The sequence below is a fragment of the Nocardia sp. A7 genome (genome assembly GCF_046549215.1).
Classification (GTDB): domain Bacteria; phylum Actinomycetota; class Actinomycetes; order Mycobacteriales; family Mycobacteriaceae; genus Nocardia.
In genome coordinates this window covers 567,638-624,823 of sequence record NZ_JAJPWE010000005.1, presented here as the reverse complement: position 1 = coordinate 624,823, position 57,186 = coordinate 567,638, and the positions used below count along the sequence as shown (strand labels likewise).

Annotated in this window: 55 protein-coding genes and 1 tRNA gene (2 of these 56 only partly in view); 34 read left to right on the top strand and 22 right to left on the bottom strand. The window is 65.9% G+C overall.

The window, feature by feature from the left end; translation table 11 throughout:
- From ACLJPD_RS28485 to ligA, 7 genes are all read left to right on the top strand, one after another.
- A protein-coding gene (locus tag ACLJPD_RS28485; protein ID WP_410876232.1) for an SDR family NAD(P)-dependent oxidoreductase crosses the window boundary here: on the top strand, positions 1-3,506 show its 3' portion. Its footprint begins 2,920 nt before the window's first position; 3,506 of the gene's 6,426 nt are visible here — the last part of the coding sequence; the start codon falls outside the window, past its left edge; the stop codon is at positions 3,504-3,506.
- Entirely contained in the window at positions 3,506-4,912 is a 1,407-nt protein-coding gene (locus ACLJPD_RS28480; RefSeq protein WP_410876231.1) for a condensation domain-containing protein, read from the top strand. The genes ACLJPD_RS28485 and ACLJPD_RS28480 overlap by 1 nt, the downstream gene beginning before the upstream one ends.
- On the top strand, positions 4,909-5,625 hold the full coding sequence (locus tag ACLJPD_RS28475; protein ID WP_410876230.1) for a hypothetical protein: 717 nt from the start codon (positions 4,909-4,911) through the stop codon (positions 5,623-5,625). Before ACLJPD_RS28480 ends, ACLJPD_RS28475 begins: the two co-directional genes overlap by 4 nt.
- Positions 5,622-7,073: an MFS transporter gene (locus ACLJPD_RS28470; RefSeq protein ID WP_410876229.1), complete on the top strand. Its 1,452-nt coding sequence runs from the start codon at positions 5,622-5,624 to the stop codon at positions 7,071-7,073. Before ACLJPD_RS28475 ends, ACLJPD_RS28470 begins: the two co-directional genes overlap by 4 nt.
- 74 nt (positions 7,074-7,147) lie before the next feature.
- Positions 7,148-8,800: a bifunctional 3'-5' exonuclease/DNA polymerase gene (locus tag ACLJPD_RS28465; protein WP_410876228.1), complete on the top strand. Its 1,653-nt coding sequence runs from the start codon at positions 7,148-7,150 to the stop codon at positions 8,798-8,800.
- Between the two features lie 90 nt (positions 8,801-8,890).
- Positions 8,891-10,117 carry a lipase family protein gene (locus ACLJPD_RS28460; protein ID WP_410876227.1) on the top strand — a complete coding sequence of 409 codons (1,227 nt, stop codon included), beginning with the start codon at positions 8,891-8,893 and terminating at the stop codon, positions 10,115-10,117.
- 48 nt (positions 10,118-10,165) lie between these two features.
- Positions 10,166-12,157: an NAD-dependent DNA ligase LigA gene (ligA, locus tag ACLJPD_RS28455; RefSeq protein WP_410876226.1), complete on the top strand. Its 1,992-nt coding sequence runs from the start codon at positions 10,166-10,168 to the stop codon at positions 12,155-12,157.
- Between the two features lie 63 nt (positions 12,158-12,220).
- On the opposite strand, the gene ACLJPD_RS28450 is transcribed toward ligA, so the two are convergent.
- From ACLJPD_RS28450 to ACLJPD_RS28425, 6 genes are read right to left on the bottom strand one after another with little or no spacing between them, the layout of a single operon-like run.
- Complete coding sequence (locus ACLJPD_RS28450) at positions 12,221-13,831, bottom strand: acyl-CoA synthetase (RefSeq protein WP_410876225.1); 1,611 nt, start codon at positions 13,829-13,831, stop codon at positions 12,221-12,223.
- Positions 13,832-13,853: 22 nt separating this feature from the next.
- On the bottom strand, positions 13,854-15,092 hold the full coding sequence (locus ACLJPD_RS28445; RefSeq protein WP_410876224.1) for a hypothetical protein: 1,239 nt from the start codon (positions 15,090-15,092) through the stop codon (positions 13,854-13,856).
- 5 nt (positions 15,093-15,097) lie between these two features.
- On the bottom strand, positions 15,098-15,649 hold the full coding sequence (locus tag ACLJPD_RS28440; protein WP_410876223.1) for a nuclear transport factor 2 family protein: 552 nt from the start codon (positions 15,647-15,649) through the stop codon (positions 15,098-15,100).
- Entirely contained in the window at positions 15,649-15,876 is a 228-nt protein-coding gene (locus tag ACLJPD_RS28435; protein WP_410876222.1) for a ferredoxin, read from the bottom strand. The genes ACLJPD_RS28440 and ACLJPD_RS28435 overlap by 1 nt, the downstream gene beginning before the upstream one ends.
- Positions 15,873-16,670, bottom strand: coding sequence for an SDR family oxidoreductase (locus ACLJPD_RS28430; protein ID WP_410876221.1), 798 nt, complete (start codon positions 16,668-16,670; stop codon positions 15,873-15,875). Before ACLJPD_RS28430 ends, ACLJPD_RS28435 begins: the two co-directional genes overlap by 4 nt.
- The gene (locus ACLJPD_RS28425) at positions 16,670-17,875 is read right to left on the bottom strand and encodes a cytochrome P450 (RefSeq protein ID WP_410876220.1); all 1,206 of its coding nucleotides are present in this window, start codon (positions 17,873-17,875) and stop codon (positions 16,670-16,672) included. Before ACLJPD_RS28425 ends, ACLJPD_RS28430 begins: the two co-directional genes overlap by 1 nt.
- A 233-nt stretch (positions 17,876-18,108) precedes the next feature.
- Between ACLJPD_RS28425 and ACLJPD_RS28420 the strand changes: the two genes are divergently transcribed.
- From ACLJPD_RS28420 to ACLJPD_RS28380, 9 genes are read left to right on the top strand one after another with little or no spacing between them, the layout of a single operon-like run.
- Positions 18,109-19,008: an ABC transporter permease gene (locus tag ACLJPD_RS28420; RefSeq protein ID WP_410876219.1), complete on the top strand. Its 900-nt coding sequence runs from the start codon at positions 18,109-18,111 to the stop codon at positions 19,006-19,008.
- A complete protein-coding gene (locus tag ACLJPD_RS28415; protein ID WP_410876218.1) occupies positions 19,008-19,874 on the top strand; it encodes an ABC transporter permease in 867 nt (288 codons plus the stop codon). Before ACLJPD_RS28420 ends, ACLJPD_RS28415 begins: the two co-directional genes overlap by 1 nt.
- 4 nt (positions 19,875-19,878) lie before the next feature.
- Entirely contained in the window at positions 19,879-20,922 is a 1,044-nt protein-coding gene (locus tag ACLJPD_RS28410) for a hypothetical protein (protein ID WP_410876217.1), read from the top strand.
- Entirely contained in the window at positions 20,922-21,920 is a 999-nt protein-coding gene (locus tag ACLJPD_RS28405) for an MlaD family protein (RefSeq protein ID WP_410876216.1), read from the top strand. Before ACLJPD_RS28410 ends, ACLJPD_RS28405 begins: the two co-directional genes overlap by 1 nt.
- Positions 21,908-22,915: an MlaD family protein gene (locus tag ACLJPD_RS28400; RefSeq protein ID WP_410876215.1), complete on the top strand. Its 1,008-nt coding sequence runs from the start codon at positions 21,908-21,910 to the stop codon at positions 22,913-22,915. Before ACLJPD_RS28405 ends, ACLJPD_RS28400 begins: the two co-directional genes overlap by 13 nt.
- The gene (locus tag ACLJPD_RS28395) at positions 22,915-24,018 is read left to right on the top strand and encodes an MlaD family protein (RefSeq protein ID WP_410876214.1); all 1,104 of its coding nucleotides are present in this window, start codon (positions 22,915-22,917) and stop codon (positions 24,016-24,018) included. Before ACLJPD_RS28400 ends, ACLJPD_RS28395 begins: the two co-directional genes overlap by 1 nt.
- Positions 24,015-25,049 (top strand): MlaD family protein, encoded by a 1,035-nt coding sequence (locus tag ACLJPD_RS28390; RefSeq protein ID WP_410876213.1) that lies wholly within the window; start codon positions 24,015-24,017, stop codon positions 25,047-25,049. The genes ACLJPD_RS28395 and ACLJPD_RS28390 overlap by 4 nt, the downstream gene beginning before the upstream one ends.
- The gene (locus tag ACLJPD_RS28385; protein ID WP_410876212.1) at positions 25,046-26,002 is read left to right on the top strand and encodes an MlaD family protein; all 957 of its coding nucleotides are present in this window, start codon (positions 25,046-25,048) and stop codon (positions 26,000-26,002) included. Before ACLJPD_RS28390 ends, ACLJPD_RS28385 begins: the two co-directional genes overlap by 4 nt.
- A 17-nt stretch (positions 26,003-26,019) precedes the next feature.
- Entirely contained in the window at positions 26,020-26,595 is a 576-nt protein-coding gene (locus ACLJPD_RS28380; RefSeq protein WP_410876211.1) for a hypothetical protein, read from the top strand.
- A gap of 1 nt (position 26,596) precedes the next feature.
- Here ACLJPD_RS28380 and ACLJPD_RS28375 read toward each other — a convergent pair whose 3' ends face one another.
- Complete coding sequence (locus ACLJPD_RS28375; RefSeq protein ID WP_410876210.1) at positions 26,597-26,743, bottom strand: DUF1059 domain-containing protein; 147 nt, start codon at positions 26,741-26,743, stop codon at positions 26,597-26,599.
- 64 nt (positions 26,744-26,807) lie between these two features.
- On the opposite strand from ACLJPD_RS28375, the gene ACLJPD_RS28370 reads away from it, so the two are divergent.
- Complete coding sequence (locus ACLJPD_RS28370; protein ID WP_410876209.1) at positions 26,808-27,464, top strand: class I SAM-dependent methyltransferase; 657 nt, start codon at positions 26,808-26,810, stop codon at positions 27,462-27,464.
- A gap of 20 nt (positions 27,465-27,484) precedes the next feature.
- On the opposite strand, the gene ACLJPD_RS28365 is transcribed toward ACLJPD_RS28370, so the two are convergent.
- The 6 genes from ACLJPD_RS28365 to ACLJPD_RS28340 form a co-directional block, all read right to left on the bottom strand.
- Positions 27,485-28,510 (bottom strand): prenyltransferase, encoded by a 1,026-nt coding sequence (locus tag ACLJPD_RS28365; protein WP_410876208.1) that lies wholly within the window; start codon positions 28,508-28,510, stop codon positions 27,485-27,487.
- On the bottom strand, positions 28,497-29,228 hold the full coding sequence (locus ACLJPD_RS28360; protein ID WP_410876207.1) for a class I SAM-dependent methyltransferase: 732 nt from the start codon (positions 29,226-29,228) through the stop codon (positions 28,497-28,499). Before ACLJPD_RS28360 ends, ACLJPD_RS28365 begins: the two co-directional genes overlap by 14 nt.
- A 31-nt stretch (positions 29,229-29,259) precedes the next feature.
- Positions 29,260-30,504, bottom strand: a complete 1,245-nt coding sequence (locus tag ACLJPD_RS28355) for a glycosyltransferase family 4 protein (protein ID WP_410876206.1) — start codon at positions 30,502-30,504, stop codon at positions 29,260-29,262.
- Positions 30,504-31,763, bottom strand: coding sequence for a cytochrome P450 (locus ACLJPD_RS28350; protein ID WP_410876205.1), 1,260 nt, complete (start codon positions 31,761-31,763; stop codon positions 30,504-30,506). Before ACLJPD_RS28350 ends, ACLJPD_RS28355 begins: the two co-directional genes overlap by 1 nt.
- Positions 31,764-31,781: 18 nt before the next feature.
- The gene (locus ACLJPD_RS28345; RefSeq protein WP_410876204.1) at positions 31,782-33,134 is read right to left on the bottom strand and encodes a cytochrome P450; all 1,353 of its coding nucleotides are present in this window, start codon (positions 33,132-33,134) and stop codon (positions 31,782-31,784) included.
- A gap of 111 nt (positions 33,135-33,245) precedes the next feature.
- Entirely contained in the window at positions 33,246-33,830 is a 585-nt protein-coding gene (locus ACLJPD_RS28340) for a TetR/AcrR family transcriptional regulator (RefSeq protein WP_410876203.1), read from the bottom strand.
- A gap of 118 nt (positions 33,831-33,948) precedes the next feature.
- Here ACLJPD_RS28340 and ACLJPD_RS28335 point away from each other — a divergent pair, with 118 nt between their 5' ends.
- From ACLJPD_RS28335 to ACLJPD_RS28315, 5 genes are read left to right on the top strand one after another with little or no spacing between them, the layout of a single operon-like run.
- Complete coding sequence (locus tag ACLJPD_RS28335; RefSeq protein ID WP_410876202.1) at positions 33,949-35,418, top strand: aldehyde dehydrogenase; 1,470 nt, start codon at positions 33,949-33,951, stop codon at positions 35,416-35,418.
- Between the two features lie 37 nt (positions 35,419-35,455).
- Complete coding sequence (locus ACLJPD_RS28330) at positions 35,456-36,205, top strand: SDR family oxidoreductase (protein ID WP_410876201.1); 750 nt, start codon at positions 35,456-35,458, stop codon at positions 36,203-36,205.
- Entirely contained in the window at positions 36,202-37,089 is an 888-nt protein-coding gene (locus ACLJPD_RS28325) for an NAD(P)-dependent oxidoreductase (RefSeq protein ID WP_410876200.1), read from the top strand. Before ACLJPD_RS28330 ends, ACLJPD_RS28325 begins: the two co-directional genes overlap by 4 nt.
- Positions 37,086-37,466: a carboxymuconolactone decarboxylase family protein gene (locus ACLJPD_RS28320; RefSeq protein ID WP_410876199.1), complete on the top strand. Its 381-nt coding sequence runs from the start codon at positions 37,086-37,088 to the stop codon at positions 37,464-37,466. Before ACLJPD_RS28325 ends, ACLJPD_RS28320 begins: the two co-directional genes overlap by 4 nt.
- 51 nt (positions 37,467-37,517) lie before the next feature.
- Positions 37,518-37,994: a nitroreductase family deazaflavin-dependent oxidoreductase gene (locus ACLJPD_RS28315; protein WP_410876332.1), complete on the top strand. Its 477-nt coding sequence runs from the start codon at positions 37,518-37,520 to the stop codon at positions 37,992-37,994.
- Between the two features lie 4 nt (positions 37,995-37,998).
- On the opposite strand, the gene ACLJPD_RS28310 is transcribed toward ACLJPD_RS28315, so the two are convergent.
- A complete protein-coding gene (locus ACLJPD_RS28310; protein WP_410876198.1) occupies positions 37,999-38,826 on the bottom strand; it encodes an SDR family oxidoreductase in 828 nt (275 codons plus the stop codon).
- Positions 38,827-38,920: 94 nt separating this feature from the next.
- On the opposite strand from ACLJPD_RS28310, the gene ACLJPD_RS28305 reads away from it, so the two are divergent.
- The 4 genes from ACLJPD_RS28305 (at position 38,921) to ACLJPD_RS28290 (ending at position 42,183) form a co-directional block, all read left to right on the top strand.
- Entirely contained in the window at positions 38,921-39,505 is a 585-nt protein-coding gene (locus ACLJPD_RS28305) for a TetR/AcrR family transcriptional regulator (RefSeq protein WP_410876197.1), read from the top strand.
- Between the two features lie 159 nt (positions 39,506-39,664).
- The gene (locus ACLJPD_RS28300; RefSeq protein ID WP_410876196.1) at positions 39,665-40,072 is read left to right on the top strand and encodes a helix-turn-helix domain-containing protein; all 408 of its coding nucleotides are present in this window, start codon (positions 39,665-39,667) and stop codon (positions 40,070-40,072) included.
- 432 nt (positions 40,073-40,504) lie between these two features.
- Positions 40,505-40,578 (top strand) — tRNA-Pro (locus ACLJPD_RS28295).
- A gap of 726 nt (positions 40,579-41,304) precedes the next feature.
- On the top strand, positions 41,305-42,183 hold the full coding sequence (locus tag ACLJPD_RS28290) for a hypothetical protein (RefSeq protein ID WP_410876195.1): 879 nt from the start codon (positions 41,305-41,307) through the stop codon (positions 42,181-42,183).
- A gap of 704 nt (positions 42,184-42,887) precedes the next feature.
- Here the strand turns inward: ACLJPD_RS28290 and ACLJPD_RS28285 are convergent.
- Positions 42,888-43,574 (bottom strand): hypothetical protein, encoded by a 687-nt coding sequence (locus ACLJPD_RS28285; RefSeq protein WP_410876194.1) that lies wholly within the window; start codon positions 43,572-43,574, stop codon positions 42,888-42,890.
- 228 nt (positions 43,575-43,802) lie between these two features.
- Between ACLJPD_RS28285 and ACLJPD_RS28280 the strand changes: the two genes are divergently transcribed.
- Entirely contained in the window at positions 43,803-44,372 is a 570-nt protein-coding gene (locus tag ACLJPD_RS28280; RefSeq protein WP_410876193.1) for a hypothetical protein, read from the top strand.
- A 38-nt stretch (positions 44,373-44,410) separates the two neighbouring features.
- Here the strand turns inward: ACLJPD_RS28280 and ACLJPD_RS28275 are convergent, their stop codons facing one another.
- The 3 genes from ACLJPD_RS28275 to ACLJPD_RS28265 form a co-directional block, all read right to left on the bottom strand.
- The gene (locus ACLJPD_RS28275; protein WP_410876192.1) at positions 44,411-44,758 is read right to left on the bottom strand and encodes a hypothetical protein; all 348 of its coding nucleotides are present in this window, start codon (positions 44,756-44,758) and stop codon (positions 44,411-44,413) included.
- Positions 44,759-45,019: 261 nt separating this feature from the next.
- Entirely contained in the window at positions 45,020-45,409 is a 390-nt protein-coding gene (locus ACLJPD_RS28270; RefSeq protein ID WP_410876191.1) for a hypothetical protein, read from the bottom strand.
- Positions 45,410-46,563: 1,154 nt separating this feature from the next.
- Positions 46,564-47,781, bottom strand: coding sequence for a VWA domain-containing protein (locus tag ACLJPD_RS28265; RefSeq protein ID WP_410876190.1), 1,218 nt, complete (start codon positions 47,779-47,781; stop codon positions 46,564-46,566).
- 203 nt (positions 47,782-47,984) lie between these two features.
- Between ACLJPD_RS28265 and ACLJPD_RS28260 the strand changes: the two genes are divergently transcribed.
- On the top strand, positions 47,985-48,362 hold the full coding sequence (locus ACLJPD_RS28260; RefSeq protein WP_410876189.1) for a LuxR C-terminal-related transcriptional regulator: 378 nt from the start codon (positions 47,985-47,987) through the stop codon (positions 48,360-48,362).
- Between the two features lie 143 nt (positions 48,363-48,505).
- A complete protein-coding gene (locus ACLJPD_RS28255; protein WP_410876188.1) occupies positions 48,506-48,769 on the top strand; it encodes a DUF6308 family protein in 264 nt (87 codons plus the stop codon).
- Positions 48,770-48,864: 95 nt separating this feature from the next.
- On the opposite strand, the gene ACLJPD_RS28250 is transcribed toward ACLJPD_RS28255, so the two are convergent.
- Positions 48,865-49,308, bottom strand: coding sequence for a hypothetical protein (locus ACLJPD_RS28250; RefSeq protein WP_410876187.1), 444 nt, complete (start codon positions 49,306-49,308; stop codon positions 48,865-48,867).
- 1,053 nt (positions 49,309-50,361) lie between these two features.
- Between ACLJPD_RS28250 and ACLJPD_RS28245 the strand changes: the two genes are divergently transcribed.
- Genes ACLJPD_RS28245 through ACLJPD_RS28235 form a run of 3 tightly spaced genes read left to right on the top strand, consistent with a single transcriptional unit; the run spans position 50,362 to position 51,270 of the window.
- Positions 50,362-50,976, top strand: coding sequence for a hypothetical protein (locus ACLJPD_RS28245; RefSeq protein WP_410876186.1), 615 nt, complete (start codon positions 50,362-50,364; stop codon positions 50,974-50,976).
- A gap of 4 nt (positions 50,977-50,980) precedes the next feature.
- Entirely contained in the window at positions 50,981-51,151 is a 171-nt protein-coding gene (locus ACLJPD_RS28240; protein ID WP_410876185.1) for a hypothetical protein, read from the top strand.
- Positions 51,148-51,270 carry a CsbD family protein gene (locus tag ACLJPD_RS28235; protein WP_410876184.1) on the top strand — a complete coding sequence of 41 codons (123 nt, stop codon included), beginning with the start codon at positions 51,148-51,150 and terminating at the stop codon, positions 51,268-51,270. The genes ACLJPD_RS28240 and ACLJPD_RS28235 overlap by 4 nt, the downstream gene beginning before the upstream one ends.
- 120 nt (positions 51,271-51,390) lie before the next feature.
- On the opposite strand, the gene ACLJPD_RS28230 is transcribed toward ACLJPD_RS28235, so the two are convergent.
- Positions 51,391-51,591, bottom strand: coding sequence for a hypothetical protein (locus ACLJPD_RS28230; protein ID WP_410876183.1), 201 nt, complete (start codon positions 51,589-51,591; stop codon positions 51,391-51,393).
- Between the two features lie 186 nt (positions 51,592-51,777).
- On the bottom strand, positions 51,778-51,933 hold the full coding sequence (locus ACLJPD_RS28225) for a DUF6131 family protein (protein ID WP_410876182.1): 156 nt from the start codon (positions 51,931-51,933) through the stop codon (positions 51,778-51,780).
- A gap of 718 nt (positions 51,934-52,651) precedes the next feature.
- Between ACLJPD_RS28225 and ACLJPD_RS28220 the strand changes: the two genes are divergently transcribed.
- Together ACLJPD_RS28220 and ACLJPD_RS28215 are read left to right on the top strand one after the other, a co-directional pair.
- Positions 52,652-54,685 (top strand): CocE/NonD family hydrolase, encoded by a 2,034-nt coding sequence (locus tag ACLJPD_RS28220; RefSeq protein ID WP_410876181.1) that lies wholly within the window; start codon positions 52,652-52,654, stop codon positions 54,683-54,685.
- Positions 54,686-55,775: 1,090 nt separating this feature from the next.
- Complete coding sequence (locus ACLJPD_RS28215; protein WP_410876180.1) at positions 55,776-56,525, top strand: lipase family protein; 750 nt, start codon at positions 55,776-55,778, stop codon at positions 56,523-56,525.
- 248 nt (positions 56,526-56,773) lie between these two features.
- On the opposite strand, the gene ACLJPD_RS28210 is transcribed toward ACLJPD_RS28215, so the two are convergent.
- Positions 56,774-57,186, bottom strand: the 3' portion of a protein-coding gene (locus tag ACLJPD_RS28210) for a TetR/AcrR family transcriptional regulator (protein WP_410876179.1). The gene runs 259 nt beyond the window's last position; 413 of the gene's 672 nt are visible here — the last part of the coding sequence; its start codon lies off the right edge, out of view; its stop codon occupies positions 56,774-56,776.

The window sequence follows — 57,186 nt, the reverse complement described above, 5'->3', positions numbered from 1 at the left end:
GTATCGAGGAAGCCAGCGGCCGATTCCTGATCAGGTCGCGCAGTGCGACGGGCGCGGCGTGGACGGTGCACTCGACCGGTCGCACGTTGACCGGCAGTTACGAGCAGACCGAAGTCGAACTGCCGACCATCGAGGTGGGGGTCGATGTCGATCCGGCGATGTTCTACGCGGGTCTGGCCTCGGCGGGCCTGCAATACGGTCCGACATTCCAACGGGTGACCTCGGTGCGAGTCGGGCGCGACGTGGTGCTCGCTTCGGTCGACGGCACCATCGCCGCCGGCTCCCGGCACCTGGCACACCCGGCTGTCGTCGATGCCGCGATGCAGTGCGCCGCGATGCTTTTCACCGACGAACGGATCAACGAGGGCGTCATGGTGCCCGTCGGGGTGACCGCGGTGCGCCTGCTCGCCGAACTCCCGGCGCAGATCACCGTGATCGCGCGGCGCGACCCGAATGCCCGCCTGCGCGCCGATGTCGATCTCCTCGACCAGGACCGAAAGCTGGTCGCGCGCTTGACCGGACTGCAGATCGGGGCGCTCAAACCCGGTGACGACCCCCTGCACCGGATGGCCGATTTCTACTACACCGAAACGATGCAACAGTGCGATCCACTCGACCCCACGGCGCTCGCCGAAGCAGGATCGGTGTCGACGGTGATCGTCGCACTCGGCGACAGCGCTCGGTTCGGTGAACTCGCCGCCGCGATCCCCGGTGCGCGGGTGTACGTCGCGGACCCGGCCGACGATGACCTGGAGGCGGACCTGGTCGCCACTGTGGCGGCGGCGAAAGCCGAAGGCGCGCAACGTCTGCACGTCTGTGTCGTGGTCGGTGCGGGCACCGACGATGTCGCCGATCTGTGGACGCTCAAGCGCATCGCGGTCGCCGTGTCGGAATATGTGACCCCGACCGTAGAGGGCGCCGCACCGCAGATCCACTTCGGTGACGGCGATGTGCACGCCACCCTGGTCACCGAATCCGCCTTCGCGGTGCCCGGTAGCGATGCCGTATCCGACCCGCGCCAGGCCGCGCTCGCCGGTGGTCGCCGGGTTCTGCTCAACGAGCAGACCCCGTTGCGCTGGCGGTTAGTCGACACCGAGCCGAATACCTCGATCGCCGATCTCGTCACCGAACTCGGTGTCCCCGGCGCCTTTTCACTCGACAACGTCGACGAGGTACTGCTGCGCGATGGCGTCCGCTGGGCGCCGGTGGTGACCAAACCGCTGCCGGAGCGCATCGAAGAACTGGAGACATCGCACCCGCTGACCGACCCGGAGGTGAACTTCGAGCTGGATATGCCGCGGACCCGGCTGCTCTCGCAGGTGGCGTGGCGGCAGTGCCCGCGCCCGCAACCCGCGCCGGGGCAGGTCGAGGTCGCGATGGCGGTGATCGGACTGAACTACAAGGATCCGCTCAAGGTCATCGGACTGCTCGGCGAACGCGAACTGGCGCCGACCTATTTCGGCACCGTGCCCGGCATGGAGGGCATGGGTACCGTGGTGCGGGTCGGCGCCGGTGTCACCGATGTCGCGGTCGGGGACAAGGTCGCGGTGGCGTCCAAGGGCATGATGCGCCGATTCGCCGTCGTCGATCGCGCGCTGGCGGTCATCGTGCCCGCCGACACCGATCCCGGCTACTGCACCAGCACCATCGCCTTCGGCACGGCCGAATACGCCCTGCACGACCTGGCCCGCCTCGAGCCGGGGGAGACCGTGCTGATCCACGGCGCCGCAGGCGGTGTCGGCACGGCGGCGATCCAGGTGGCCAAGGCGCTGGGCGCTCGCATCATCGGCACGGCGAGTTCGCCGGAGCGCCGCGCGCATGTGCTCGCGATGGGTGCGGACCACGCGGTGAACTCGCGTTCGCTCAACTTCGTCGACGATGTGCTGGCGCTGACCGGCGGTGCGGGCGTCGACGTGATCATCAGCAGTGCCCCCGGCGAGATCCTGCGCCAGAACTTCAATGCCGCAGCGGAGTTCGGGCGGATCGTCGAGGTCGGTAAGGCCGACATCTACACCGGCGGCCTGCTGGAACTGGCCAATTTCGACAAGAACCTCGCCTATTACTCGATGGACCTCGACCGCCTGGTCGCGGTGCGCCCACAACGGCTGTCGCGACTGCTGCAGCGAGTGTTCGAGAAGGTCACCGAAGGCGTCTACACCCCGTTGCCGTACCAGATGTTCGAGACGCACGAGGTGAGCCAGGCGTTCGAGGAGACACTGCGGTCCTCGCGCGTCGGCCGCGTCGCCCTGCGGATGGACGACCCGCAACCACCCGTTCGGCCCTATCTCGACGAGCTCGAGATCGACTCCGCGGGCAGCTATCTCATCACCGGTGGGTTCGGCGGCTTCGGCATGGCGATCGGCCGCTGGCTGACCCTGCGTGGTGCGCGCAGGCTGGTGCTGGTCGGGCGTAGCGGTGCGGCCACCGAGACGGCTCGGCGCCAGCTCGAGGCCTGGCGGGCGCTCGGCATCGAGGTGGTCGAGGAACAGGCGGACGTGACCGATGCCGCCGCGGTCGCCGCGATCGTGGATCGCGCGCACAGTGCACAACATCGGCTGCGCGGGGTCTTCCACGCCGCCGGTGCGGTGGCCGACAACCGGCTCGCGAAGATGGAATTCGGCGAACTCGACCGGGTCTACCGACCTAAAGTCCTTGGTGCGCAAGTGATCCACCAGGCGGTGGCCGATGCGGGCATCGCGCTGGACATGTTCGTGCTGTGCTCCTCGGGCGGCTCGATGTACGGGATCTATGGGCAGTACAACTACTGCGCCGCCAATGTCGCCGTCGAAGCTCTGGCACGGCGCTGGGCCGCCGCGGGCGAACGCGCGCTGTGCATCGGCTGGGGTCACCTGTCCGGTGCCTCGGGTGGCATGGCCTCGGACGAAACCGCCGAAAAGTATTTGGACCTGGTGGGTTTCGGCCCGATCGACATGGCCGACGCCACCGCTTACCTCGAACAGACCCTGCGCCTCGGCGCGACGAACGCGGCGATCATTCCCACCGACTGGGCGAAACTGACCGGCACCTTCCCGCAGTTGGTGCGCACCGGCCGCACCGCCGCCCTGGCCCGATCCTCGGCGAAGGACACCTCCGAATTGGCCAGGCTCCGTGCGGAACTCGCCGCCATGGAGGAGGCGAAGCGCGGTCCCGCCATCGCCCGCAAGATGGCCGACGAACTCGCCGTGGTGATGGGGGTGCCGGTCGAGTCGATCGACATGACTGTGCCGGTGCCCGAATTGGGGCTCGACTCGTTGATGGCGGTCGAACTGGGCGCACGGGTCACCAAGACGCTCGGCATCGACCTGATGTCGATGCAGATGGGGCGCTCGTTCAGCTTGGAACAGGCCGGGCCGAAGGTCGCCGAACTGATTCTGGCGTCCGAACCCGGTGTCACACCGCCACTGTCGGAGACGGCGCCGGGTGACGCGGCCCCGCCGAGCGTCGAGGTCCCCGAACAGTGGACCGTCGACCGCCCGGCGGAGGTCTCGATGGCGGGATCGCACTGATGGTCGACTTCGGCTTGATCGACGAATGGCGGCCCGCGCCCGGCCGGCTCGTGACCTGGTTCGCCTCGGCGGACTCGGTCGCGCGCGCGGCGCGGGCACCGGCCCATCCGGTGCCGCCCTCGTTGCAGCAGGAGCAGTACCTGCGCCTGGCCGACCGGCACGTCGACGCGGACTTCCGGTTCTCGGGCCTGTGCCTGGTCACCGCGCAGATCCCCACCGGCGACCTGGATCGCGACGCCGTCACCCGGGCGATCAACGCGTTCCTGCTACGCCACGACACCTTTCGGACCTGGTTCGCTGTCGAACCGGGCGGCACCGTGCGCCGCCACCTGGTGCCCGCGGCCGATGTCGAATTCGTCCCGGTCGACTACGGCTACATCGACGACCCGGAGTCGATCTGCCGACACGTCGAGAAGACGACACCCGGCCCGTTCCAATGGGATTGCTTCACCTTCGGCACCATCGAGCACGGCGACTCCACCACCGTGTACCTGGCCGTCGACCACCTGCACACCGACGGGCTCGGGCAGTACCTGTCCGCGGTCGATTTCGCCCAGCTCTACGCAGCACAGCTGTGGGACGAGGCCGAACCGCTCGCGCCCGCGGCGAGCTATCTCGACTACTGCCGCAACGAGCGACTCTTCAGCGATCAGCAGAGCCTGTCCTCACCGGGTGTGAAGAAATGGCTGGCGCTGCTGGGTGGCAACGACAACCGGCTGCCGGTCTTTCCGCTCGATCTGGGTAAGCAGACCGACGGCTATCACCGCAGTGCGCACCGCAGCGTCGTGCTGTTCGACGACGACGAAGCAGACCGATTCGAGGAAGTCTGCCGGGCCAACGGTGCCGAGTTCGTCGGCGGTGTGTTCGCCGCGGCCGCGCTGGCCGAACGCGAGCTGGTCGGTTCGGACTACTACTTCGGGATGACCCCGGTCAGCACCAGAACCACGGCAGCCGAGAACAATTCGGTGGGCTGGTACGTGACGCTGGTTCCGGTCGCGTTCCCGCTCAGCGAACGCACCACCCTCGCCCGCGCGCTCACGATCGCCCAACGCGCCTATGACAGCGGACTCCTGTTGGCGCCCACCTCGTTTCACCGTGTTCTCGACCTGCTGCCCGCTGATTCCGAGATCAAGGCCGAGCCGGGGTGGGTCACCCCGATGATCTCGTTCATCGATGCCAGGGAATTCCTCGGCAACGAGTTGTTCGACAGCATGCGAGCCGGGGTCTTCGCCAACCGCGCCGCCTCGGAGGAGGCGCTCATCTGGATCAACCGGCTACCGGGGCAGACCTCGCTGAGCGTCATCTTCCCCGACACCGCGATCGCGCAGGAGTCGGTGCGCCGCTACCTGGCCACCATGAAGTCCGTATTCGGAGCCATCATCGACAGCGCCGCGGAGCACGCATGATCCGAGAAGAATTCGTACCGACCATCTTTCGTGACCCCGACATTCCCGATGGGGAGAAGTCCAGATACCGCGTCGGAATCTCCGGCGAACCCGGCGGCTTCGAGGTATCCCACGTCGTCGTGCACGACCGTGGCGGCTACCACACGACAATCGAGGCGAGTCCGGAAGGCAAGAGCGGGCGCGATCGCGAACTGATCATGACCGTCGAGCAGCGCATCGGGCGCATCGACGGGCGACTGCACGCGGAAAGCTATCGCGCGCTGACACGGTCGGGGTCAACGGTGGTCTCGCGCGAGGAAGTGAACTTCGTCGACACCGTGCATCTGCAGTTCGGCGGCCTGCCGGGTCCGTTCCCCCCGAATGTGATGCCGATCGCCGGCGGGCTGACGATGCTGCGTGGACTGGAATTCGCCGACGGGCTGATCGAGACGATCGACGTGTGGCTCGCGGCCTCCGTGCACTGGCCGCTGCTCGTGCGGGTGGAGAAGCAGGTCGTCTGCGCGGGACCGGCCGGGGTGTTCCCGTGCTGGCAGGTGCGGTTGCGGCCCGGCTTCGAGCAGGTGAACGGGATGCTGGACAAGATGGTCGGCTCCGTTGTGCCGCCGTTCATCGCGCTGTTCGAGGTGGCGGCGCCGCATCGGATGGTGCAGCTGAGTTTCCCGACCCAGATGTCGATGTCGGCCCCGCGCGCCACGATGGAATTGGTGTCATGAGCGAGACCACCGGGGTCGCGAAGGCGCAGGTGCCCGAACTCGGCGCGTGGCTGGCGTTCGGTGCCTGTCTGATCGCGGTGTTCATGCAGATGATCGACGTGACGATCGTGAACACCGCGCTGCCGAGCCTGACCGCCGACCTCGGTGCGTCGAGATCGGCCCAGCTGCTGGTGATCTCCGGGTACGCCCTCGCCTTCGCCTGCACCCTGCTCACGGCCGCGCGGATCGGGGCGATGATCGGTCGGCGCACGATGTTCCTGGTCTCGGTGCTCGCCTTCACCGCCGCCTCGGTGTGGTGCGGATTGGCCGATGGCGCAACGGAACTGGTGATCGCCCGGGTCGTTCAAGGTGCGGCGGGGGCGGGGATGGCCGCCCAGACCATCGCGATTCTCACCGCGGGCTTTCCGCGCGAACGTCATCCGTTGGTGTTCGCGCTGTACGGGGGAGTGGCCGGGTTCGCCGGGATGTTGGGGCCGATCGTGGGCGGCGTGCTGCTCACCATCGACGTCGGCGGTTGGGGGTGGCGGTCGGTCTTCCTCATCAATCTGCCGATCGGGCTGTTCGCGTTCGCGCTGGCCTGGAAATTCCTGGACCGCGGCCGCCCGGAGGGTCGGCACCAACTCGATCTGGTCGGTGCCGCGCTGTCCGGGCTCGGCCTGTTCGCCCTGATCGCGGGCTTGGCCCTGATCCAGCAGCACGGGTGGCGGCTCGACCTCATCGCCCTGACCGGTGCCGGGCTCGTCCTGACAGCGCTGTTCCTCGCACAGCAACGCAGCCGCACCGCGCGCGGTGCCAGTCCGCTCCTGCGCCTCGACCTTTTCGGCAATCGCGGGTTCCGGATCGGCTCGGTGCTGGTCGGCGGTTTCTTCGGACTGTTCACCGCGTTCGTGTTCGCCGCCTCGATCACGATGCAGGATGTGCTCGGCTATTCGCCGCTGCTCACCGGGATGGTGATGACCCTGTTCGCCCTCGGTGCGGGCGCCGGTGCGATCGGTTCGCTGGTGCTGGTTCCCCGCTGGGACATCTGGGCGCTGGCCGCCGGGATCGCGCTGTTCGGCGGATGCATCGGCGCGGGCGGGGTGTACCTGTATCTGGTCGACGGGGTGGCGAACGCGCTGTTGTGCGCGGGGCCGGTGTTCGCGGCCGGATTCGGGGTCGGGGTCTTCGGTGTGCAGCTGCAACCGATGATGCTGTCGGGGCTGGACGCCGACCGGATGGCTGAGGCCTCCGGTGTCCTGCCGACCGTCGAGCAGGTGGGGAACGCGGTCGGTCTGGCGGTGTTGACCACGGTGTTCTTCCGTTCGCACAGCCTCGGCGGCAGCATCATGATGATGGGTGCGATCGCCGGAGTCGCGGTGGTTCTCGGGGTGCTGACCTTGGCGATGCCGTCTCGGGAGCATCGAGAACAGGCTGCGGCCGGGGCTGCGCGAGTGTCGGAATCGGACTAGCGCTCGGCACCCGCCGAGTCCGTTCTGGTCGTCGACCAGCATTTGTGTCGGACCCGGCTGCCAGACTCTGGCGGGTGCGATGGGCGATTGCGGAGACGGGCGATGGTGGCGCTCGGTTATGCCCGCTCGACCTCGATGGCCGGCCCGCGGGGCCGGTGGTCAAGGAGGCTTCGCTCGTCGAGGCAGTGCGTGCGCGGCCCGAGGTGCAGCGGTGGGTGTGGCGATCCACCGCGGAGATCTACCGGACTCTGTTGTCGGCGGGCGTGCGTGTGGAGCGTTGCTATGACGTCCAGGCGGCGGAGGCGCTGCTGATCGGGTACGAAGAAGGGCAGTCGGGGCAGGCGCGCTCCCTGGCGGCGGCCTGGGCGCGATTACACAACCTGCCCGTTCCGCCGGATGCGCCGTTGCGGGTCGCCCAGACTCAGCCGTCATTGTTCGAGTCGGGCCCGGCCCCGTTGCCGCCGGGAATCGACGAGTTCACCGCCCTGCTCGCGGTCTACGCCGCGCAGGTCGCCCGCACCGCCGCGACCGAGCATCCGGACCGGATGCGCCTGCTGCTCGCCGCCGAATCGGCGGGCATGCTCGTCGCCGTCGAGATGGGGCAGCTCGGCATTCCCTGGCGCGCCGATGTGCACCGCGAATTATTGGATTCGATCCTGGGCGAACGCTTTCCGGGCGCATCGGAGCCGCGCCGGATGGCGGAGCTGGCCGACGAGGTGTCGCGGGCCTTCGGTACCGGGGTGCGAGTGCGGCCCGACCTGCCCGCCGACATCATCAGAGCTTTCGGTCGCGCCGGAATCATGCTGTCCTCCACCAGGAAATGGGAACTCCAGCAGATCGACCACCCGGCCGTCGCCCCGCTGCTGGCCTACAAATCGCTGTACCGGCTCCACACCGCGCACGGTTGGTCCTGGCTCGAGCAATGGGTGCACGGTGGGCGCTTCCGGCCCGAATATCTGCCGGGCGGCACAGTATCGGGCCGCTGGACCACCAATGGCGGTGGCGCACTACAGATTCCGAAGATCATCCGGCAAGCGATCCGCGCCGACCCCGGCTGGTCACTGGTGGTCGCCGATGCCGACCAGATGGAACCGAGGGTGCTCGCCGCGATCTCGCGCGACCCCGGATTGATGGAAGCGGCCGGTCGCGGCGAAGACCTGTACGCGGACCTGGCGGCTCGGGGATTCGGCGGCGACCGGGACCAAGCCAAGCTCGCGCTGCTCGGCGCCATCTACGGCCAGACCTCCGGCGACGCACTGACCCACCTCGCGGGCCTGCGCCGCCGCTATCCGGCTGCGGTGGCCTACGTCGACGACGCGGCGCGCGCCGGCGAGGAAGGCCGCCTCGTGCGCACCTGGCTGGGGCGCACCTGCACGCCGTTATCGGTTACGCCCGACGACACAGACGCGTCACCGAACACGCGCGCCGATTCCGCCGCCCGCGCCCGTGGCCGCTTCACCCGGAACTTCGTGGTCCAGGGCAGTGCCGCCGACTGGGCACTGCTGGTGCTGGCAGGCATCCGGCACGCGCTGCGTGACCTGCGCGCGGAACTGGTCTTCTTCCAGCACGACGAGGTGATCGTGCACTGCCCGACCGAGGAATCCGCCACGGTCGCCGCGGCGATCGCCACCGCCGCCGACACAGCGGGCCGCATCGCCTTCGGCCCGACACCGGTGCGATTCCCGTTCACCACCGCGGTAGTGCAGTGCTACGGCGACGCCAAGTAGTAGGACTTCGCTGCTGTTGCGGTGCCGGCTGCCGTCGAATGCACTACCCTCACGGCCACGAACTAGAACACGTTCTCGGGGGAGTGTGCGATGCGGGCAAGGGAAATCGTGACAGTGCGGGCGACGGTGGTCGGTGCGGTTGTCGCGCTGGTAACGGCGTGCGCGGGGTGGGCTACGGCAGTGCCGCTGCCGGAACAGGATTCGTTCTACGCCGAGCCTGCCGGTCTCGCTGACCTGGCCAACGGGACAGTGCTCGCGTCCCGGGCGATCGAGCCGGAGTCGTTCCTGCAGCCGCTGTCCGCCGAGGCGTGGCAGGTGCAGTACAAGACGATCGACAATCATGGCGCGCCCCGTGCCTACATCGCGACAGTTCTTGTGCCGCACGGAGAATGGACTGGAGACGGTCCGCGTCCGCTACTGGCGTACCAGGTTGCCGAGGACGGTGTCGGCTCGAAATGCGCACCCTCGTATGCGCTGCGCGGTGGAATCGATGGCATCCCGAGCAACGCCTACTCCGAGACCGGCATGATTCGGATCGCACTGCAACAAGGCTGGGCTCTGGTCGTGCCGGACTATCAGGGGCCCGACTCCGATTTGTTCGGTGCCGACGGTTATGTCCACGGCGTGCTGGACGGTATTCGCGCCGCCAAAGCCTTCGAGCCCGCGGCTGTCGACCCCGCGGCGCCGATCGGCATGTGGGGATACTCCGGCGGGGCGCAGGCCACCGCCATCGCGGCGCAAGCGCACAGCACCTATGCCCCCGACCTACGATTGACCGGTGTGGCGCTGGGCGGGATCGTCGCGGACCTGGAGGCCGCCATGGCCGGCTTCAACGGCGGGATCGCGGGCGGAGCGGCGGTGGTCGGCCTGGCGGGGTTGAACCGGTCCTATCCGCACGCCGATGTGGCGCAGTACCTCAACGAATCCGGCCGCGGGATGTTGGCCGCGAGCCGAGCCGATTGCCTGCTCGACGCCGCGCTGGCCTATCCCTTCCTCGATGCGGCGACAATGGAAGCGTGGCCTGGATCGATCACGAACAACCCCGAACTGAGCAAGGTGGTGCGGGCGGCCAGTCCCTTGTTCCGTCCGGGCGCACCCGCCGTGCCGGTGCTGGTCTACCACGCCGTCGCTGACGAATTCGCGCCCATAGGCTCGGCGCGGGCGCTGGCCGGGAAATACTGCGCCGCCGGGACTCCGGTCCAGACAGTTGAGCGTCCGATCGGCGAGCACGGTACCGAAGCCGTGCTGGGATTATCGACGGCCCTGACCTTTCTGGCCGACCGATTCGCCGCGAAGCCGACGGCAAGCACCTGCTGAGCTGAGTCGGGCCGATAGATGTCGGTGGGTGTCGGTAGCGTCTGGGCTGTGGAAACAGGGGAACGAATCCGAGAACTCGCCGACCGGATGGTGGCGCTGCGCGACGCCTACTACCAGGGGGCGCCGCTGGTCGCCGACGCGGAATTCGACGCGATCGAAGACGAACTGCGCGGCCTGATCGAGGCCCATCCCGACCTCGCGCCGGACCCGAATCCCCTGGACCAAGTCGGTGCGCCCGCGGTGCTGCACGCCCCGGTACGGCACTCGCGGCCGATGCTGTCGCTGGAGAAGGCGACCAAGCCGGAACAGGTCGAGGCGTTCTTCGGCCGTTTCCCCGGTCAGTCGGTGGTCGTGATGCCCAAGCTCGACGGGTTGTCGCTGGCGCTCGTCTTCGAGAACGGGCGGTTGGCGCGGGCGGTGACCCGTGGTGACGGCACCACCGGTGACGATGTGACCCCGCTGGTCCGTGCCCTCGTCGACGGGGTTCCCGAGCGAATCGAGCTGCCGGGCCGCGTCGAGGTGCGCGGCGAGGCGGTGATGTTGCGATCGACCTTCCTCGCCTACAACACCGCGCACCCGGACAAACCGCTGATCAATCCGCGCAACGCCGCGGCGGGCACCCTGCGGGCGAAGGACCCGGCCACCGTGTCCGAACGGCGCCTGCAATTCTTCGGCTTCGACCTGGACACCTCGGCCGACGACGCCGCCCACGACCTGGGCGAAGGGCTGCGCGCGATCGGAGTCGCGGGCGCGCGGATGCGCCTGTGTGCCGATGCCGCACAGGCGCAGGCGGCGATCACCGAGATCGAGCAGGGGCGCAACGACCTGGACTACGACATCGACGGTGCCGTACTACGGCTGGCCGACCGCGACGCCTACGCCGCAGCCGGAACCCGGTCGAACTCCCCGCGTGGTGCGCTGGCGTTCAAGTTCGCCGCCGAGGAGAAGACGACCCTGCTGCGCGAGGTGATCTGGGACGTCGGCAAAACCGGCAAGATCGTCCCGGTCGCGTGGCTCGAGCCGGTGTTCGTGGGCGGCACGACGGTCACGAAGGCGACGCTGGCCAACCAGGAGGTGATCCGGGCCCGCGATATCAAGATCGGTGACACGGTGCTGGTGCGCCGCGCGGGTGACGTGATCCCGTTCGTGGCAGGTGTACTCGACGCCGCCAAACGCACAGGCGAGGAGCTCGAGATCGTCTCGCCCACCGCCTGCCCCTCGTGCGGGCAGCCGGTCACCGAACAGGGCAACAGCCGAGAACTGTTCTGCACCAACGTTTCCTGTCCGGCGCAAACGGTGCGCAGGCTGATCCACTGGGCCTCGCGGGCGGCGGCCGATATCGATGCCATCGGGGGAGTGTGGATCGAACGCCTCGCCGAGGCGGGCATTCTCGAAAGCCCGTCGGACTTCTACACATTGACCAAGGAACGCCTGCTCGAATTCGATCGCATCGGCGAGATCTCGGCCGCGCGCATGATCGATTCCATCGACGCCAGCCGCCAGGTCGGCCTACGCCGCGCCCTGATCGGCCTGGCCATCCCGATGGCTTCCGACGGCACCGCCGCGCGCCTGGCCCGCTCGGGTTTCGGCTCCCTGGAGGAGGTCGCCGACGCGGGCGAGGAACGGCTCGTCGCCGTGGAGGATATCGGCCCGAAGGTCGCCGCCTCCCTGGTCGCGCACCTGACGCGGCTGCGTCCGGAACTGGACCGCCTGCGAGAGCTCGGTGTCTGCCTTGACGTGCGCGAGGAGGACCTGCCGCCGGTCATCGCGGCAGGCGCGCCCCTCGAAGGCAAAACGGTGGTGATCACCGGTGCGATCAGCGACCCACGCTCCGGCGAGAAGGTGGCCCGCCCGACGTTCCAGCGCCTGTGCGAGCAGGCGGGAGCGATAGCGGCCTCTTCGGTCTCGGCCAACACCGACATGCTCATCACGGGCGCGGGAGTCGGTGACAGCAAACTGGCGAAGGCCGAGAAGCTCGGTGTCGAGGTCGTCGATCAGGGCGAGATCTGGAAACTGCTGATCGACGCCAAGATCATCTGACGAACGCGGGCGGAGCGGTATCCACTCTGCCCGCGTCCTCGACGGTGGCTTCGCGGCGTCGTCTCACTCGGATCGATGGTCAGGGGCGCGGTCGGTGACGTAGTCCTTGGCCCAGCGGTAGTCGGGTTTGCCGCTGGGGGAGCGAGAGATCGTGTCGGCGATCCAGAGCAGTTTGGGGATCTTGTACCCGGCCAGGTGCGGGCGAACGTGGGTGCGCAGGGCGTCGAAGTCGACGGTGTGGCCCGGGGCGATCGAGATGATCGCCGCGACCTGCTGGCCCCACCGTTCGTGCGCGACGCCGACGACCACCGCGTCGTAGATCGCGTCGTGGGATTTCACGACGGCCTCGACCTCCTCGGGGAAAACCTTCTCGCCCCCGGTGTTGATCACCATGTTGCCGCGGCCGATCAGGGTGATCGAGCCGTCGGTCTCGGCGCGAGCACGGTCGTCGGTGACCACGATGCGGGCGCCGTCCACCGACTTGAACAACCGGGCGCTGCGCTCGGGGTCGTTGTAGTAGCCGAGCGGGACCGCACCGGTCTTGGCCAGCCAGCCCTCCTCGCCGGGGGCGACGGGTCGGCCGTCCTCTCCGACGACCACCGCGCCGCGTCCGGTCTGCACCCGGGGACCCCGCGCCGGATCGTCGTCCTTCTGCGCGAAACCGATACCGCCGAAACCGGTTTCGGACGACCCGATCGAGTCCGACACCATCGAGGTCGGAAACTTCTCCAGCAGTGCGTTCTTCACCGGCTGGGACAGCAGCGCCGCCCCCGAGGCGATCACGAGCAGCGAGGCCGCGTCCACCGGCTCCGCGTCGAAGGCATCGATGAGCGGGCGCGCCATCGCGTCGCCGGTGATGACCATGATGTGCGGCCGGTGCGTGGCGACGGACTGCCAGATCTGTGCCGGGTCGAAACGCGGCTCGAACAGCACGGCGTTGCCCGACCACAGGGCGTTGAAGGTCGGCATCATGGCCGCCGCGTGGATCAGCGGCGGGAGCACGAACCAGATGCTCGGAACCTGTTGCGCACCGGTCGAGGACTGCTGGAATTCGTCGCGCACCGGTTCCCCGGAGTAGAAGTCGATGCCGCCGCCGAGGACGCGCCACATGTCCTCCTGGCGCCACATGACACCCTTGGGCATGCCGGTGGTGCCACCGGTGTACATCATGAACAGGTCATCCGCCGTGCGAGTGACCTTCGGGCGCACCGGGTTTCCCGCCGCGACGAGTGGTTCGTACAGGATGGCGCCCGAATCCGGGTTACCGACGGTGCGGTCGTCGTCGACACAGATCGACCGGCGCACCGTCGGAGCGAGCGCGAGCCCCGCGCGCACGGTCTCCTCGTAACAGGCGTGGTAGACCAGCACCTCGAGGTCGGCGTTGTCGTAGACATAGGCCAGCTCGGTCGGGCGGTACCGGTAGTTGATATTGATCGGGACGGCGGCCAGCTTGAAGCAGGCGATCAACGTCTCCATGGTCTCGATGCTGTTGTGCATCTGGAATCCGACGTGCGTACCGTGGCCGACGCCCGCCTCGGCCAGCTGGTTGGCCAGCTGGTTGGCGCGAATATCGAGCTCCTGGAACGTCACTCGACGATCGCGCTGAATCAGCGCGATCCGATCGGGCATGGCGTCGACGGAGTGTTCGAACAGGTCGGCGAAGTTGTGTGCCATGTCAATCTCTCTCGACGATCTCTCACACGACGGTGAGCGGCAGGGGAATTCCCCGGTCGGTGAAGGCGAACCCCGCACCGGTGCTGAATCGGGTCACCGCGACTTCGGAAGCTTCACGGAACGGTTGGTCGGCCACGTCGATCTCGACGGTCCAGCCGTGCTGATCCGTGGCGGTGAGGCGGGTGACGAACCGCGGGTCGACCCCACGGACCAGGACATCGAGGGGGCGCAGGTCCTCGGGGGTCAGCATCGACGGCCACGCGCCGTCGGTCCGCGCGCCGCTGGTGTGCGGAAAACGCAGGCGCACACCGCCATCCGCGAGCGCGATCTCGATGCCCGTGTAGTTCACCGGGTTCAGCGCTGGATGGAGACGCAAGACCGTGGCGAGCGCCTGCGGATCGCGGCCGAGGCCGAGGCAGTTACGCAGGCGTTCCGAGGTCAGTCCGGCGATCCCGGCGAACTGCTTGCGCCCGATCGCGAGGGCGGTGTCGGCATCGGAGCGCTCCCGGATGGCGACCATGAACCCGAGTGTCAGCAGGTGCTGTTGCAGGCAGATCTCATCGGCCATCCGCCGCAACGCCGCATGGGAGAAATCGGCGAACCGCAGATCACTCAGCAGCGGGCCGCTGTAGTCGGCCGCGCCGTCCTCGCCCGCGTCGATCTCGGCCAACTCCAGCTGCGCGGCAACGGAATTCGCGAGGAGCGGCGCATTGCGCGGAACAGCGGGTGGGACGTGGGCGGGATCGATGACGACCGTCCACGCGCACACCGGGGTCCGGTCGGCGGGCTTGCGCGGTGGTCGATGCACCGGGCGCACCTGCGCGTGCGGATTGGTGGCCAGCGCGGTCGCGTCGAAGGTGGGGTCTTCGATGTCGTGGCACATCGCCACCACGAATTCCTCGCCCATCGGTTCCACATCGGCCAGTGCCCCACAGTGATCGAGCCAGAACTCGCCGTGATCGTGGTCGTCGACCCGGAACCGGAAGTCCATGAACTGCGGTGGCGCGCCGATATCGAGTTGCAGCCCTTTGAAGATGGTCTCGACGCTGTCGCCGGTGAAGCGCAGGGCCCGCTGCATCCGGCGGGTGTAGATCGGGCTGGCCAGTTGCCACTCCTCGATCGCGACCGCCGTCATGCCCTCGCGGCCGAACGCGGCGATGGTGTGCGCCATCCCGGACCGGTCGATGAGGTGACCGCACAGCAGCAACTCGGGAACCAGCGCGGCCAGCTGATCCCTGGACAGGTCGGCATAGCTGCTCATCGGGGTCACCACAGGGAAGCGGGCGATTCGCCGATGCGGTACCAGCCGGGCAGCGGGTCACGCGAGACCGAGCGTTCGATGCGCTTGTGCATGCCGGGGGAGAGGGCGTTGTCGGTGATCATGTCGAGGAACATCGCCGAGACATTGCCGAAGTCGAAGAAGTCACGCTGCCACGACCATTGGAAGTCGCCGCCGTAGCGGAACCAGCTGCCGCCGATGCCCTCGGGGGAGTAGTGCCTGCCGTCGGCGCGCTTGCCCTCGTTGATCTGCTTCCAGAAACCGATCACGGTGCCGGTGCGCTCGTCGACGACGAACTCCTGGTACGGATAGGTCCAGCCCTCGAGGCCGAGCATCTCCTGGCCGAGGGCGTAGTCGCGGATCTCGTCGCGGCCGACAGCCATGAACTCCTGCTTGGGACCGTAGTTCCAGCCGTAGGTGGCGTCCACCGTGTACATGTCGGCCAGGGGCTTCCAGTCACCCTTCTCCTCGCAGCGCTGGTTCTCCACCACCCAGCGCGCAACCATCTCGTCGAGTTCGGAACGCTCGAAACTTGCCATCAGTCTGTGCCTTTCGCAGAGGAATCGGATTCGCCACCGTCGGCGATCGACAGAGCTCGGGTGGGGCAGTAGCGGATCGCGGCCTCGACGGCCTGGCGTTCCGCGACGCCCGGGGTGGGGTCGGTGATCTGGACCAGACCGCGCTTGGGCACGGTGAAGACCGCGGGCGCCTCGTCCTGGCAGACGCCGTGTCCCTGACACAGGTCGAGGTCGACTACGACCCTCATGACGCACCGCCGTCGGGCACCGGCCGCAGCGGCGCCTCCGGCTGCACCTCGACCAGCACCATGTGGACCCCACGCGGAACCGAGACCACCGTCGCGACCGCGTCGGCGAGATGTTTCGGCCGCAACATGTAGGGGTGGCGGGCCAGGCCCCAGTCCTTCCAGTCCTGCAGCACCGGCCCGACGATCTCGGGAGTCGAATCCATGCCCATCCCGGTCAGGGTGGGACCGGGACGGACCAGCGAAGCGCGAATTCCGGTGCCCTCCAGTTCCATGCGCAACTGGCCGACCATCGCCTCCAGCCCGTTCTTCGCGGCGCTGTAGGCGCCGGAGCGCGGCCGCGGGTTGTCGGCGCAGTCGGAACTGATCACGACGAGATCGCCGCGCCGTCGCGCTGTCATCCCGGGCAGCACGCGGTGGACGAGTCGTTGCGCGCCGACGAGATGGACCTGCACCTGGAACAGAAAACGTTCCGGGTTCATCTCACCGACGAGGGAGAACTCGATGTCGCCCGCGCCGGAGACCAGGATCTCGGTCGGGCCGAGGGTGCGCTCGGCGGCGGTCACGAACTCGTCGACGGAGTCGGCATCGGTGACGTCGAGACGGTGGGCGTACGCCTCGCCGCCGTCGGCGCGGATCTTGGCGGCGAGTTCCTCGCACAGCTCGACTCGGCGCGCGCCGAGTGCCACCGGATGGCCGAGTTCGGCCAGTGCGACGGCCGTCGCGGCGCCGATACCGGAGGACGCGCCTGCCACCAGCGTGGGCCTGCGGTCGGGATGGGGTTCGAATCGGGGCACTAGCTGACCTCTACTGTGATGGGGAGTTTGGCGAAGCCACGGACGTTGGTGGAGTGCACCCGTTCGATGCCGTCGGCGTCGACGTCGTATCTCGCGACCCGCGAGGCGAATTCGCCGAGCACGATGGTGGCTTCGAGCCGGGCCAGGTGCGCGCCGAGGCAGAAGTGCACGCCCGCACCGAAACTGGCCAGTGCGCTGCTGTCGTTGCGGTCGATGACGTAGCTGTCGCCGTCGTCGAAGGCCGCCGCGTCGCGGTTGGCCGAGCCGATCAGCAACAGCACCTTCGCGCCCGCCGGGATGGTGGCGCCGTGGTAGTCGAGGTCGACCGCCGCGGTGCGCGCCACGATCTGGCTCGAGGTGTCGTAGCGCAGCGTCTCCTCCACCCAGTCGCTCACCAGCTCGGGCTCGGCGACGACCTTGGCGTACTCCGCGGGATTGGCGGCGGCCCAGTAGAGGGCATTGCCCAAGAGCTTGGTGGTGGTCTCGTTTCCGGCGACGACCATCAGGAACATGAAGCCGATGATCTCCTCGTCGGTGAGGGTGTCGTCCTCGATCTCGGCATCCAGCAGCGCCGAGGTGAGGTCGTCGGCGGGCGCGGCCCGGCGCTGGGCGACCATGTCGGTGTAGTAGCCGAACAGGCGGATCGAGGCGTCGATCGCATCGGCGGGCACATCGAGTACGCCCTCCTCCCGGTGCACCACCAGATCCGCCAACCGGCGGATCTCGGCCCGATCGGACTCGGGAACACCCATCAGTTCGGAGATGACGTCCATCGGCAGCTTGCCCGCGACCTCGTCGATCCAGTCGAAGCTGCCACGCGCGAGGGCCGGCTCGAGATGTTCCAGGGTGATCTCCCGGATCCGCACTTCCATCTCGGCAACACGCTTCGGTGTGAATCCCTTGAAAACGAGCCTGCGCATGCGCATATGTCGCGGATCGTCCATCGCCAGAAACGACATCACCCGATGCGCGTGTGGGCCCCAGGCCGCTGGATCGAGGGAGACGCCATTGGCGCTGGAGAGTCGATTGCTGTCCCGAAAAGCCGCGATCACATCGGAATGTCGCGACAATGCCCAGAAATCGAGATCGGGATTGTGATAAAGCGGCGCCTCGGTGCGCAGGCGGTGGTAAGTCGGATACGGATCATCGTGGAATCCGTAGTCGTACGGGTCGAAAGTCACGGGCTCCACAGCGGCGCTGGTCATCGTGAACACCCCGGTTTCGATCGGTCGTCTCCGGCGGGGGCTGGTGTCGATCGCCCCGTGGGAGACAGGTAGCTGGACATGTGTCTGGACGGTACCATCGACACTAGTTCGGCACAACGGTTTCGGTGACCGAGGAAGCCTCCTACCGGCCGATGTCGACGGATTTCGGCGCTGGTAGAAAATCTGGACCAGTGTCTGGAATGTGGTCCAGATCATATGGTACGGTCACCGCCATGGCAGGGGTAGACGGCGAAGTCGCACCGGCTCGAGATGGTGTGACGGGCACGAGTGACCCGGATGCACCGGAGGCCGAACAGGCGAGTGCGGGCCGGATAATTCGACAGAACTTCTCCGATACCGTCCTTTCGAGTGTCGCCACCTTCGGCCGGGCATTGCGTATCGGCGCCGTGGCCGTTTACATCGGCATCAACGACGCCATTCGCGGACGATTCCAAGTACACGAAACTCTGACGCAGGCCTGGTTTCTGATCCGGGTCACCGCGGTACCGAGCATTTTGATGGCCATTCCGTTCGGTGTCATCGTTTCCGCCCAAGTCGGCAATATCGTGTCCGAACTCGGTGCCGATTCGATGATCGGTGCCGCGGGTGGGCTGGGCGTCATCAAACAGGGCGCGCCGATGGCCACCGCGATGCTGCTCGGCGGTGCGGGCGCCGCCGCCATCGCCGCCGACCTGGGGGCGAGGACCATCCGCGAGGAGGTCGACGCACTGCGGGTGATGGGCATCGACCCGGTGCAGCGGCTGGTCGTGCCGCGCATCGCGGCCATGATGTTGGTCGCGCCGCTGCTCAATATCCTGATCATCTTCGTCGGCGTCAGTTCCGGTTTCGTGGTCGCAGTGTCGGCGTTGAACGTCACCCCGGGCAGCTACTGGCAGTCCTTCGGTGCCTTCACCACCTCGATCGATGTGTGGGTGTCGCTGGTCAAGGCGCTGATGTTCGGCTTCCTCGTCGTCGTCATCGCCTGTCAGCGCGGGTTGGAGGCCAAGGGCGGACCGCGCGGTGTCGCCGACGGGGTCAACGCGGCCGTGGTGATGTCGATCGCCGCGGCCGTTGTGCTGAACACCGTGATCACCCAGGTGGTCACCATGTTCTTCCCCGTGAGGATGGCCTGATGAGCGCGGCTCCCTACTATCCCGTCGGGCTGCGGTGGGTGGGCAGGCTCCGGCGCCGCGGCATCAGTCCGCTCGGGCCGATCGAGTCGATCGGCTTCGTGATCGGCTTCGTCTGGCAGGTGCTCTCGTCGGTGCCCTACGCGCTCATGCGCTACCGGCGCCAGACCATCACGATGGTGACGGACATGACCTGGGGTCGTGGTTCGGTGATCATCGGTGGTGGCGTGGTGCCGCTGATGCTGTTGCTCGGCGCGGCGATGGGCGCGTCGATCGGTATCGAGGCGTTCAGCGCGCTTGATCTGTTGTCGCTCGGTCAGCTCAGCGGTCTCATCTCCGCCTTCGGGGTGACCCGTGAGCTCGCGCCGATCGCAGCGGGGATCGGGTTCGCGGCGCAGGCCGGGTGCCGGATGACCGCCGAGATCGGGTCCATGCGCATCTCCGAGGAGATCGACGCGCTGGAATCGCTCGGAATCCGGTCGGTGCCGTTCGTCGTGACGACCCGAGTGATCGCCGGGATCTTCGCCGTCGCACCGGCTTTCGTGGTCGCGCTGATCCTGAGCTACGCCTCCTGCGCCCTGATCGTGACGACCATCCACGGGACACCGACCGGCACGTACAACCACTACTTCGATCAGTTCGTTGTCGGCTGGGACGTCTTCGCCGCGACCGTCAAGGTGATGGTGTTCGCCATCGCTGTCGTGCTGATCCATTGCTATCAGGGCTATTTCGCCACGGGCGGTCCCGAGGGCGTCGGTATCGGTTCCGGGCGCGCCATTCGGGCGAGCCTGGTGGCGATCATCGCGCTCGACATGGTCGCCACCATCCTCCTGTGGGGATTCCAATCCCCCGTCACGTTCACCGGGTGATGCCATGCCTGCTTACGCTCTGCCCGGAACCGAGGTCGGACCGCTGCGCGCCCGCGTGCTCGGCGTGCTCGCCGTCGTGCTGGCGTTGCTCGCCGTGCTGATCTGGCGCGTCGTGCCCGACAGCGTGCCCGCCGATCAGATCACGGTCGCGCTGCTGGTCGCCGAGGTCGGCGAGGGGGTGGGGGAGGACACCGACGTTCGGCTCGACGGCGTGCGCGTCGGCTCGGTCAGCGGGATCGAGTCCGTGGGTCGGAGCCGACAGCGAATCGAGCTGACGCTCAGCGGTTCTCAACTGTTCGGCCTGACGAACGCGCTGACCATCGACTACGCGCCGGGCAGCCTCTTCGGTATCAGCGCCGTCGAACTGCACTCGATGACGGGCGGCACCGCGCTGGCCGACGGATCGATCGTCGACCTGACCGGGCGCGCGGCCGATCGGGTGCACGACGCCACACTGTCGGCCCTGCTGAAGTCGACCGGTCAGCTCACCGACGAGGTGCTGACCCCGAAACTCGTTGAGCTGCTCAGTACCGTCTCCCGCGACCTCACGGCCTTCGCGCCACTGCTGCAGGCCATCGGTACCACCGCCCGCTCCTATGCCGAGACCCGGCAACTGCCGCCGTCGGTGCTGTTCGAGCAGTTCGGTTCGGCGCTGACCGGCCTGCCGCCGATGTTGACCGGTGGGCTGACGCTGCTGTACGCGGAGTACACGAACAAGTACCTGGCGGTACCCGACCAGCTCCAACGATTCAGCCAGATGTTCACCGGCATCCAATACGAATTGCTGCCGACGGTCACGCAACTGCTCAGTACGTCCCGCCAGTACTTCGGGGAGATCCTGCCCATGATCAGCCTCGTTCTCGACCGACTCGCCGCGTCGGTCAGCACGCCCGAACGCTCGACGCAGCAGCTGAGCGAACTGATCGCTCGGCTGGACAACTCCTTTCGCGACACTGCGAACGGCCCCGTGCTCAGTGCCGAGATCGATTTGGCCGGGGTGCCGGGCTTGGCGACACCGTTGGCCTCGATGCTCGGGGGCGGTCGCTGATGTCGACACGTGCCCTGCTGATCCGGGTAGCCACCGCGGTAATGCTGATGGGCCTGGTACTGGTCGGCGTGCTGCGTGTGATCGAACGACCCGTCGACGGCGAAACCGACACCTACACAGCACTGTTCACCGACGCGAACGGCCTGCGGGCCGGCGACGACGTGCGCCTCTACGGCGTGCAGGTCGGCAAGGTGGGCGCGGTCGAACTCGACGGCGCGCTGGCCCGGGTGCGTTTCACCGTCAGCACCGATCGTGCGCTGTTCACCAACACCGTGATCGCCATCCGCTACCAGAATCTCACCGGCTTCCGATATCTGGACGTCGAGCAGCCCGAGCGGCCTGCGGGCAGGCGTGATCCGGATTCGGTGTTCGGTACCGCGGAGACGGTGCCCGACTTCGATATCACCCGCTTGTTCAAGGGCTTGCAGCCGGTGCTCGCCGAACTCTCGCCCGAGGATCTCAATCAGTTCGCGACCAGCATTCTCGCCGTGCTCCATGGCGACGGAACGGGGCTCGGGCAGGCGCTGGGCGCCATCGACACGCTGAGCCGCTACGCCTCCGACCGGCAGGCGGTGCTGTCGACGCTGGCGAGCAATCTGGCCCAGGTCGCCGATCATCTCGGTGGTAAGTCGGGCAACGCCATGAAACTGCTGACCAATCTGACCAACCTGTTCATCACCATCACCGACAAGCTGCCCGGCCTCGTCTCCTTCGCGATCGAAATTCCCGGTGTGCTGAAACCGCTGCGGAGCATGCTCGACGTCTTCGGGGCCACCGGCGAACCGGGCGGCGACCTCGACACCGCGCTGCGCAACGCCTTCCCCGATCCGTACGACGCGGTGGCCGCGTTCGAGAACCTGCCCGGCCTCATCCAGGCGATGACCCAGGCGATTCCGCCGACCGGACCCGACCTCACCTGCACGCACGGCGACGCCACCGCGCCCGCGCCGCTGCAGGTGCTCATCGCCGGACAGGGGATCGTGCTGTGCCACCGTTGACCCGCCGACGCGGCAGCATCGATCCGCGGGCGAACGAGTTGCGCTGGGGGATCGCGGGAATCTGCGCGGCCGTGGTGCTGCTGATCGCGATCGGCGCGGTGTACGTCACCGGAACCGATTCGGAGAGAACGTATTCCGCCGAGATGACCCAGGCCGGTTCGGTGCGGGTCGGTGACGATGTGCGGCTGGCGGGGATCCCCGTGGGGAAGGTGAGCGCGCTGACCCTGCTGCCCGACCGGGTGAGGATGGAGTTCACCGTCGCCGACGAGGCGTTCCTCGGCGACCAGACCACCCTCGACATCCGGATGCTCACTTTCGTCGGCGGCTACTACGTGGCGGTGCTGCCCGCGGGCACGAAACCGCTCGGTGCGGGAGTGATTCCGGTGGAGCGAGTCATCGTGCCCTACAACCTGACCAAGGCGTTCCAGGACGCGGTGGCGCCGGTGCGTGGGATCGACGGGAGTGTGTTCCGGCAGGATCTCGCCGCGCTGTCCACCGCGATCGACAAGAGTCCGGAGGCGGTGCGCTCGGTCGTGCGGGCCGCCGGTGACGTGGTCGCGATCCTCGACCAGCAGAACGCCGACATCTCCCGCACCCTGTCCATCGCCGACGAATACCTGACCGCGCTCAACGCGAATGCCGACGTACTGGCGAACCTGATCATCACCCTCGGCACGCTCGAGCAGATCATCCAGGCCGACAAGTGGCAGGTCGCCGATTCCCTGCACGACATGGCGGCGATCCTGAGCAACCTCACCCCGCTCGGACGGGCGTGGGACGCCTCGATCAAAGAGCGGGTCCAGCCGCTCGCCGATGCGATCCCGGCGCTCGAAGAGCTGGGCGAGCGCCTTGGCACCCTGCTGAATTCTGTTCGCGCGCTCCAGGAACGGCTGCTCCCGCTGCTGCCGCCGGGTGGCGGCGTCAGTGTCGACCAGTCCGGCGCGACGATCCCACTTCCCGCCGTGTGCGTGCCATTGCCGGGAGGCGGCTGCTGATGTGGAAACAGTTTCTCGGCTCGCGCGGATTCATGTCGGCCGCGGTGGTCCTCACGCTCGTCCTCGCCGGTGCGATCGGCCTGCGACTGAGCACGCCGAACCCACCGACGCGTGCCTACTGTGCCGAAATGCCTGACAGCATCGGGCTTTACGAGGGCAGCGCGGTGACGGTCATGGGGGTCCAGGTCGGGCGCGTCACCGGGATCAGCATCGACGGCGCGGTGGCGCGGGTGGAGTTCACGGTGCGCGCCGACCGCAAGCTGCCGCTCGATGTCGGTGCGGTAACCGTCAGCGACACCCTGATCGCCGATCGGCGGCTCGCCCTGATCGGCGCCGAACCCGCTGGGCCTGGCTGGAATTCGAGCGGCTGCATCACCAAGACCCTCACGCCCAAGAGCCTGACACAGACCTTCGACGCACTCGCTGCCCTGGCCGACCAGCTCAACGGTGCGGACGACCCCGACCAGCGCACCGCCGTCGGGGCGGGGATCGAGGCACTCGATCGCGCGACCGTGGGAACGGGCGATCAGATCAACGACCTGATCGTCGCGCTGAGCCGGGCACTCGCCGCACCGGATGCGGCGATCGGTCACCTCGGCCAACTGCTCGACGCACTCACCGAACTCGCGCACCGAGCCCGCGGGGGCTGGGCACAGGTGGAGACCACGGTGACCGGGCTGCCCCAGACCTTCGACGACATCGTCACCATCGCCTTCCCGCCGATCATCGAGATCGTCGACACCCTCGCAGAACTGTTGCCCCAGCTCAACGATGTGATCATCATGTTCGGATCGCCCGCGTTGCGTGCGGTGGGCTCCGTGCCGGGTCTGTCGCGGATGATCGCGGCCGGTGTCGGCTCGCTCGCCGACATCATCGCGATGACACCTGCCGTCGCGAGCGGCTTCGCCGGCGCGGTCGACCCGGTCAGCGGAGCGCTGACCATCGGCTACGCGCCACCGAAACTCACACTCGCCCAACATGACTCGGCCGAGATCTGTGCGGCCGTGCAGATCATCACCGGACAGCCCTGCCAGGCCAGCGAAAGCGGTGCGATGACAATTCCGGCCCTGCCCTTCCTGCTGGGGGCGGTGAGCGCACGATGAGACGCGCGGTCCTGCTCGCCCTCGCGGTCTTGCTCGCCGCGACCGGCTGCGGCTTCCAGCCCGCCGACCTGCCGGTACCGGGTGCCGGTGTCGACGGGCCGACCTACCCGCTGCGGATCGAGTTCGCCGACGTGCTCAATCTCCCGCAGGGCGCCAAGGTGATCGCGGCCGGTGTGCGCGTGGGCGGGCTGACCGGCGTGACCCTCGTCGATCCCGTCCCCGCCACCGGGGACCGGACGGCCGTGCCAGGGTATGCCGTCGCCGATGTCGTGATCCGGCAGTCGGTGCGGCTGCCGGTCGGGACCACCGCCGAACTGCGCCAGGAGACTCCGCTCGGCGACGTGCACATCGCGCTCAGCGAACCGGTGGACGCGACCGCGGGCGAGCTCTCACCGGGCGCGACCATCCCGCTGGCGCACACCACCCAGTCACCGCCGATCGAGGACATCCTCGCGGGACTGTCCACCTTCATCGGCAGCGGAGCGGTGACCGATCTGCAGAGCATCGTCCGCACGGTGAACGGTGTCATGCCCGAGGATCCGCGCGAAACCGCCAGGATCGCAGGGGTTCTCGGCGCCGACATCGCCGATCTCGGCAACCACGTGAGCTCGGTCGACGCCCTGCTCGACGGGTTGGAAGCCATGGTCGAGGAAGGGATGCAGCGCAATGTGCCGATTCTCGACGAACTGCTCACCCCGTACGGTGTCGACCACACCACCGATGCGGTGAACGCCCAGATCGGCGTCATCTTCGTGTTGACCGCGCTGGGCCCGGTCGCGCCGAGCGCGCAGTGGCTCGGCCCGCTGCTGTCCTCGCTGGACGACACCACTCGCGCCCTGGTCCCGATGCTGCTGGGCAGCCGACCGCTCGATGCCGACTCTCCGTCGAACATGAAGGCGCTCGTCGACCTCATCAATCACAAGCTCGTTCCGTTCGCCACCAACGGTCCGAAGGTCGAGTTGGCGATCACGCAGGAAGAACACACTGCCCGCATCGTCGACTCCCTGCGCATGATCGGTCTGGTGCGATGAATCTTCGCGCGGCAGTGTCACTGTCCGCCATCGCGGCGGTCCTGGTGTTCGGAGTGGGGTACATGTCGCTCGGGGTGCTCCGGTTCGATCCGCGGATCAGCTACCTCACCGCCGATCTGCGACTGGAGAATTCGGGCGGGCTCGGACCGAATTCGCCGGTTCTGCTCGCCGGTGTCCAGGTCGGCCGGACCGAATCGGTGCGCAAGCAGTCAGGGGGTGTGCTGGTTCGGCTGCGGATCGACACCCGCTACCGGATCCCGGTGTCCAGTGAGGTCAGGATCGAGCAACTGTCGGCACTGGGCGAGCCCTATATCGCCTTCGCACCGAAATCCGGTGCGGGCCCGTATCTCGAGGACGGCCAGGTCGTCGCGGCCGACCGGATTCACCGGCCGATGACCATCACGGCGCTGTCGGCCCGACTGGTGGAATTGCTCGACCAGATCAATCCGGAGGCGATCGCGCGCCTGGTCGACACCTTCGACCGGGCGCTGGCCGGGACCGACACGGCGATGCAGACCCTGCAGCGGTCCTCGACCCTGCTCGCGGCCACCCTGCTCAGCCGCACCGAGGCCCTCCGGCAACTGTTCGCCGATATGCAAGCACTCGGCGCTGACATGGCGTGGCTGGGGCCGTCATTGGGTACGGCGGGCCCGCTGTTCGGCGAGTTCGGGGTCACGCTGAACGCGATCGTCGAATCCGGCTCGGCGCTCGTCGAAAGTCGCCCGGTGCCCGCCTTTTTCACCGGCGACGGCCTCGTCCCCTTCCTCGACAATCTCACCGCCCTGATCGCCGAGATCGGGCCGAGCATCGCCCCGTTGGGGCAGATCCTGGGGCCGGTGGTCACCGACGCGGTGCACCGGACCCCCGCCATAGACATCAGCACCCTGATCGACCAGGCCCTACAGAGCGTGGACGCCGACGGCACAGTGCATTTGCGCATCGGCGTCAAATAGTTCGGACAAGGAAGACCATGAGCACAGCGATCGACGAAGCCACCACCACCGAGGCCGACGAACAGCAGCCACGCACCCTGTCCATCCGACTCTCGACCGTGCTGATCACCGGCACGATCGGTGTCCTCGTCGCCGCGGTCGTCACCTTCGCCGCGCTGTACTTCTCAGCCGACGCGACGATCGCCGAACGTGATGCGCGCGAGGCCGACGCCAGGCAGGTCGAGCAGATCGCCGCGGACTACGGCGTCGGCGCGTCCACGATCGACTACCGCGACGTGAAGGCGTGGCTGGGGCGACTGAAGGCCGGTACCACCCCGCAACTCGCCGCCAAATTCGACGCCACCGCACCGCAATTGGAGCAGATCCTGCTGCCGCTGCAATGGACATCGACGGCGACACCGCTCGCGGCGACCGTCACGTCGGAGGCAGGCGGTATCTACAAGGTCAACGCCTACCTCGATGTCGTGTCCACCAGCGCGCAGACGCCCGCCGGGACGCGGACGACGGTCACCTACTCGCTCACTGTCGACCGCGGGGCCGGGTGGCAGATCACCGAGGTGGGTGGCCTACAGAACGCGTTGCCGACCAAATAGCTCAGTAGGCGATGAAGAGGATCTCGTCGGGGGTGTAGTCGTGGCCGGGGTGATTCTCGGCCAGGTGCGTCTGGGTCTGCTTGATCAGGTCGTCTTCGTCGGTGGCTTTGATGCTGAAACCACAGGGACAGTTGAGGCGAGTCTTCATCGTTCTTCTCCTAGCTGGACAGTAGTCTGGATTGTATTCCAGGTCGTATGTTAGCGTGGCCCGCATGGCAGCTGTAGACGAGATCTCCGCCGGTACCAGCGAGCTGTTCGCACTCGCCGAACAGAGCGTCGGCTTCATGCCGCCGGACGAGGGTCGTGCGCTCTACGCCGCCGCCCGTGCCTACGCGGGCGATGGCATCATCATGGAGATCGGCACCTACTGCGGCAAGTCGACCGTCTATCTCGGCGCCGCCGCCCGCGAGACCGGCGCCGCCGTCTACACCGTCGATCACCACCGGGGCTCCGAGGAACACCAGCCGGGCTGGGAGTACCACGACACCACCATGGTCGACGCGGAGACCGGCGTCTTCGACACCGTTACCGCGTTCCGGCGCACCATGATTCGCGCGGGCCTCACCGACACGGTGACCGCGATCATCGGTTCCTCCACCGCCGCCGCCCGCATCTGGCGCACCCCGTTGCACATGCTGTTCGTCGACGGTGGCCACACCGAGGAAGCCGCCCAGCGCGACTACGACAACTGGGTGCACTGGGTCGCGGGCGGCGGGCTGCTCGCCATCCATGACGTGTTCCCCGATCCGGCCGACGGTGGCCGCGCGCCGTTCAACATCTATCGTCGCGCCATCGACAGCGGCAAGTTCCGTGAACTCTCGGTCACCGGTTCGCTGCGCATCCTGCAGCGAACCGCCGCCTGTAACTGAGACCCGCCGCCTCGCTCAGCTCAGCGGGGGAGTGTGTCGCGGAAGATGCCGTTGCCCGCGGTGGTGCGGGTGAGGGCGTCGGCGGCGAGCACGACCGCGGCCGCGGTCCAGGTGGTGCGCTCCTCGGGCCAGCGCTTGCCGTCGGTGAAAACCAGTCCGGTCCAATAGGATCCGTCCGGCTCACGCAGATGCTGCATCGCGGTGAACAGTGACGTCGCGGCAGCGGTGTCGCCGATGGCGTCGAGGGCGAGCACCAGTTCGCAGGTCTCGGCACCGGTGACCCACGGCGCATCGGACACGCAGCGGATGCCGAGATCGGCGACCACGAATTCGTTCCACCGCTGCGCGATCCGGTCCGCGGCCCCCGCACCGCGCAGCGCGCCGCCGAGGACCGGGTAGTACCAGTCCATGGAGTAGCGGCCCTTGTCCAGGAACGCTTCCGGATGATGACGCAGGGCTCGACCGAGTCGGTCGCGGGCCGCCGCCCAGTCCGGTCGCGGATCGCCCATGCGCTCGGCCAGGGTCACCGCACAGCCGAGACTGTGGAAGATGCTGGAACAACCGGTCAGCAGCGCCTCCCCGGATGATCCGGATTCGTTTGCCGACCAGTGGATCTCGCCGTGGGCGCCCAGTTGCAGACCGAGCACGAAGTCGATGCCCGCGCGGACCGTCGGCCACATCTCCGTAGCGAACCCGGTGTCGCCGGTGACATCGAGTGCGTGCAGCACGCCGGTGGCCAGATAGGCGCAGAAATTGGTGTCGGCGTCGTGGTTCTCGATCACGCCCGCGCGCACCTGCATGGGCCACGAGCCGTCGGAACGCTGCGCTTTCGCCGACCAGATATAGGCATCGCGGGCCACATCCCAGAGGCCGCCCACTGTCAGTGCCATCGCGGATTCGATGTGATCCCACGGATCGGTGTGACCGCCGCCGAACCAGGGGATCGCACCATCGGGTTCCTGTGCGGCGGCGATGGATTCGGCGGTACGCCGGATATCGCGCGCGGACACGACACCGGGGACGGACGGCAGGTCAGCGCGCATCACTGCGCACCGCCGGCTTGGTGAAGTAGAGGGCGACGGACTTGCCGACAAGTGGGTTGAGCAGCCGTTCGGCCGTGCGTGTCAGTGCGGGCGCCGACATCATGTCCCAGACCAGCATGCGGTGATAGGCACTCACCAGGGGATGGTTCTCGTTACGCACGCCGACAGCGCATTTGAGCCACCAGAACGGCGCGTGCAGGGCATGCGCGAAGTCCTGGTGGTGGTAGCGCAGGCCGCGCGCGGTGATCTTGTCGCGCAGTTCGTCGGCACGGTAGATGCGCACGTGGCCGCCCTCGTTGGCGTGATATTCGTCCGACAGTGCCCAGCAGATGCGCTCGGGCAGCCAGCGCGGCACCGTCACCGCCAGCGCGCCACCGGGTTTGAGCACCCGCGCCAGCTCGATGACGGCACGGTTGTCCTGCGGGATGTGCTCGAGGATCTCCGAGGCGATGACCACATCGAATTCGTCGTTGCCGTAAGGCAGATCGAGCGCGTCGCCGCGCACGGTCTCGGCCTTCGCGTACTCCGGCGCCTCACCCGCGGCGGCCATGGCCTCGAACATGACGTCCACGTCGGCCAGGTCGGCGGCGTTCTGGTCGAAGGCGACGACATCAGCTCCGCGGCGGTAGGCCTCGAAGGCGTGTCTGCCCGCGCCGCAGCCGATATCGATCACCCGTGATCCGGGGCCGACGCCCAAGCGGTCGAAATCGACGGTCAACACGGTGCCTCCTGGCAGGGGTCGGAAGGGGTCGTCATCCGGGTGTGCCCGGCGGCGTGGGGGAACGGCGGGCGATCGCCTGTTCGTAGATGGCGACGGTCTGCGCGGCGACGGCCGACCAGCTGTACAGCGCGAGCGCGCGCTCACGTCCGGCCGCGCCGAGCCGGCTGCGCCGATCAGGGTCGGTGAGCAGTTCGCCGAGGACCCGGGTCAGGGCGTCCACATCGCCGGGCGTGACCAGTTCGGCGCACGTGCCGACGACCTCGGGCAGCGCACCGGCGCGGCTGGCGACCAGCGGGGTTCCGCTCGCCATCGCCTCGACAGCGGGTAGCGAGAACCCTTCGTACATCGAGGGAATGCAGGCGATCTCGGCCGAGGCGAGCAGTTCGGCCAACTCCTCGTCGCTCACCCCGCTGACCGGGGTCACGATATCGGCGATGCCGAGTTCGGCGATCAGCTTCTCGGTGGGGCCGTTCGGTTCCAGCTTCGCGACGAGCCGGACCTCGACCTCGGTGGTATGGCGCAGCCGGGCCACGGCTTTCAGCAGATGCGCGATGCCCTTGAGTGGCTTGTCGGCACTGGCGACCGCGACGATCCGCCCACGCACCCGCGGTGTCTCGCGGGGCCGGAACAGCTCGGTGTCCACACCGAGGGGCACGGTGTGCAACTGGCCCGGCCTCACCCCGAAGTCCTCGGCGATATCCCCGGCCGAGGACTCGGACACGGTGATCAGGTCCGCGATCTCGCGCGCCACGTGCTGTTGCATGCCGAGAAACCCGTACCAGCGCCGCACGAACAGCTTGCGTCGCCACGGCGTCGCCGCCAGGTCCACCGCGCGGTCGCGGGTGATCGGATGATGGACGGTCGCCACCAGCGGGAACCGCTGCGCGATATCGAGCAGGCCGTAGCCGAGGCACTGATTGTCGTGCACCACATCGAAATCCCCGGCGCGCTCGGCCAGCAGCCCGGCCACGCGCAGGCTGAAGGTGCGCGGTTCGGGGAACCCGGCCGTCCACATGGTGGCCAGCTCGAGCAGGTCGATGCGGTCGCGGATCTCGCGGGGATGCGGTGTTCGGAACGGATTGTCGTCGCGGTACAGGTCCAGACTCGGCACCTCGGTGAGCCGCACCCGCGGGTCGAGATCCTCGGGATAGGGCTGGCCGGAGAACACCTCGACCTCGTGACCGAGCTCCACCAGACCCTGACTCAGGTACCGGACGTACACGCCCTGCCCGCCACAGTGCGGTTTGCTCCGATAGGACAGCAACGCGATCCGCATCAATGCACCGTTCCCGACTCGTAGTTGACCTGCCAATGTTTGATGCCGTTGATCCAACCCGATCGGAGCCGTTGTGGCTCGGCAATCTGCGACAAATCGGGCATCGCATCGGCGATGGCATTGAAGATCAGCTCGATTTCGAGTCGGGCCAGGTTCGCACCGACACAGAAATGCGCGCCGGTGCCACCGAAACCCAGGTGCGGATTGGGGTCGCGCAGGATGTCGAAGCGGAACGGATCCTCGAACGCGTCCTCGTCGAAATTCGCTGAGCTGTAGAACAAGCCGAGGCGTTGACCAGCGCGGATCTGTTGACCGCCGAGCTCGGTGTCGGCCGTGGCGGTGCGCTGGAACACGGTCACCGGCGTCGCCCAGCGCACGATCTCGTCGGGCGCGGTGCGTGGTCGCTGCTGCTTGTAAAGCTCCCACTGTGCCGGATTGTCGACGAACGCCTTCATCCCGTGGGTGATGGCATTACGGGTGGTTTCGTTGCCCGCGACCGCGAGCAGGATCACGAAGAACCCGAACTCGTCCGAGCCGAGCGCCTCCCCGTCGAGGTCGGCGTGCACGAGCCTGCTGACGATGTCGTCGGCGGGATCGGCGCGCCGCTGCTCGGCCATGTTCCAGGCGTAGCCGAGCAGTTCCATCGCCGCGGTGGACGAGGCATCGGTGGTCGTGGCGTCGCCGTACTCCGGGTCGTCGTAGTTGAGTATCTGGTTCGACCAGTCGAACAGCTTGCGGCGGTCCTGCTGGGGGACACCGACGAGTTCGGCGATGGCCTGCAGTGGAAGTTCACACGCCACCTGTTCGACGAAATCACCGCCACCGGCCGCGCGCGCCGCGGCCACGATCGCCGCTGCCCGTTCGGTCAATGCCGCGCGAAACCCCTCGACCGCGCGCGGCGTGAACCCCTTGGCGATGATGCGGCGGATCTTGGTGTGCTTGGGCGGGTCCATGTTCAACAGCAGGGCACCGGTGAGTTCGATCTGCTCGGGTGTGACCTCGCCGGGCAGCCGGATGACCGAGCCCTTCTGCTGGGACGAGAACAGGTCCGGATTGCGCGAAACCTCTTTGATGTCCTCGTGTTTGCTGATCACCCAGTAGCCGCCGTCGCGGAAACCGCCCGACTGCGCGTCGGTCTGGGCGTTCCACCACACCGGTGCGGTCCGGCGCAGCTCGGCGAATTCTTCGACAGGATTGCGGGATTCCCACAGGGCCGGATCGGTGAAATCGAATCCGGCGGGAATGGACGTCGCGGACACAGTGACCTCCGCTCGCGCTCAGCGCTGCCTGCGGCGGTAGCGCACGCGGCAGGGCTGCTGCAACTGCACCACCATCTTCGAATGATCGTTGCGGTAGGTGTCCGAGGGCTGTGCGAGCTCGAACTCCCAGTCGCGCAACAGAATCGAGAAGATCGCCTTGAGCTGCATGAGGGCGAACGGTGCGCCGACACAGCGGTGCTTGCCCGCCCCGAACGGAATCCAGGTCCAGCGGTTGAGGATGTCGTCCTGGCGCGGGTCGAGATAGCGCGCGGGATCGAAGGCGTCCGGGTCGGGAAAATCCTCCGGAATCCGATTGGAGACCGCGGGGGTGGCCGCCACCATGTCGCCCGGCTCGATCCGGTGCCCGCATACCTCGAACTCCCCGCGCGCCAAGCGCATGAGGATGATCAGCGGGGGATGCAGCCGCAGCGTTTCCTTCAGCGCGGCCTCCAGATTCGGAATCTGGCGCAGCGCATGGTGACTCACGTCGGCACCGTCGGCGAAGAGCGCGTCGAGTTCGGACACCACACCGGCCAGTGTCTCGGGGTGGCGCAGCAGTTCGATGATCGTCCAGGCCGCCGTGCCCGAGGTGGTGTGATGGCCCGCGAACATCATCGAGATGAAGATGCCGGTGATCTCGCTGGCCGAGAACCGCAATGCCCCGTTCTCGTCCTTCACCGAGATGAGGACGTCGAGCATGTCGCGATCTTCTTTGCTGGTCGGCGGATTCGCCTGCCGCTGATCCATGATCGCCTGCACGAGTTCGACCAGCGCCGCGCGCGCCGCGTCACGTCGGATGAAGCTCTCGATCGGTGCGTACGGGTCCACGTAGGCCAGGGCGTCGGTGCCCTGCTCGAGCTCGTGATAGAGGTGCGCGAAACGCCCGTCGAGCTGGTTGCGGAACTTCACGCCGATCAGGCAGGCCGAGGAGGTGTAGATGGTCAGCTCGGCGAAGAACTCGAGCAGGTCGATCTCGCCCTCGTCGTCCCACTGCGCGACCATCTGGTCCACTTCGTTGGCGATGGTGCCCGCGTGCCCGCGCATGTGGTCCGCGCGCAGCGCCTGGTTGTGCAACATCTCCTTGCGGCGCTCGGGTGGTGCGTCGAAGACGACGCCCTCACCGAAGATCGGCTTCATGAACGGGTAGGCCGCGCCCTGGTCGAGATCGTCGTCGCCGGCCCGGAAGAAGAATTCATTGGCCTCGGCACCTGACAACAGGACGACATCGCGCCCGGCGAGCTCGAAGGCCCCGACATCGCCGCACTCGGCGCGAACGCGGCGCATCAGCGCGATCGGATCGGTGCGGAACTCGGCCAGGTGCCCGTGTTCGTCCTCGCCTCCGGACACGCGCTGCGGTTTGACCAGCGTCATTGGAAAGTCCTTCCCGGAATACTGTCCAGACACGTTATGGACATGTGTCTGGACAGTACTACGGTTTCGTGATGCGCGACAAGGGTCCGGCCGAATCCGTTGGCCGAGCGTCTACTCGTTGGAGGCGAGTAATCGCCGGGCGCAGATCTCGAGGAGATCGGCCACCTGGGCGTAGGACAGCAGGCCCATCCCGCCCTGCAGCAGCGCGCCGGAGTACAGCAACTCGAGCGCGGCCAGGCTCTCGGGATCCTTCGTGCCGAGCGCTTCGCCGAGTCGATGGCGGATCTCCCTGCCGATACGGACCCGCAGGTGCTGCACGTCGGGATCATCGCCGAGCATGGCGCTGCTGACGGCCCCGGCCAAGGCGGGTTCATCGGCCACCAACATCGAGACCTGGCGAAGGACGGCGACCACCCGCGTGGTCTGGTCGGCCTCGCCGGCCGCCATGGGCGGCATCGCGACCAGGCGCCGCCAGAACACCTCGGAGATCAGGTGCTCCTTGGAGGAGAAGTACGTGTAGGCGGTGGCGGTGCCGACGCCTGCCGACGCGGCGACGAGCCGGATCGTCGTGCCCGAATAGCCCTCGCGCGAGAGGACGTCGACGGCGGCGACGGTCAGGCGGTCCACGGTATCGGCCTGCTTTTCGGTCAAGCGTCGTCGAGTTGCTTCGATGCCGGTAGGCGCGATTTCGGACATGTGTCTGGATGCTACTACAGCCGGGTGTACGGGCCAATGAGCACGCATGCTCTTGCGTCTGATCGATAAACCGAACTATATTCCGTACACCTGTCCAGACACGTATCGGAGCCTCGTTATGAACGGTCTCGTCCCCGCCGACGGCACACCACTGTTGATCGGCGGCAAGTTGATTCCGGGTGGCTCCGGTGTCTTCGCGACCATCAATCCCGCCACCGAGGAAGTGCTCGGCTACGCCGCCGACGCCTCGGGCGCCGACATGGAGGCGGCCATCGCCGCGGCACGCACTGCCTTCGACGAGACGACGTGGTCGCGCGATCCGAAGTTTCGCGCGCACTGCCTGCGCCAACTGCGTGACGTACTGGGCGAGCACCTCGAGGAACTACGGGAGATCACGATCGCCGAGGTCGGCGCACCGGTCATGCTGACCAGTGGCCCGCAGCTGGAAGGGCCGATCGCGGACCTGTCCTATGCCGCCGACCTGGCCGAAAGCTACACGTGGGAAACCGATCTCGGCACCAAGGACCTCATGGGTATCGCCAGTCGGCGGGTGATCCGTCGCGAGGCGGTCGGTGTCGTCGGCGCCATCACACCGTGGAACTTTCCGCACCAGATCAACCTGGCCAAGATCGGACCCGCGCTGGCCGCGGGCAACACCGTGGTGCTCAAGCCCGCCCCGGACACCCCATGGTGCGCGGCGGTACTCGGCCCGCTCGTCGCCGAGCACACCGACATCCCGGCCGGCGTGCTCAATATCGTCACCTCGTCCGATCACGGCCTCGGCGCCCAGTTGGTCCTCGACCCCAGGGTCGACATGATCACCTTCACCGGCTCGACCCAGACCGGCCGCTCGGTGATGGTCGGCGCATCGGCCACGCTCAAGCGCACCTTCCTCGAACTGGGCGGCAAATCCGCCGCCATCGTGCTCGACGACGCCGACATCGCGACGGCCGCGAGCTACACCGCGTTCACGGTCGCCGTGCACGCGGGCCAGGGCTGCGCGCTCACCACCCGGCTGCTGGTGCCGCGCGAGTCCTACGACGCCGCGGTCGCCGCCGCGGCCGGTGCGCTGCGCGGACTCGCGGCCGGTGACCCGACCAAACCCGGAACCGTCTGCGGGCCGGTGATTTCCGAACGTCAGCGCGCCCGGGTGGAGCGCTACCTCGAGATCGCGCGCGCCGAAGGCGGACGCATCGAGGTCGGCGGTGGCAGGCCAGCGGACAAGGAGCGCGGGTACTTCATCGAACCCACCCTGATCAGCGGGCTCGACAACACCTCGACCGTCGCGCAAGAAGAGATCTTCGGACCGGTGCTCGTCGTGATCGCCCATGACGGCGACGAGGACGCGATCCGGCTGGCCAACGAATCGCCCTACGGCCTGTCCGGATCGGTGTGGGGGACCGATCCGGACCGCATCGAGCGGGTGGTCTCGGGTGTCCGCACCGGGACCTTGAGCGTCAACGGCGGGCTCTGGTACCACGCCGACGCGCCGTTCGGCGGTTACAAGCAGTCCGGCATCGGCCGCGAGATGGGCGTCGCCGGTTTCGAGGAATACCTCGAAACCAAGCTGATCGCCACCCCCGCCTGACCTCATCGACCTCATCGCTACACAGGAGCTGAACACCATGGCACGTTTCACCGGTCGCACCGCGATCGTCACCGGCGCCGCGCAGGGCATCGGCGCGGTCTACGCCACCGCACTGGCCGCCGAAGGCGCCAATGTCGTTGTCGCCGATCTCAATACCGAGCGCGGCGAGGAGGTGGCCAAGCAGATCGTCGCCGACGGCGGGGTAGCGGCCTTCCGTCGCGTCGACGTCGCCGATCCCGATTCCGCCGCCGCGCTGGCGGAATTCACCGTCGCCGAGTTCGGCGCGATCAACCACCTGGTCAACAACGCGGCCATCTACGGCGAGATGAAACTCGACCTGCTGCTCACCGTGCCGTGGGACTACTACAAGAAGTTCATGAGCGTGAACTTCGACGGCGCGCTCAATGTGACGCGCGCGGTCTGGCAGCCGATGATCGCGGCGGGCGGCGGCTCGATCGTCAACCAGTCCTCCACCGCCGCGTGGCTGTACTCGGGTTTCTACGGGCTGGCCAAGGTCGGGATCAACGGCCTCACCCAGCAACTCGCCACCGAGCTCGGTGGTTCGCGGATCAGGATCAACGCCATCGCGCCCGGCCCGATCGACACCGAGGCCACCCAGACCGTCACGCCGGGAAACATGGTCAAGGACATGGTCAAGCGCATCCCGATCAAGCGGATGGGCACCCCGCAGGATCTGGTCGGCGCCTGCCTGTACCTGCTCTCCGATGAGGCGAGCTGGGTGACCGGCCAGATCCTCAATGTCGACGGCGGGCAGATCATCCGATGACGACCGACCCCACAAGTGCTCCGGTCGGATTCATCGGACTGGGCAACATGGGCGCGCCGATCGCGCGGCGACTGCTGGACTGGCCCGGTGGGCTCACGGTCTGCGATGTCAGGCCCGAGGTCACCGAGCCGTTCGTCGCGGCGGGTGCGCGCGCGGTCGCCGATCCGGCGCAGGTCGCCGCGCACGCCCGGATCATCTGCGTGACCGTCATCGACGACGCGCAGGTCACCGAGGTGCTCACCGGTCCCACGGGCATTCTGAGCACTGCGGCACCGGGCACGGTCGTGGCCGTGCACTCCACCATCAGTGACCGGACGGCGCAGGAGCTGGCGGCCCGGTGTGCCGAGCACGAGGTCGAATTCGTCGACGCGCCCGTCAGTGGTGGCGCACCCGGCGCGACCAATGGGAACCTGGCCGTGATGGTCGGCGGCAGTGCCGCCGCGGTGGAGCTGATCAGGCCGCCGTTCGGATGCTTCTCCGACCTCATCGTGCACGCCGGTCCGGTCGGTGCCGGAACGCGAATGAAGCTGGCGCGCAACCTGCTTCACTTCGTCTCGTTCACCGCCGCCACCGAGGCGCAGCGTCTCGCCGACGCCGCCGGGCTCAGTCTCACCGCACTCGGGAAGGTGGTCCGCCACTCCGACGCGGTGACCGGCGGTCCGGGCGCGATCATGCTGCGCAAGACCACCGCGCCGATCGACCCGGACGACTTCTGGTTCCCCATCCTCGGCCACGTGCGCGACCTCGGTGAGAAGGACCTCGCGCTCGCGCTCGATCTCGGTGACCGGCTCGGGGTCGAGCTGCCACTGGCGCAACTCGCCCTCGCTCGACTGGCCGACGGACTCGGCGTCGCCGAGCCCGCGCTCGACAAGGAGACCCCATGACCACCAACGGAGAAACTCCCGCCGACGTCCGTCAGCGTGGCCTGGCCAAGATGACCGAGGTCTACGGCTGGGAATTCGAGGACGGCCCCGGCGAGCATTTCGCCGTCACCGCCGACCACCTGTTCGCCGACATCTGGTCACGTCCCGCGCTGACCGTGCGGGAGCGCCGATTGCTGCTGCTCGGGGCGCTCACCGCCCAGGGCAATGTCGACGTGGCCGAGATCCAGATCGGCGCCGCGCTGCGCAACGGGGAGCTGACCGAGGAACAGCTGCGCGAGATCGCCCTGTTCCTGTGCCACTACGTCGGCTGGCCCGCGGGGACCAAGCTCGACGGCACCGTCGGCAAGGTGATCGCACAGGAGCGTCGCAAGAAATGACCGTCACCGCTCTCGCCGATCCGCGATCGCTGTAGCGTGCGGACGATGGTTATGCCGAAGAATCAGCCGAAAGGGCTGAACTCGCCGATGACGACCCGGATCATTCGATACGGGTCGCGCGCGCAAGCGTGGATCTATCGCCGTACCAACGGCCGCATCGGCGCCAACTGGCGGATCGGTGCCGGGTTCCGCAACCCGGTGCCGACGCTGGTGCTCGAACATCGAGGTCGCAAGTCCGGCAAGATCTTCGCCGCGCCACTGCTCTACCTCGTCGACGGTGAGGACCTGGTCTTCGTCGGCTCCCAAGGCGGCCTCGCGAATCATCCGCAGTGGTATCTGAATCTGCGCGCGGACCCGAACGCGCACGTGCGGATCCGCGCCGAGCACTACCCGGTGGTCGCTCGCGTCGCCGATGCCGACGAGCGCGAACGCCTGTGGCCGTTGCTCACCCGGCTCTACGCCGATTTCGACGCCTACCAGTCCTGGACCGAACGCGAGATTCCCGTGGTGATCCTGTCGCGCAGCTGAGCCCTCAGTCGGCCGCGAGCCGGTCGTCGTAGGCGCGACGGGCGTCGCGGTCGACATCGATGAAGGTGCGGTGCACGCCCAACCGCCGCGCCATGAACTCGCCGAGCGGACGCGGGGTCAGCTTGTTGAACGCGGCCAGAACGCCCGCGGTGCGGGTAACCGAGACGCGTCGGCGTGGCCGGGCGATCAGGGCGGCGACCGCGGCGGCGACGTCGGCCGGTTCGGCCAGTAGTACACGCGGAGCACGGGTTCCGGCGATCATCTCGGTGCGGGTGAACGTCGGCAGGACCGCGGAGAATCGCACGCCGGTGCCGCGGTGTTCCAGGCGCATGGTCTCGGTGAAGCTGAGCACGGCCTGCTTGCTCGCGCAGTAGGTGGCCATGCCCGGCGTCGGATTCTCCCCCGCCATCGAGGCCATGTTCACGATGTGGCCGCGGCCACGGGTGAGCATGTGCGGCAGGGCGAGTTTGTTGCCGAGCAGAACGCCGTAGACATTGATGTCGAGAATCCGGCGGGTGATCTCGTCGGGCTCCTCGGTGAACCGCCCGACGGGCATGATGCCCGCATTGTTGATCAGCACATCGATGGGGCCGCAAGTCTTTTCGACCTCTGCGAGGAATCCTGCGAACGACGCGGGGTCGGTGACATCGAGGTGCCGCGCCAGGGCCGCCCCGATCTCGGTGCCGGTGCTCGCGGCCGTGTTCGCGTCGATATCGCCGATCGCGACGACCGCCCCGGTCCCGACGAGTTCACTCGCGACAGCACGTCCGATGCCGCGCGCGCCGCCGGTGATGACGACGATCTTGCCCCGCACTTTCGATACATCAGACATGTGTCCAGATTGTATTCTGGACACCGTTGCGAATCAACCCGTGCCGTGTGCCGGTTCGTCGAAGCCGGGGGACTGACGAGTAACATCCGGACGCATGTCTGAAAGCGATTCCATCAGCCTCGAAGCGACGCGGCGTCGATTGACCGGCAAGCAGGCCGATACCGTCGACCGGCTGACCAGGGCCGCGCTGGTGGTCCTGACCCGAGATGGCTTCGCAGGCATGACGATTCGATTGGTCGCGGCGGAGGCCGGCGTCGCCACCGCGACCGCGTACACCTACTTCTCGTCCAAGGAACACCTGGTCGCCGAGATCTTCTGGCGTCGCCTACTGGCCTCGCGATCGCCCGCGAGCGAGGATCCCGACCCGACCGTGCGGGTGCTCGCCGAACTGCGCAACATCGCGCTGCTGGTGGCCGAGGAGCAGGAGTTGTCCGGCGCGGTCACCGGCGCGCTGCTCGGCTCGGACCCCGACGTCGAGCACCTGCGCACCCGCATCGGAATCGAGATCCGTGGCCGGATCTCTCGCGCGCTCGGCCCGGACGCCGACAACGAGGTCATCGAATGGCTCGAGATCATCTACGCCGGCGCGCTGGTGCGAGCGGGCATGGGCTATGAGTCCTACTCCGAAATCGCCGACCGCATCGAGCGGGCCGCGCTGAGGATCCTGCGTACCGCCTGAGCGCCCATTGCCGTCGAGTCGGTCGATCGATGGTCATGCCGAACAGACTGCTCGTCGGGTTTCTGTGATGAGATCCGCAAGTTTGCTGGGACTATTGCCGGGAGCACAGTCCGCGTCTCATGATGGTCTCGGAGACCATCATGATCCCGAGGAACCGCTGTGACGCATTTCGCCGCCCGCCTCAACGAGCTTTTCGACGACCCATCGGAGCCGGACGTACGTCAGTGCACGAACCGCCACGTGGCCCGCATGCTGCAGGCGGCCGGTCACCGCATCTCGGCTCCGTATCTGTCACAGCTGCGGTCCGGCAATCGTGACAATCCGTCGCCGAAAACCGTTGCGGCGCTGGCCGAGTACTTCCGGGTCACACCCGACTACTTCTTCTTCGCGCCGAACCAGTCCGACGCCGACGACCACACGTACATCCAGGCACTCGAACTCGAGGAACCGCGCGCACTGCTGTTACGCGCCGTCGGTCTGTCGGGCGAGGCCATGGACATTCTCGTCACGATGGCCGAGCGCCTTCGTGTCAGTGACGGATTGCTCGCCGTGAGCCTCGACGGCTGACCTGGCGGGCCACCGATCCGCGCACTGAATCACCGCGACGAGCCTCCCATGGGCGTCGACACCGGACAAATGGCGCACGGCCGCGAGCGCCCCGCGGTTGTGGTCGAGCGTGTTCTCGATGATCACTCGCTCGGTTCCGATGGCAATCAGGTTGGTAGACATGGGCGTTCACTCCATTCTCCTGCGGCGGACAGGGGGAATGCCAGTAACGCGTGGCGAGCGCAACGCGTCCTGCACGGGAGACGAACCAGGGGAGGGTTATCTGATGCACGCCACGGAACCGGGTGCGACCCCGGTAAACTCGACATCCCTGACCCGCCGCACGACTGACGGAGCTCGCCCAACCTGGCAAAAAGGTACGTCTACCAGCCGATTAGTACCTACGCAGAGAGGTGAGGTAATCTTTTCGAGCACCCGGAGACGGGGGCAGAACGGGCTGTGGCGCAGCTTGGTAGCGCACTTGACTGGGGGTCAAGGGGTCGCAGGTTCGAATCCTGTCAGCCCGACAGTAGAAAACCCTCTCTGACCTCGGTCGGAGAGGGTTTTCCTGTTAGCCCACCACACGGAGAGCGGGACCAGAACGGGACCGAAGGTGGTTCGAGAGCTTGTCGCCTGCCTCGGTGACCTCGCGCGCATCCGCGATCATCAATACCGACAGCGGTCTACCGCGCCGTCCTGACCGACCCCGCCTACACCTTCTTCACCGCCCCCGACGAGGTGTGCTCGGTCTGCACCACCGACTGCGACTTCTCGATCACCTACGCGTGCGAGCTGTGCGACAACCACATCTGCCACGAGTGCGGCCTGGCCTACCACGGGTGCGACCTGAACTGCTGACCACACCGAGAAGGGGGCTTCGGCCCCTTTCTCCCCTCCTGGCCGCCGTCAACGAAGCCGGTAGCGGGTCGCCAACGTCGTCGACCCCAGGCCCGGCACCCCCGCCCGGCGAATTGCTGAACGAAGGAAGCCGCGGTGAGTCGGTGGTATCGCGACCGGTGGCCGCGTGGCCCTGTTCTGGGTTGGCCTGCATTGTGATCCCGCGCCCCTCACACCTCAAGGGCGCCGATGGCGTCAGCTTCGCTGATTGCTGAGCAACCCTTGACCTGTGAGCCTCTGCGCGTGAACGGCAGGCCGTATCGGGCAGGCGGTGAGCCAGCCCCGATGTGTGCAACCCAACCCACAACAGGGCCCAATCTGTGTCGGCGCGAACGCTACTCGTCAACAATGGGCGAATGACGAACGCGGCTTGGCAGCCTCTCGGTGCAATAGACGATCCAGATAAGAGGTTCGAGGGCCTCTACCAGGATGTGCCCGCCTGGCTCGACGTATCGCTATGGGACTGGATCTATGCACGCTTCACGCGAATCACCGGCACCACCCGCATGCCTATCACCCGACTCAACATTGACCTGCTTCGACAAGCGGAGCGAGTCTGCAAATTCTCTTCCGGCTTCACTGGGGATGCGACCAAGGTGAGCAGTGCATGCCAATGTCTGAAACACGCGATCACCAGCTCCAAGGACAAACTCGCTGTGTGGCGGCTGGTCGACTTCTTGCTCTCCACCGGGGTAGGCGCACCCGCCGAGAACAAGCTCGAAACCATCCTGCTTGAGGCTGGGTCTGCGTGGACCGTCGGGATGCGCCTCGAAAAGGTAGGCCTTGAACAGCGGGTACCGGTAGGCGTCAAGGAGGCAGCTGAAAGAGTCGCAGCGCAGAGCGGCAACGCTGGCACACGGCTGGCCCAAGCATGGGCGGCAGCCTATGGCGTACAACCTGATCCAGCGAACGCCTACTCTTTGGCTATTAAGGCGGTAGAAGATGCCGTGATTCCAGAGGTGGAGCCCAACAACGCGAAGGCAACGCTCGGAACCTCAATCGGTCAGGTCATCGCTGATGGCGACTGGAAAATGCCGATGCTCCGGGAACATGCGAACCATCCGACTCATGAGGTCCTGATTGGGATGCTGCGAGCGCTGTGGACCGGGCAGCACGACAGACATGGAGGCACCGGGCTGCCGCCAGTCGGACAGGAGGAAGCAGAGGCGGCAGTCATCCTTGCAGTCGCACTCGTCGATCTGTTCGTCACCAAGAAGGCGCGGCGGGCACCATGACGCTTCGGTACGCAGTGAGTACGCAGTGCCGCCAATTGGTGCCCGTTTCAGCCAACGTTGCAACCCGGAAACCCCAGGTCAGGACCAACGAGCCATAACCAGCCCACCAGCGCAAACGCCAGGAACGGTGTTCATCATCAACACTGCGGGTAACCCGGGTCATTGGGGTTGATCCCGGCACCGATGGCCAATATCAGAGGGAGGTGAGTCTCCTGCGGTGCTGGACTCAGACTGACGCTGCGTTTGCGATGACGCTAGCCATCACGGACGAACACACAAGCGCAGCAGCGGAGAAGATGCCACCAAACCACTTAGAACCGATCATCGCCATCACCTTCCCTTCTGGTCGACGAGCCCGGAAACGAGCCAACAGACACGGAACAAGGTTGAGCATCACGGCCACCACAAACAGGATGGGTAGCGCCAGCCCCGATGTTGCCATCGGTCTCAGTCCAGCAGGACAATACTAACCCGGCTGTCCACCCCAACCCCGAGGCAGCGAGAAGGCAGCACGTTCGGGACGAAGTCGTCGACGGCCGCTCCGAGCGTCACCACGTTGTCACAAGTACCCCGAACAACCCCGGATGTGACCGGACAGAATCGGCAGGTCACGGTACGCCGGAAGATTGGCGAGTACCGGCACGAACGGGCCGATGCTGCCTCCGGAGCAGAAGGCCGCAGAGGAGGGGCGTTCAGCCTGGCTGTTAGGGTCCTCTCAATTCAGTCCACGGAAAGAGATCTTCGAACTCACGAAGGTGACGCCCCGAGAGATGGACCGTGTCACCCGGTGAAAACCATTTTGCCAATACCGTGCTTTTCTGGGGCCAATTCGACTCGACCTTGGCTTTGTTGTGTACGACGTAATGTCGGAGACGCCGAAGGTCGCCAAGTAACGGGACTTTAATATCATCGGCATGTGCTATGCCGCGCGCTTTTGCAAGACGAGGGCGAAAAATCTCTTCCCATTGCGCAAAGAACGCGACGATCCACTGCTGCCCGAGTTGGTGGTCGACGAAACCATTAACAGCCAACTTCTCTAAAGCTTCGGATCGCAGCCATCCCGAGGCGGGCGTGTGGGTATCGGAGTCGGGGCCGTCCGGGTCGTCGGTAAAGTCGATCCGGATAAATAGATCGCTGATATATGCTTTCGGAAATACTTTTTGAATATCGCGGGGAAGTTCCTCAATATGTGATGAGAAGAAAGTTAGTGCCGTCTTTGCAAAAGCAACCGAGGCAATCGAATCCTTCAGTGCTTCCCTCAGCTCCTCGATCACACTGTCCACATCAGGGGGCGTCATGCCATGATCTTGCCAGATCTGCAGTTTCAGAACAGGTTTGGGCGTGTCGTCGACCTTGTAGACCTCGTGATCGATCGATTGGCGGGTCGACACCCCCGTCAGAAGGTAGCTTCCGGTCGGCGCTGAGCGGAATCGGTTTCATCGGGATGCGCGGCATGCCGCACATGCCATGAATCAGAGTCAGCGGCGGACGGTCTGGGTACCGCACAACCGCCAGCCCAGGTCAGAGCGTCATTCCTGCCTATTCGCCTGCTTCCCAAGCTGGTAGCTCGCATGTCTCCCTCAGCGCAGAGATGACCAGTATTAGGGAGCGGGGGAGAATTGGTCGACAGCGACACAACGCTTGGTCAGGATCGAGAAACGATCGGAGAGGGTCATATGGACAAGTCAGAGATGATCACGGCAATGAGGGAAGCGTGGGAGGAAAGAACCACCGCCGCACGCCACGATTACGCACTCGGTGCAATGATCCGGTCTGCCTCGCACACCGAGGATGCGCTGAGAGCCCTTCTCCGCTTCCTAAAGCAAGAACCAATAAAAAACCCAAGATCGACCGGAAACAGCTTATGTCGACAGATCATCGACCTTGTGGGTGAACGGGACGATCTTCTGGCCCGCAGTCAAACCGCGCTTGACCGACGAAACGACTTCGTTCACGGAATATGGCTCATTGACCCGGAGGGCACATATCCGTTTTTCTTAGGTCGCGACCTCGGTAATCCTGGTGGCGTCGACCTACATGTCGTGTCAGAGGATGAGGTCTTGGAGCTGGCAGCGGATTTCAACCAGCTCAGCCACGAGCTAACGGCATTGTTCGAGTCGTTGCGACTAGGAGAAGACGCAGACCACCAGACGGCAAAAAGGCAGCGGGTGCCCCGGCACGGGACGTAACAGGACTGCGCCGGGAGGAAGCAGTTGTACCGTCGCAGTCAAACCCGATCTTCGATGCGCGTTACCGGCGGGTGCACCATCCGGTTGGGGGAGTCGTATGCCGCCTGCCAACTGTCGGACCAGGCTGCCCAGGTGGTCTTGTCAACGAGGTCACGGACTATAGCCATGAAGTCGTCGTGATCAGGAAACTGGTTTGACTCGTAGCCGAGCACAGCGGCGACAGCAGTTCGGCTCAGTCCGGTTCGATCCGCGACGTCCGTCATGGTTGTACCGGTTTGGCCGTATGCCGCCCGCAAATATCCTCGAAGGGAGTACATGTTGTCGGGGCGGTCAACACGTTGGCCGATACCCAGGTCAACAGCATCCACCAGGTTCTGCATGTCCATCAGCGGGCCTTTCTCCAGAGTCGTGACTGCGGATGACTGTACGCGCGGGCCCCGACAGGTTTGGGGGATCCTCCGTCCGCAGTCCGTCCGCAGCAGGCGCGAGTACCCTCCCATCCAGTCAACGATGTCAACGAGATAACCCCAGTTCACGCACTAAAACAGATCGCGGCCGTCAGCTACAAACTCCCTGCACAAAGTCCACGTTCTACCTGTGGGCCCATGCCGTGGGCTACCAAGCGGACGAAAGGGAGGAACCTAGACCTACCTACCCCTCATGTGGTCGAACCCGTCGTCAGCGAACACCTCGACACTCACGACGGAATCGATATCGATCGAAACCCGCGTTGAACCTGCGCGGTTGTCGGGTGAGACGATCTCGACGTTGTTTCCTTGGAAGTCCCAAACCAGCCCTGGGCCAGCGGATCTGACGTGCCTGTTCTCCTTGAAGCGGACGATGACCTTCTGACCGAAGTGCAGAGAGCTCACGATGATGCCTCGGGGTGTGTACGCACCGCCGTTTCCATACGGGGAATGGCGACCGGCCCACGAGTCGAGATGCTTCACACTCGCGTTGAGGAGCCCCTCGGCGAGCGCTGCTGCGTCCGGGCCTGCGAGATAAGCGTCGTAGTCCACTTGTTTGATGTCGGTCACTGTGCCCCAATCCTTTCCAGCGATACGTGTCCCTCGACGCTACTTGAGCGCACCGACAGGGGTTGGCTCACTTGGCCACTCGCTCGTGGTTGGAGGTCGGGCGAACGAGGGACCACAGCGGGACCGGAACGGGACCACACGCTACGAACGATGCTGAACAACCCCCATGTCAGTGCTGATCGGTGTACCAGTGAAAGATGCTTCTGACCAGGCGATTTCGCCCACCGGCTGAACTGGGGGTCAAGGGGTCGCAGGTTCGAATCCTGTCAGCCCGACAGTGAAAACCCCCTCTGACCTGGGTCGGAGGGGGTTTTTCTTTTTCGGAGATTTGACGTTTTTTCGCCAATTCCCACAGAAACCCCACGTTTTTGCACTCTGAGGACTGTCGAGAACCGGCGAGTAGCCTCTCTCGCGGCGCCTGTCAGCGAGTTCAGCGGATCACCTTTCCGCCCCTCACGCCCAGGGCTTGTCGGTCTGGAACCGACGCTGCGTGCGCCCCCGCCGGGGGGCTGACGCGGCTCTCATGATCGAGCTGCTGACTCGACTAAGGGTCAAGCGTGCCCCGCGACGTGGCGGCGCCGTGTGGATGTACGGCGAACCGCGCATTCTGGAACGCGCAGTCAGGTTCTGTAGATCCGGACCGGCCAGCATCTGCGCTGCCGAAAGCCTGCTCAGCCTGCTGCACCGGTCCCACACCACGCCGTAGGCAAGGAAGCCGCGATACACGATCTGCAGTTCCTGAAGCGCTGCCCGCCTGTAGCGCTGACCATCTGGCGAGCGTTCCGGTTGTCCAGACAGCACGTATCAAGACCTAATAGTGCTCAGCACCAGGCATTTTCGCGAAAATGCTTTTCTCAACGATACCCATGAATTCGCGTTGATTCCGGTCAAAAGTGTGGAGTTTCTGGGGGGGGGGGCTTTCCGAGCCCGAGGAGCGGTTTTACCCGCCAACCTTCTACCTCCACGGTGAAGCCGCCGACGCCCGCCGCATGGACCGCAACGATCGGCCCCCGACACCTCCCCAGCCCTCCCCACCGCCGCCCGCGCCCGTCCTATCGCCGGCACAGCTGTTCCAGGCCACGGTTGATTGGCACCGTCCTCCCACGGGGTCTGCTTGGTTTCTGGAGGTCGACTGCGATGTCGCCGTCGCCTGCTCACTGGCGCGTCCACGCCCCAAACGCGTCGACCAAACCGGCGTAGAACTGCTCTCCCGGGACTGCGCCCGGGTTCTTGCCGGCGTCGTAAAATGCGACGTTGCTGAAAGTGGCTGAAGCCGAGGCGTTGAGGTTCTTGTAGAAGGCCAGCTTGCCGCGGCCGAATCCGACGAATAGCCAGAACACTCCCATCGAGGCGGTGTTCTGCAGCAGGGAACGGATCTCAGCTTTGTCGTAAGGTTCGCTACCTACCTGGACGATCGCCAAAACCGGGTCGGAGCTACCGGATTCCTGATAGTGGCTCACGATTCGACGCATCGCCTGGGTGACGTTTCCCCAGCCCCAGTCGACCTGAGTGTGGAGCTGGCCGATCCGACCGCGGTAGTTGGTCAGGCTGATCTCTTCGAGGAACGGTTCCTCCTCGCCGGAGAAGATGACCGGGACGACACCGTCGTCATCGAGGTTCACCGACAGCGCAAGCACGCGCTCTGCGAAGGCTTGAATGGCGAACGACTCGTACATGTCTTTCATGTCGTAGTCGTGATCGAGTACGAGGTAGACGGCAGCACGGCAGTTGGTGAGCCCACTTCTCACGAGTGCCTGCCCTGCTTGGCGGGCCGGCGCCAACAGTGCGGGAGCTTGAGTCGCGACCTTCGTCAGTTCGACCGGGGAAGCAGCAGAAGCGTGGGAAGTCGGACTGGTCGTGGGTGACGGCGCGGGGGAAGGTTCGTCGTCGACACTCACGCCGAAGTCGGTGGCCAGGCCCGCGAGGCCGGAGGAATACCCCTGGCCTACCGCGCGCACCTTCCAGCTGTCGCCGCGTCGGTATATCTCGGCGAGTAGCACCACTGTTTCGCCCGCGCTGAAATCTGGGGCGGTGAAATGCAGTTCAGGTCCGGCGGACCTCAGCGTCAAAAGGGGAGCGGTGGTGAATACCGCGCCAGGATGCAACGGGTCTGCGCTAGCGATGATGATGATCTTGTCCACCTCGCACGGCACGCGGGGCAACTCGACGGTCACGGTCATGCCTGCCACCGCGACGCCATCCTGTGACGGATGGTTGTAAAACACCAGGTCGTTGTCGCTGCGTACCGCTCCGTTCGCAGCCACAAGGAGCGCGGAGACATCGGCCGACGTACCCGTAGGTGCGACCGTGCACGTAAGCGAACCAGACGTCAGAACCGCGTTCTCGCCCTTTCGCAGCATTGCTGCAGTCATGGAGAACTTCCCTTCAATGGTTGTCCCGCCGAGCGGCGGGGACCGGAGTGGCATCACAACCGAGCGCGAGTGATGTTATGGCACAATGCATTTTGAAATGTGAATTTGGAATGTTGCGGTAGGGTGCCGTTTCAGTTCCGGATCCGGATACCTGCGCAGTGCTGGCATAGACGGCCTACTGCTCGAACCGATCCAGGCCCGACGTGAACGTCCCATCACGGTCGGAGGGACTGCTGTATGGATCGGTCACTCTCACCTGCCGGGCCGGCGTCGCCGCCCTCCAACGCCGCCGCAGCCGACCGCCCTACCTCAGCCCGACCATGGCCCAGGCGATGACCGAGGACACCCGGCCCTGCCGACCCGCCCTGTCACCACGGGAACGCGAAGTACTGCTGGAATGGTTCCAGACCGAGTCCAAAGCGCCTGTCGCACAACGTCTCTACATCTCCACGGGCACGGTCAACACACACCTGGAACGCATCCAGACGAAGTACGCCCAAGCCGACCGACCCGCCTCGACGAAAGCGGCGCTCGTGGCGAGAGCTATCCAGGACGGTTTGGTCGACCCGAACGACCTGTGACCGGGCACCTGTTCGACGGCCGGTCCACCGCGTTGCCAGTGTGACGTTGCCCGCGATCGATATTGTCGGCGACGGCTCGCCCGCCGATCGGCTGTGGCGTGCTCTGAGATCCGCGGGTGCGGGACCGGTGACCCGCCAGCAAATTGCTGGCGAGCAAGCGCCCGAAACTGTTGCCCGTTATCGAAGGCGTCGTCAAGGACATCTTGAATCAGTCAGATCGACAAAGCTATTGGATTACCCTGCATTCGATTTTGCGAGGCGACGAGCGCGCACTCGTCGATATCCTCGCCGCGGCCCGCTCCGATGCTGAGATGGGCGACGACATCAGCCTGATTCGGTGTTTCGATGTCGTGGTGTGGATGGTGGGTCGCCGAGACGGGCACCTTCGCCCCCGCGGCCGATATTGAATCTCCGGGATACCGCCGATCCCGCGCAGGACCCAGTCGCCCAACCGTTGAGTAATCAATTGGGCGACTGAGCTTCTCGAACTACGTGCGGGCCATCAGTTGGCGAGCACGATCACCTTGGTCGTGGTGACTGCGTTGGACACCTTGATGTACGGCTTGTCGGTCTTCGAGCCCGGTGAGAAGACCACCGACGTCACCCCGGACTTGCACTCGTTCTGGTTCACCCGGCTTCCGGCGCAGACCGCCGCGAACAGCTCACGTGGCTTGGCGCGCACGTATGAGATGTGTTCGATGCCATCCAACGTCGGTGACTGCGCGGCGACGGAAACCAACCGTGCCGGGTTTCCACTCACCGAATTCGGCGCCACGGTGGGGACCTTGGCGAAAAAGTCGGCGACAACCTGCTCCGCGGTAGGCGAGTCCTGCACGGTGATGCGGGAAATTCCGTCTGTAATGATGTATTGGACGGCGCCCTGTACGACCTGTTCCATGAACCATTTGACCTTTTGACTGATTACCTTCGTGTCGATCTTCGGCACAGGCCGTTGGTGCACGGGGCCGCCGAAATCGGGAGCGGCGGTCGCAGTGGGGGCGGCCACAGTGCCGACCATGACTATTGCGGCCAGGATGAGCCCGGTCGAGATGCGAAGCCACGAGAAAATTTTCATTGGAGCCTCCGATTCTGTCGGATAAGCGGTACTACACCTTCGGGTCGTGATGAAGCCGCGAATCCGTTCTGGGCGGGCCACTTCGGGTCGCCGTAGCTCAGCGTATGACGAGGTAGCGGATGTCGGTATCGGCTGTCGGACCTACAGAGAGGTCCACGCTTGTCGTGGCGAAATCGGCTCCGCGGGTGGACCGAGTCATGATCAGCCGTGGCAGGCATGGTCGGCGGGTGTCGGCTGTCCGGGACCTATGGCACCTACGTCGCCTACCGGAGACGCTGTCGCCATCGGTGCGTATCGTTGACCGGTCCTGATGAGAAGGGCTGTGTATGAACGAGTTTCGAGAAGGTCAGTCGGCGGGCAGTCGGAGACGGCAGGCGAAGTGGTGGTTCGTCGGTGGGGCACTGGTGACGACCGCAGCCGCTGTGGTGGCGGTCGGTGTCGTCCTCGGCCCATCGAACAACGCGTCCGGCGTCGCCACAGGCCAGGCAAGTTCGGTCCCGTCCGCGCCGCCGATCCCGGCGACGGACAGCTTCGGTTGGGACCCGTGCGGCTACCTTTCACCGGAGCTCTAACACCGATGTGGCAGGCACTGACCCCGCCACCGGTCGCCCCCGAGTCTCCAAGACGAGATTGCCCGAAACCCGGACCCCCTCACTAATGACGTCCTCGAAGAGACATCTGATCTGTTCACTCTCGTAGATGGAATTGATGCCACGCTGCTAGAACTCATCCGCGACGAGATCGGGGCCGAGGAATTTATCCGGATCGCCGAGTCCGTCGCTTCGGCCACGTTCGCTGCCCGCCAAGCAGACGCCGACGAATACCAAGTGCTAACACGCGTTTTCAATCTGCGCGCGCAGCGCATGTTGGACATGCACGCTTCCGGCCCGTGATACCGGCGCCCGACCCCGCATTGTCGCGGCCGTGGTCGACGATCTCTACCCCCGGTTCGCGAACTGGAACACCGTCGAATCGCCGACCGACGGGCAGATGCTGCGCGTAATCATCGACTGGGCGTATCGGCAACCGGGCTTCACGAACGATCTTGAGCGGGCGTACGGGAGCGCGAACGCACACAGCCCCGCCTCCGTGACTGCACTGCTGGTTTCCTGGCTTGAGGGCAGTTCCTATGCGCAGATGGCGACCACTGCGGGACTGGAAGTCGACATATTGTTGAAGGTGCACACGCAGGTGATCAGCCATGCGCTGGCAACTTTGGTCGAGCAAGCCGTCGCCCTCCTGCGTCAGGTATCGACTCGGGACGGTACGACCGTCTCCGAGGCCGTTGCGTTGCTGCCGGACTACCTGCGCTACGGCGTATCCTCACCAGCGGCAAGAACACTGATGGCAAGCGGGGTTCGCCACCGACGAGCGGCTTTGGCGCTCGTCGAGAACCTGGACACGACCGATGTGACAGCTCCACGGTTCAATCGCGCCGAAATGGCGGCGGGTCTACTTGCCGACGATGAATTTTGGATTGGCAGGCTGGGGGTACTGCTATATCGGCGAACGATCGCGGATCTATCCGGCACACGTTGACGCCGTGAGGACCCTCTTGCCGAACACGCCGATCACCCGAGATCCCGACGTGGCGCAGGACTGGTTCACCCGATTCGAGGGACAGCGGCGTGTGACGATGTCGGCTTCTCCAGCCAAAACGGGGTCACTACACGACTATCCCGGCCAGGGCTCGATGAAGAAGGTGTTCGGATGAAGAAGGTGTTCGGTAGAGCCACCCGGAACCGCAGCCTCGAGGCCAAGGGCCGAGTCGGTCAAGCCAAGGGCAACCTCAAGCAGTCCGGCGCCAAGGCCAAGGACGCTTTCAAACCCTAGAACCTGCATGTCGATGCGCTGTGCTCAACCCGCATGGCGCACCGGCCATCCCCGCAAAACCACCCCGAAATGAGCTCGTCCGCGCTGCAACTGCAATCTCGGTGCTCTCGTCGAGGCGGGTCAGGGGCTGGGTTGTGGCACATGGCAGTCGGTCACCTTGGGATTGACCCCGAAATAGTTCAGTGGTCCCGCGATCACGGTCACCGCAATCGTCCCGACACCGGCGCAGTTCTGTTCTGCGTCGGTGAAATATCCGCGTTGCCCGGCCGCGATCGCGCCGATGATCAGCCATACGAGCACTAGCAGGGTGATCAAACGCATCACGCACCTCCTCCGTATTCGAGGGACGGACCGGAGACCGAGACCTCGCGGTTTCCGCACGTTCGTTCTGATCGGTCGAGCGTGCCTCGATCCGTTGCCGTTCTGGTCGTCGATCCGGACCGGCGGTCAACCCAGTGCGAGACCGCAGGAACGCGCCGCCCTTGTCCGCGCAGTAACGGCCCGGCGTCAGTAGTAGTGGCGTCGGCCACCGACTGCGCGGCCCATCGCCCCCAATACCAGTAGCACCACACCGATGATGAGGACCACGACCCCGATGGCCCAGAGAATCTGGATATTCAGCAGGAATCCGGCAACGAGAAGGACAATTCCGAGGATGATCATGGCGGTACCTGGTTTCGGTGCTGGAGCGGGAGGCGGGTGCACAGTGCTTGCGCACTCCGCGGAAGGCCACATCGACGGTGTGGGGAATTCAGTGTTTGAAGGCGTCTTTCATATTTGCTCCGGCCTGCTTGGTGTTGCCAGTGACTTTATCGATACGACCCTTGGCCCGTAGACAAGTGTTTCCGGCCGCCCGGCCGAGCAGTTTCTTGGCGTGATAATCATCATCACCCCGTAGAACTACGCTGCAACCCCTGGGCTAATTCAACCGCTCGCGTGGCAGTACTGTCAATGCGGCGACACCACATTCCACGTCTAAATAGGCGATGTGACTGTCCGTAGTGTGACTTCCCGGCAGCGCGGTCGTCTTTGACGCATCGCGCCAAGCGGAGCGTCCGACACCCGGTGTATCCAGACGCGTCGCAGGTTCGTGCCCTCGGCAGGACACGCAAACATGGGCAACCGGAAAACGCCTGGTCATCGCGGATGCCTATCCGGTCTGACTGTGCCGTTCCGCCGGTAGGGGACTGGGCTATCGACCGAACGGGCAGGGCGTGGGATCACGTTCAGGCACATCAACGTTTTCACAATTATCGCCTAGCGCAGTTGGATCATTTTCGATCAAACGGCGAAGGTTCGCGATTGGTGGGTAATGCAGGCTACGTTACTGCCCGGTACGGGAACGTCGTGGTTCCCGATCGTGGAGGGTTGAAACCGAAGCATGATCAAACATCGAGGGCGGCTGGCCGCGCTGGTCGCATCTGTTGTCGTGGTGGCCGGTGGTGTCGTATCGGCACAGGTCGGGCAGGCATCACCGAACGCCGAGGGGCTCGACGCGCAGTTCGTCGCCACTCATAACGGGCCGCAGCAGTACCCCAACGTCTTCATCGAGTGGGATGTGCCGATCACCATGAGTGACGGCACGGTATTGAAAGCCAACGTCTATCACCCGGCCGGGGTGGACGGTCAGCCGATCGCCGAGCCGACACCCACCATCGTCAACATGACGCCCTACACCAAGCTGGTCACCAACCTCGCCGACTCGGCGCTCGCGGTGCCCGGCCTGTCGGACGCGTTGATGCCGGTGCTGCGGAATCTGGATTTCTCACCGTTCGGTTTCAGCAGCCTCAGCGACATGTTGAAGGCGCTGCCCGGTGGCGCGGCTCGCACCATCGGTGTCGACCGGAATCTGATCCGTGGCGGCTACACGCAGGTGGTCGTCGATGTGCGCGGCACCGGTTTCTCGCAGGGCGCCTGGCAGGTGTTCGGTGAGCGCGAGCAGCTCGACGGCGTGGAAGTCGTGGACTGGGCGGCGAAACAGGGCTGGTCCGACGGCAAGATCGGGATGAGTGGCATCTCCTACTCGGCGATCAATCAACTCCAAACCGCGCAACGTCGACCCGCAGCGCTCAAGGCTATCTTCCCGGTCGTGCCCGGTAGTGACATGATTCGCGACGTCGCCGCCCCCGGCGGTGCCCTCGGTGTCGGCTTCATCCCGACCTGGCTACTCCTCGTCGACGGCACGAAGCTGCTGCCCGACCTCGTGTCGATACTGTCCGGAAAATTCGACTGGACCTGGCTCAACGACAGGGTGCGTGACCCGTTCACGTTCTTCAACGTGCTCATCGCCGCGCTGGGTACCCCGAGTATCGACCAGATTCCGCCGGAGCTGGGCGCGGTCCTCGACGATGAGAGTCCGCTGCGGACCGCGTGGGTGGCTTCGCCCGAACAGGTGCAGGTGCCGACGTTCCTCTACGGCGGCTGGCACGACATCTTCACCTACTCCACCCCGCGCATTTATAACGCGGTGAACGTGCCCGCCGAGCAGAAGAAGCTCGTCATGGACAACACCTATCACCTGACGGTGAGCTCAGGTCTCGGACAGCCGGGCGCGCCCGCACCGCTGGAATCGTTGCAGCGCGCGTGGTTCGACAAGTGGCTCAAGGGAATCGACAACGGCATCGATCGCTACGACCCGGTCACCCTGTGGCAGCAGGGGAGTGAGCAGTGGACTGCCGATGTCTCGTTCCCTCGGCCGGGCATGCAGTACCGGCGGATGTATCTCGACGCCATGCCCTCCGGCACTGCGCCGGGTGCGCGCCACGACGGCAGTTTGATCACCACACCCGTGGGCGCACAGCGTGTTTCGGTAGACCCGAGCCTGCTCACCATCTGTTCGCGTGATGCCGCGCAGGGCACGGCCGGGGTTCTCCCGCTTCCCGATATCTGTGCGAAGGACGCCCGGATCAGTGAAGGGGCCGCGCTCACCTTCACCACTGCCCCGGTGGCCGCACCGACGAGGATCTCCGGTCCCATCGCCGCACACCTGAACACTGTGCTCGACACCACCGACGGCTACTGGACGGTGACGGTCAATGATGTCGCGCCCGACGGTACTTCGACGGTCTGGTCGCAGGGGCAGTTGACGGCGTCGCTGCGCGCGGTCGATGAAGGCAAGTCGACCCGCTCACCCAACGGCGACTACACCGACCCGTATCCGTACCTCACCCTGGATACGCGTCAGCCGATCGTGCCCGGCGAGCCGACGACGATCGACATCGGTATCCGTGCCACCGACGGTGTCCTGCTGCCGGGCCACCGCCTGCGCGTCGACGTGTTCGCGGGCAACCTCCCCAGCTCGATTCCGTTGCGGCCGTTGCTGAACGAGAGCGGCCTGCGTACTCAGCACCTCGAGTTGGACCCGACCCGCCCGAGCTGGATCAACGTCCCCCTGGACACCGACCCCGGTTGGTGATTCCCGGTCCACCCCGCCTCGATGCCGGCCCGTCTGATCATCGACGGATCCGGCATCGAGGTGGGGTGCGCCTGTCCTCGCGGCAGGTCCGGCGCGAGCGCCGTCAGGGGCGTTCGGTGACCAAGAAGGACGGCGGTGCCGATTTACAGGGCATACGGTTCCGGAGGTCGACCGCGTGTGGGATCGCCTCCCCGTCCGACCATCCTGAATGATGCGATACGTACGCATTCCGCGCCGCGCAGGCTGCGGGTACCGGGGTTGACTGTGACCGACCCGCTGAGGATACTGGCCAGTATCGAAATTTCAGTACTGGCCAGTATCGAAAGGTTTTCATGGCGCACTCGCGATCGGCATCGGGAGCATCTTCGACGGCGTCGAATCCTCGACGGTTCGGGCCGATGCAGCGTCCGTAAAGCGGGTTGTCACGCCCTGAGCAGCATCATGACGAACCGGCAGAGGCGAGCGCGAGATCGACGAGACCAGCTCGGAGCGAACTCGGCATCCTCGGCACACTTACCCACTGTGGCGCCGAGGTCCTCGGCTCACAAAGCTTCGGTATGCGCATGCGCCACAGTGTGACCTCTTTGTCCTCGACAACTTGTCGTTGGTGATTGCTTCTACCGACGTCGACGCCGACAACTGCGTTTGCTCTGTTCGCCCGGCCGAGCTCCTGTGAGGGACGCGCTGACCGAGCATCAGACCTGTTCAGACCCGCAGTTCCATGTTGAGGCGATCGACTCTGCCCGTTCGGCTGCCATCTCGCTGGTTCCATCCGGGACTTCGGTATCCATGCCATCGCGATGGGCCTTGATCGCACGCCACGACCAGGCAGGTCACTGACCGGGCTACCTACGAATCCGCCGCCGTCGCCACTGCGACCCGACCGTGAATCAAAACCCTTGGGACCGTCAGGACCGGACTGATCCCAGCCAATGGTCGGAGACGACCGGGAACGAGCACTCACCATGACCAACAGCCAGCACATCGCAGACAAAGGACCCGAGACCCCGGTCGAAGTGACCGACACCGAGGGGCGTCCGCAACTTCCGCGTGCGGACCCTTTCTATCGCGCGCCGCCGGGTTCGAAGCGTTGGCCAAGGGCACCATACTTCGGGCGCGCCGGGTCCAGATCGCCGCGTTCGGCCTGATCCGACAGCGCGATGTTTCAGCGTGGCAGTTGCTCTACGTCAGCTCAGATCTACGCGGCAACCCCGAAGCGACGGTAACGACAGTGCTGACAGCCAAGAACGCCACCCCCGATCCCAACCGCCCGTTGATCGCCTTTCAATGCGCGATCGACGCCGTCGCCGATCAATGCTTCCCCTCCTACGCGCTACGCCACGGCGCACGCAGTTTCGGGGCGAATCCGCATTTCGAATACTTCATGATCGCCTGCCTGCTGCAGCGCGGCTGGGCGGTCAGCGTCGCCGATCATGAAGGCCTCGATGGCCGGTTCGGGGCACCGCGCGAGCCCGGCTATCGTGGCCTCGACGGCGTTCGTGCCGCGCTCGACTTCGCGCCCCTTGGCCTCGATGCCACCACCCGAGTTGCTATTTGGGGCTACTCCGGCGGCGGAATGGCCGGGGCGTGGATGGCGGAGATGGCCGCGACCTACGCAGGCCTGGTCGCCACCGGCGACACGCTCATTACTGGACACCCGGTCTCGCGCATGAGCGGTCCACAAGTCCTGCCTGACGACTTCAGCTGTTCACGAGACGAAAACCTCGCAACGCTGGAACTTCTGGAAGACCTCGATGCCGACCTGATCATCCCCGGCCATGGGGAACCTTGGTGTGGCCCGATACGCAAAGCGGTACTCGCCGCGCGCCGAAACGCCTGAAAGCTACGGCGACAAGTGGGGCCGCGGCAAGACCGAGGACTGCGACCTCTTCAGGACCGCACCCGCGCAGCGACAACGGGCGCGGCCGGACTACTTGGGGCGTGTACCGCCGGCGGCGCTACCACGGTGTTGCGGGCGGGTCCGGTGCCAGGCCATGGCGAACAGCGCGAACGCACAGCCCGGTGGTCAGCTTGTGTCGGGGCCGGATCAAAGCGCAACAGTCTCGGGAGCCGATGATTGTCCGCCCACTACTGCTGGGCCGAGCGAGGAAAGCGGCCGTCGTGAAGGATCGTTTCCGTCGAATGCCCACGCACCTGTGCGATCGCCATGTCGAGCACAACACGCATGGGACGGATGTCTCGGGCCGTCTTGGCGAGTAGGTACCCTCCCTGCAATGCAGCCAACAACCCGGTGGCCAACGCGTGTGAGTCGGCGTGCGGGCTCAGCGCGTCACGCTTCTTCAACTCTTCGATCGCGTCGGTCAAGAGTTGCAGCCAGGCGTCGAAGTGGGCAGCGATGATTTTGCGCGTGTCTTCGTCGTGATCAGCGATCTCGTTGGCCAGCGCCCCAAGTGGGCACCCGTAGGCACCGTCTCGGAGCGCATTGCGCTCGACGAGCTCGTCACGCCATAGTTCGAGTCCGCGCAATGACTCAACCCTCG

Excerpts from the sequence above, each read along its gene's own strand:
- ACLJPD_RS28480 (WP_410876231.1), top strand. The coding sequence starts at position 3,506 with ATGGTCGACTTCGGCTTGATCGACGAATGGCGGCCCGCGCCCGGCCGG.
- ACLJPD_RS28475 (WP_410876230.1), top strand. The coding sequence starts at position 4,909 with ATGATCCGAGAAGAATTCGTACCGACCATCTTTCGTGACCCCGACATT.
- ACLJPD_RS28470 (WP_410876229.1), top strand. The coding sequence starts at position 5,622 with ATGAGCGAGACCACCGGGGTCGCGAAGGCGCAGGTGCCCGAACTCGGC.
- ACLJPD_RS28460 (WP_410876227.1), top strand. The coding sequence starts at position 8,891 with ATGCGGGCAAGGGAAATCGTGACAGTGCGGGCGACGGTGGTCGGTGCG.
- ACLJPD_RS28450 (WP_410876225.1), bottom strand. The coding sequence starts at position 13,831 with ATGGCACACAACTTCGCCGACCTGTTCGAACACTCCGTCGACGCCATG.
- ACLJPD_RS28445 (WP_410876224.1), bottom strand. The coding sequence starts at position 15,092 with ATGAGCAGCTATGCCGACCTGTCCAGGGATCAGCTGGCCGCGCTGGTT.
- ACLJPD_RS28440 (WP_410876223.1), bottom strand. The coding sequence starts at position 15,649 with ATGGCAAGTTTCGAGCGTTCCGAACTCGACGAGATGGTTGCGCGCTGG.
- ACLJPD_RS28435 (WP_410876222.1), bottom strand. The coding sequence starts at position 15,876 with ATGAGGGTCGTAGTCGACCTCGACCTGTGTCAGGGACACGGCGTCTGC.
- ACLJPD_RS28425 (WP_410876220.1), bottom strand. The coding sequence starts at position 17,875 with ATGACCAGCGCCGCTGTGGAGCCCGTGACTTTCGACCCGTACGACTAC.
- ACLJPD_RS28420 (WP_410876219.1), top strand. The coding sequence starts at position 18,109 with ATGGCAGGGGTAGACGGCGAAGTCGCACCGGCTCGAGATGGTGTGACG.
- ACLJPD_RS28415 (WP_410876218.1), top strand. The coding sequence starts at position 19,008 with ATGAGCGCGGCTCCCTACTATCCCGTCGGGCTGCGGTGGGTGGGCAGG.
- ACLJPD_RS28410 (WP_410876217.1), top strand. The coding sequence starts at position 19,879 with ATGCCTGCTTACGCTCTGCCCGGAACCGAGGTCGGACCGCTGCGCGCC.
- ACLJPD_RS28405 (WP_410876216.1), top strand. The coding sequence starts at position 20,922 with ATGTCGACACGTGCCCTGCTGATCCGGGTAGCCACCGCGGTAATGCTG.
- ACLJPD_RS28395 (WP_410876214.1), top strand. The coding sequence starts at position 22,915 with ATGTGGAAACAGTTTCTCGGCTCGCGCGGATTCATGTCGGCCGCGGTG.
- ACLJPD_RS28390 (WP_410876213.1), top strand. The coding sequence starts at position 24,015 with ATGAGACGCGCGGTCCTGCTCGCCCTCGCGGTCTTGCTCGCCGCGACC.
- ACLJPD_RS28385 (WP_410876212.1), top strand. The coding sequence starts at position 25,046 with ATGAATCTTCGCGCGGCAGTGTCACTGTCCGCCATCGCGGCGGTCCTG.
- ACLJPD_RS28380 (WP_410876211.1), top strand. The coding sequence starts at position 26,020 with ATGAGCACAGCGATCGACGAAGCCACCACCACCGAGGCCGACGAACAG.
- ACLJPD_RS28375 (WP_410876210.1), bottom strand. The coding sequence starts at position 26,743 with ATGAAGACTCGCCTCAACTGTCCCTGTGGTTTCAGCATCAAAGCCACC.
- ACLJPD_RS28370 (WP_410876209.1), top strand. The coding sequence starts at position 26,808 with ATGGCAGCTGTAGACGAGATCTCCGCCGGTACCAGCGAGCTGTTCGCA.
- ACLJPD_RS28355 (WP_410876206.1), bottom strand. The coding sequence starts at position 30,504 with ATGCGGATCGCGTTGCTGTCCTATCGGAGCAAACCGCACTGTGGCGGG.
- ACLJPD_RS28345 (WP_410876204.1), bottom strand. The coding sequence starts at position 33,134 with ATGACGCTGGTCAAACCGCAGCGCGTGTCCGGAGGCGAGGACGAACAC.
- ACLJPD_RS28340 (WP_410876203.1), bottom strand. The coding sequence starts at position 33,830 with ATGTCCGAAATCGCGCCTACCGGCATCGAAGCAACTCGACGACGCTTG.
- ACLJPD_RS28335 (WP_410876202.1), top strand. The coding sequence starts at position 33,949 with ATGAACGGTCTCGTCCCCGCCGACGGCACACCACTGTTGATCGGCGGC.
- ACLJPD_RS28330 (WP_410876201.1), top strand. The coding sequence starts at position 35,456 with ATGGCACGTTTCACCGGTCGCACCGCGATCGTCACCGGCGCCGCGCAG.
- ACLJPD_RS28325 (WP_410876200.1), top strand. The coding sequence starts at position 36,202 with ATGACGACCGACCCCACAAGTGCTCCGGTCGGATTCATCGGACTGGGC.
- ACLJPD_RS28320 (WP_410876199.1), top strand. The coding sequence starts at position 37,086 with ATGACCACCAACGGAGAAACTCCCGCCGACGTCCGTCAGCGTGGCCTG.
- ACLJPD_RS28315 (WP_410876332.1), top strand. The coding sequence starts at position 37,518 with ATGCCGAAGAATCAGCCGAAAGGGCTGAACTCGCCGATGACGACCCGG.
- ACLJPD_RS28310 (WP_410876198.1), bottom strand. The coding sequence starts at position 38,826 with ATGTCTGATGTATCGAAAGTGCGGGGCAAGATCGTCGTCATCACCGGC.
- ACLJPD_RS28305 (WP_410876197.1), top strand. The coding sequence starts at position 38,921 with ATGTCTGAAAGCGATTCCATCAGCCTCGAAGCGACGCGGCGTCGATTG.
- ACLJPD_RS28290 (WP_410876195.1), top strand. The coding sequence starts at position 41,305 with ATGACGAACGCGGCTTGGCAGCCTCTCGGTGCAATAGACGATCCAGAT.
- ACLJPD_RS28275 (WP_410876192.1), bottom strand. The coding sequence starts at position 44,758 with ATGGACATGCAGAACCTGGTGGATGCTGTTGACCTGGGTATCGGCCAA.
- ACLJPD_RS28265 (WP_410876190.1), bottom strand. The coding sequence starts at position 47,781 with ATGACTGCAGCAATGCTGCGAAAGGGCGAGAACGCGGTTCTGACGTCT.
- ACLJPD_RS28235 (WP_410876184.1), top strand. The coding sequence starts at position 51,148 with ATGAAGAAGGTGTTCGGTAGAGCCACCCGGAACCGCAGCCTCGAGGCC.
- ACLJPD_RS28230 (WP_410876183.1), bottom strand. The coding sequence starts at position 51,591 with ATGCGTTTGATCACCCTGCTAGTGCTCGTATGGCTGATCATCGGCGCG.
- ACLJPD_RS28225 (WP_410876182.1), bottom strand. The coding sequence starts at position 51,933 with ATGATCATCCTCGGAATTGTCCTTCTCGTTGCCGGATTCCTGCTGAAT.
- ACLJPD_RS28220 (WP_410876181.1), top strand. The coding sequence starts at position 52,652 with ATGATCAAACATCGAGGGCGGCTGGCCGCGCTGGTCGCATCTGTTGTC.